Raw genomic sequence first — 55,991 nt, 5'->3', positions numbered from 1 at the left:
GCCGCGGTGGCCCGATTCCTGGCCCGCTGGGTTCGTGCGGCGGGGCCGAAGATCCTGGAGCCGTCCTGCGGGGACGGCGCGATCCTGCGCGAGCTGGGGGACCGGGCCCGCGGCGTCGAGCTCGTCGCGTCCGAGGCGGCCAAGGCGCGCGCCCACGCGCCCGTCGACACCGAGAACCTGTTCACCTGGCTGCGCGGCAACGAGGCGGGCGGCTGGGACGCGGTGGCGGGCAACCCGCCCTACATCCGCTTCGGCAACTGGGCCGCCGAGCAACGCGAGCCGGCGCTGGAGTTGATGCGGCGCAACGGCCTTCGACCCACCCGGCTGACCAACGCCTGGGTCCCCTTCGTCGTCGCGAGCACCGTCCTGACGCGCGACGGCGGACGCGTCGGGCTGGTGCTGCCCGCCGAATTGCTGCAAGTCAGCTACGCCGCCCAGTTGCGCGAGTTCCTGCTGAGCCGGTTCACCGAGATCACCCTGGTGACGTTCGAACGGCTGGTGTTCGACGGCATCCTGCAGGAGGTCGTGTTGTTCTGCGGGGTGCGCGGCGCCGGGCCGGCGCGGATCCGCACGGTGCAGCTGCGCGACGCCGACGCGCTCGAGCACGCCGATCTCGACGTCGAATCGGCGCCCGCGCTGCTGCACGAATCGGAGAAGTGGACCAAGTATTTCCTGCGGCCCGAGCAGATCCAGCTGCTGCGAGCACTCAAGCGCTGCGACACACTGACCACGCTCGGCCGGGTGGCCGAGGTGGACGTGGGCATCGTGACCGGACGCAACAGTTTCTTCACCTTCACCGACAGCCAAGCCGAAACGCTGGGACTGACCTCGCATTGCGTTCCGCTCGTCTCGCGCAGCATGCAGCTGTCCGGCCTGGTCTACGACAGTGACTGCCGCGCAACCGATATCGCCGCGCAGCACCGGACCTGGCTGCTCGACGCACCGGACAGCCCGACCGATTTGGCGCTGTTGGCGCACATCGACGCGGGGGCGGCGGCCGGGGTCCACGCCGGCTACAAGTGCTCGATTCGCACCCCGTGGTGGAGCACGCCGTCGTTATGGTTTCCCGATCTGTTCATGCTGCGCCAGATCCACCGGGCGCCGCGGCTGACCGTCAACGCCGCCGCGGCGACGAGCACCGACACGGTGCACCGGGTGCGGGTCAAGCCCGGGATCGATCCGACCGCGCTCGCCGCGGTGTTCCACAACAGCGCGACATTCGCCTTCGCCGAGATCATGGGCCGCAGCTATGGCGGCGGCATCCTCGAGCTGGAGCCCGGCGAGGCCGAGCAATTGCCCATTCCCCCAACGGTTTACGCGGACCGCGACCTCGCCGCCGACGTCGACCTGTTGCTGAAGGCCAACGAGATCGACAAGGCGCTCGACGTGGTGGACCGCCGCGTGCTGATCGACGGACTCGGCTGGTCGCCGGACGTGGTGGCGCGGTGTCGGTCGGCGTGGGTGGCGCTGCGCGAGCGCCGGGCGAAGCGAGGATCGCGATGAGCCTGCGGGATTCGACGATCGCGGTGCTCACCGAGTGGCAGGCGCCCGACGCGGCCCAGGATGCGTTGCGCCACGCGGTGCTGGCCTTCGTGCAGGGCCGCGACGACGCCTGCCTGCGCGAGTGCGTACCGGGCCACGTCACGGCCTCGACGCTGGTGCTCGACGACAGCGGCACCCGGGTGCTGCTCACCCTGCACCCGCGGCTGGGGCGCTGGGTACAGCTGGGCGGGCACTGCGAGGACGACGACGTGGACATCGTGGCCGCCGGCCTGCGCGAGGCCGTCGAGGAATCCGGGGTCACCGACCTGCGCATCGTGCCGGAGTTGGCGGCCATCCACGTGCACCCGGTGACGTGTTCGCTGGGCGTGCCGACCCGCCATTTGGACCTGCAGTTCGTCGCGCACGCGCCGGCCGGCGCGCAGATCGCGATCAGCGACGAGTCCGACGACCTGCGGTGGTGGCCGGCCGACTCGCTGCCGCTCGGAACGGATCCGGCGCTGGCGTATCTGGTCGCCCGGGCTACCCACCGAGCGTCACGCTAGCGTGACCGCCGGCACGGAAGCTGGAAGCTACACGTCGGAGGAGTAGCGGATCCCGCCGTCGGGAATGGCGACGCCCGGCCACACCCGGGCGCCGCGCAGGAGCTCGCAGCGCGCCCCGATGTCGGCCCCGTCGCCGATCACGCCGTCGCGGATCAGCGCCCGCGGGCCGACCCGCACACCGAAGCCGATGATCGAGCGCTCGATGACGCTGCCGGCTTCGACCTTGACGCCGTCGAAAATCACCGCGCCGTCGAGCCGCACGCCCGGCCCGATCTCGGCGCCCCGCCCGACGGCCGTGCCGCCGATCAGCACCGCGCCGGGAGACACCGCCGCGCCGTCGTGCACCCACTGTTCGCCGCGGTGGCCCTGCAGGGCCGGCGACGGGGCGATGCCACGCACCAGATCGGCCGAACCCCGCACGAAGTCTTCGGGCGTGCCCATGTCGCGCCAGTAGGTGGCGTCGACGTAGCCGCACACCTTCACGCCGGGGTCGGACAGCAGCGCCGGGAACACCTCGCGCTCCACCGAAACCTGGCGGCCCCGCGGGATCCGGTCCAGGATGGCGCGGTTGAAGACGTAGCAGCCCGCGTTGATCTGATCGGTCGGCGGGTCCTGCGTCTTCTCCAAAAACGCGACGACGCGGCCCTTTTCGTCGGTGGGCACACAGCCGAACGCCCGCGGGTCGCCGACCCGCACCAGGTGCAGGGTCACATCCGAACCGTTGGTCTGGTGGAATTCCAGCAGCTCGCCCAGGTTGACGCCGGAGAGCACATCCCCGTTGAACACCATGGCGGTGTCGTGGCGCAGATGGTCGGCGACGTTGGCGATGCCGCCACCGGTGCCCAGCGGGCTGGCCTCGGTCACGTAGTCGATCTGCAAGCCCAGCTTGGACCCGTCGCCGAACTCCGACTCGAACACCCCGGCCTCATACGACGTGCTCAGCACCACGTGTTCGATTCCGGCCCCGGCGATCCGGGACAGCAGGTGGGTGAGGAACGGCAGTCCCGCGGTGGGCAGCATGGGCTTGGGCGCCGAGAGCGTCAGCGGCCGCAGCCGGGTGCCCTTGCCGCCGACCAGCACCACCGCATCGACGTCGGAGGTCGTCATTCAGCGCCGCCCTTCTTCCTTGAGCAACCTGCGGCGCGAGCTGCGCACCATCAGACGCGACCGCAGCGCCAACGATGCCCGCAGCGTCCATCGCAGCGGGGCCCGCCGCCAACCGGGATGCCGGTCGGCGAGGAACTGATACGTGCTTTTGTGATGCGCCGCCAGGTGGATCGCCGGATCGCGCCCGGTGGAATGGCCCAGATGGTGCAGGACTTCCGACGACGGCACATAGATGTTGAGCCAGCCCGCCCGGCCGAGCCGGTCGCCGAGGTCGACGTCCTCCATGTACATGAAGTAGCGCTCGTCGAATCCGCCCACCTCGCTGAACGCGGACCGGCGCACCAGCAGGCACGAGCCGGACAACCAGCCCACCGGCCGTTCAGTGGGCTCCTGCCGCTCCTGGCGGTAGGCCGCGGTCCACGGATTGCCACGCCAGAACGGTCCGACCACCGCGTGCATGCCGCCGCGGATCAGGCTCGGCAGGTGGCGCGCCGACGGATACACCGCCCCTTCGGGGTCCCGGATCAGCGGGCCCAGCGCCCCCGCGCGCGGCCAGCGGGCGGCGGCGTCGAGCAGGGCGTCGATGCTGCCGGGGCCCCATTGCACGTCGGGGTTGGCCACCATGAGCCACTCGTCGTCGGCGCCCTCTTCGGGGGTGAGCGCCGCGACCGCGCGGTTCACCGCGGTTCCGTACCCGAGGTTGCCTCCGGTCTCGAACAGCCGCACGTTCGGGTAGCGCTCGACCGCGGCCTGCGGCATCCCGTCGGTGGAGCCGTTGTCGGCCAACACCACGCTCACCGGACGCTCGGTGGCGTGTGACAGCGAGGCCAGGAAACGCTCCAGGTGCGGGCCCGGGGAGTAGGTCACCGCCACGACCGGCAGCACGTCAGTCACGCGTTGAGATTAGCGGCAGCCAGCGCCGCGACAAGCGCACTGCGCCAGGGCCTTAGCGGCGTCAGGCCGTGTTCGGCCGATTCCCGGCTGCCCAGCGCCGAATAGCCCGGCCGGGGCGCCGGGCGCGGGTTTTTCGTGGTGGGAACCGGCTGCACCCGCTCCGGGTCGGCGCCGCATAGCTCGAACACGGCGCGCGCCTGCTCGAATCGGGACGTCTCGCCCCCGTTGGCCGCGTGCAGGATGGGCCCCGACACACCCGCGCCGGCCACCTCCAGCAGCGCGGCGGCCAGGTCGGCAACGTAGGTCGGCGAACCGGCCTGGTCGTCGACCACCTCCACCGGGCCGTCCCCGGCCGCCAGCCGGCGCATGACGGCGACGAAGTCCCTGCCGGTCCCGCCGGTGTAGACCCAGGCCGTGCGCACCACGACGGCCTCCGGCAAGGCGTCCAATACGGCCAGTTCACCGGCGTGCTTGGTATGCCCGTACACCCCCAGGGGTGCGGTCGGGTCGCTGGGCTCGTAGGGCCGCCGCGGCGCCGCCGGGTCACCGCCGAACACGTAGTCGGTGGAGACGTGGATCAGCCGGGCGCCGGCGCGCGCGCAGGCCCGGGCGATGTGGCCTGGGCCGGTGACGTTGACCGCGTGCGCCCTCGACTCGTCGCTCTCGGCGCCGTCGACGTTGGTGTAGGCCGCGCAGTTGATCACGACGTCGCCCTTGCGGACGATCCGCTCGGCGGCCTCGGGGTCGGTGATGTCCCACTGCGACGACGTCAGCGCCAGCACGTCAGAGCCCTTTTCAGAGCCCTGGTCAGAGCCCTTTTCAGAGGCCTGGGCCGCCAATACGCCGCCGAGCTGCCCGCCCGCACCTGTGATGACCAACCTGCCCAACATGCGTTGAGTCTGACATGCCCCGGGCGCGGCCCGGGCACGCCGGGGCTGGCTACCCCGCATGCCGGTGTGTCGCAAGTAACCTAGTGTGATGCCTGTGCACCGTGTGATTCGTGCGCTCTCCACCACGCTGGCCGTCGCGGTCGTTGTCGGCACCGGGGTGGCGTGGAGCAACGTGCACGCCTTCGAGGACGGCATCTTTCACATGTCCGCGCCGTCGCTGGGCAAGGGCGGCGACGACGGCGCGATCGACATTTTGCTGGTCGGCGTGGACAGCCGCACCGACGCCCACGGCAATCCCTTGTCGGCCGAGGAGCTTGCGACGTTGCGGGCCGGCGACGAGGAGGCCACCAACACCGACACCATCATCCTGGTCCGGATTCCCAACAACGGGAAGTCGGCGACCGCGATCTCGATCCCGCGCGACTCCTATGTCCAGGCCCAGGGTCTGGGCAAGACCAAGATCAACGGCGTCTACGGCCAGACCCGGGAGGCCAAGCGGGCCAGCCTGGTGCGGGCCGGCGCGTCGGCCGCCGAGGCCGAGGCCGCGGGCACCGAGGCCGGCCGCGAGGCCCTGATCAAGACCGTCGCCGACCTCACCGGTGTCACCGTCGATCATTACGCCGAGATCGGACTGCTCGGTTTCGCACTGATCACCGACGCGCTCGGCGGCGTTGACGTGTGCCTCAAAGAGGCTGTGTTCGAACCACTTTCGGGTGCCGACTTCCCCGCCGGCCGCCAGCGGCTCGACGGTCCGCAAGCCCTCAGCTTCGTGCGCCAGCGTCACGACCTGCCACGCGGAGACCTGGACCGGGTGGTGCGTCAGCAGGCGGTGATGGCCTCACTCGCCCACCGGGTCATCTCGGGCAGGACGTTGTCCAGCCCGGCCACGCTGGACCGGCTGGAGCAGGCCGTGCAGCGCTCCATGGTGATCTCGTCGGGCTGGGACGTGATGGATTTCCTGCGGCAGCTGCAAAAGCTCGCCGGCGGAAAGGTCGCCTTCGCCACCATCCCGGTGCTGGACGGATCCGGCTGGAGCGACGACGGCATGCAAAGCGTGGTCCGGGTGGACCCGCACCAGGTGCAGGACTGGGTCGCCAGCCTGCTGGACAACCAATCTCAGGGCAAGACCGAGGAGCTGGCCTACACGCCCGCCAAGACCAGCGCCGACGTGGTCAACGACACCGACATCAACGGGCTGGCGGCGGCGGTGTCGGATGTGTTGAGCTCCAAGGGGTTCACCACGGGAACCGTCGGCAACAACGAGGGCGGCCACGTCAAGAGCAGCCAGGTGCGGGCGGCCAAGGCCGACGACTTGGGCGCCCAGCAGGTGTCCAAGGAACTGGGCGGGCTGCCGGTCATCGCCGACACGTCGATACCGCAGGGATCGGTCAAGGTGGTGCTGGCCAACGACTACACCGGCCCGGGCTCCGGGCTGTCGGGGGGCACCAGCGGCCAGGTGACCCCCGCGGCCGCGTCCAAACCCGGGCCGCCCGGCGCGCCCCCGCCGTCGCCGGTCCTCACCGCCGGCTCCGACAAGCCGGAGTGCATCAACTGAGCACGCTCAGCGGGGCGATCCTGGACCCGATGCTGCGCGCCGACCCGGTCGGCCCGCGCATCACCTACTACGACGACGCGTCCGGCGAGCGGATCGAGCTGTCCGGAGTGACCCTGGCCAACTGGGCCGCCAAGACCGGCAACCTGTTGCGCGACGAGCTCGGCGCCGGCCCGTCGAGCCGGATCGCGATCCTGCTTCCGGCGCATTGGCAGACGGCGGCGGTGTTGTTCGGGGTGTGGTGGATCGGCGCCGAGGCTGTTTTGGACGGCCCGGCCGACCTCGCGTTGTGCACGGGCGAGCGGCTCGACGAGGCCGACATGGCGGTGGCCGGCGGCGAAGTCGCGGTGCTGTCGCTGGACCCGTTCGGCAGGCCCGCGCCCGACGTGCCGATCGGCGTCACCGACTACGCGACCGCGGTGCGGGTGCACGGCGACCAGATAGTTCCCGAACGGGCTCCCGGACCCGCGCTGGCGGGCCGATCGGTGGACGAGGTGCTGGCCGCGTGCGAAACATCCGCGGCGGCAAGGGGTTTGACATCAAACGACCGGGTGCTGTCCACCGCCCCATGGACCGGGCCCGACGAACTGGTGGACGGCCTGCTGTCGGTGCTGGCCGTCGGCGCGTCGCTGGTGCAGGTCGCCAACCCCGATCCGGCCGCCATGCGGCGCCGCATCGAGACGGAGAAGGTCACCCGGGTGTTCTAAGGGAACGACCTAGAGATTGGGCAGATCGGCGAGAAGCAGCGCCAACCGCGGATCGGACACGTCAATTCTTTTGAACAAACCCAGGAGCAACTCGCGGGGTTGCGCGTCGATCGGCCCGACACCGGCGGACCCGGCCCCCGAAGACGCGACGAATTCGACGATGTCGTCCTGCCCCAGACAGACCCGGTGCCGGGTCGAGCTCGCGCTCTCACTCAGCCGATTCATCGACTCGGCGGGGCCACGAATCGCGAGGGACGCCTCCGCGGCCGGAATGCCCCATTCGATTCCGGTCGCGGCGGCGATGTCGTAACCGTGCACGAGCACCTCGCACAGGATCCACCGGGCGCCGCCACCGGCCGAGATCGTCGATCCACCGTGGAACGGATACTGCCGGTCGAAGTCGACCTTGGCGTAGACGCGGTCGATCACGGTCCGCAGACTTGCCTCCAGCCGGTCGGCGACGTCGGCGATGTCTCGGTCGGTGTACTCCGAGAGGCAGGTCGCGTTCAGCTCGGCGACCTCCTCGTTGGTGGCGCCGCGTCGACGATCGCCGAGCAGCCGACCAAGCACGGTGACCACGTGCGCCGCGGTCTCCACGGCCGTCCAGGCGAGCCCGGGCACAGGCCGCGCGGCGCGCTCCGGATCGAGTTGCCGAACCATCGAAACCAGCCGCTTGCCGCTGTCGTCCAGCGCGGCGAGGATGTCGGCTTTGGCTGCCTCTTGCACCCGCTCAGCGTACGGGGGAAGGCTGCGCGGGTTGCGCGGCCGGCGCGATCCATATTGATATCGCAATATTTCGATGTTAACGTCGGCACAACGCAGACACACCAGCACGGAAGGTTAGGGCGAATGGCGGTGTACGGGCTGTTGGCAAAGGCCGCGGGGACGGTAGTCACGGGATTCGTCGGAGTCACCGCCTACGAACTGGCGCGCAAAGCCCTCAACAAGGCTCCGCTGCACGAGACCGCCGTCAGAAGCGCCGAGCTCGGGCTGCGCGGGACCCGCAAGGCCGAGGAGGCCGCCGAGTCGGCGCGGCTCAAGATCGCCGACGTGATGGCCGAGGCGCGCGAGCGCATCGGCGAAGAGGCCCCCCCACCGGCCGTCGGTAACGTGCACGAGCACGACCACTGACGCGCTGACGTGACCCTCGCACTCACCAAAGATGCTGCCCTAGAGGTAGTTTCGGACGCGGCGGGGCGAATGCGCGTTCGGGTCGCATGGGTCCGGTGCAACGCCAGGCGCGCCGTCGCGGTCGAAGATGCCGTCGCCCAGTGCAACGGGGTGCGGGTGGTGCACGCCTACCCGCGCACCGGATCCGTCGTGGTGTGGTACTCCCCCAAGCGTTGCGACCGCGCCGCCGTCCTGAAGGCGATCGACGACGCCGCGCACGTCGCGGCCGAGCTGATACCGGCCCGCGCGCCGCACTCCTCGGAGATCCGCAACACCGACGTGCTGCGCATGGTCATCGGCGGCGCCGCGCTGGCCCTGCTGGGCGTGCGCCGCTACGTGTTCGCGCGCCCGCCGCTGCTCGGCGCGAGCGGCCGGGTGGTCGCCAGCGGCGTGACCATCTTCACCGGCTACCCGTTCCTGCGCGGCGCGCTGCGCTCGCTGCGCTCGGGTCGGGCCGGCACCGATGCGCTGGTCTCGGCGGCGACGGTGGCCAGCCTCATCCTGCGCGAGAACGTGGTCGCGCTGACCGTGCTGTGGCTGCTCAACATCGGCGAGTACCTGCAGGATCTGACGCTGCGACGGACCCGGCGGGCCATCTCGGAGTTGTTGCGCGGCAACCAGGACACGGCGTGGGTGCGTTTGGCCGACGGCGCCGAAGTGCAGGTGCCGATCGACACGTTGCAGATCGGCGACCAAGTGGTGGTGCACGACCACATCGCGATCCCGGTCGACGGCGACGTCCTCGACGGCGAGGCCGTCGTCAACCAGTCCGCGATCACCGGTGAGAACCTGCCCGTCAGCGTGGGCGTGGGGTCACATGTGCACGCCGGTTCGGTCGTCGTGCGCGGGCGGCTGGTGGTGCGCGCCGAAGCCGTCGGCAACCAGACCGCCATCGGGCGCATCATCACCAGAGTCGAAGAGGCGCAACATGATCGGGCGCCCATCCAGACGGTCGGCGAGAACTTCTCCCGCCGCTTCGTGCCGACCTCGTTCATCGTGTCGGCGATCACCCTGGCCGTCACCGGCGACGTCCGGCGCGCGATGACCATGCTGCTGATCGCCTGCCCGTGCGCGGTCGGACTGGCCACCCCGACCGCGATCAGCGCGGCGATCGGCAACGGCGCCCGCCGCGGCATCCTGATCAAGGGCGGATCCCACCTCGAACAGGCGGGCCGAGTCGACGCGATCGTGTTCGACAAGACCGGGACGTTGACGGTCGGGCGGCCGGTCGTCACCAATATCGTTGCCATGCACTCCGATTGGCAGCCGGAGCAGGTGCTGGCCTATGCCGCGAGCTCGGAGATCCACTCCCGTCACCCGCTGGCCGAAGCGGTGATCCGCTCGACCGAGGAACGCCACATCAGCATCCCGCCGCACGAGGAGTGCGAGGTGTTGGTGGGCCTGGGCATGCGCACCTGGGCCGACGGGCGGACCCTGCTGCTGGGCAGTCCGTCGCTGCTGCGCGCCGAGAAGGTCAAGGTGTCGAAGAAGGCGTCGGAGTGGGTCGCCAGGCTGCGCCGCCAGGCCGAGACGCCGTTGCTGCTCGCGGTGGACGGCACGCTGGTCGGGTTGATCAGCCTGCGCGACGAAGTGCGGCCCGAGGCGGCCGCGGTGCTGAAGAAGTTGCGGGCCAACGGCATTCGCCGGATCGTCATGCTCACCGGCGATCATCCCGACATCGCCGAAGTCGTCGCCAACGAGCTGGGAATCGACGAATGGCGCGCCGAGGTGATGCCGGAGCACAAGCTCGAGGTGGTGCGCGACCTGCAGGGCGAGGGCTACGTCGTCGGCATGGTCGGCGACGGCATCAACGACGCCCCGGCGCTGGCGGCCGCCGATATCGGAATTGCCATGGGGCTGGCCGGAACTGACGTCGCGGTCGAGACCGCCGACGTGGCCCTGGCCAACGACGACCTGCACCGCCTGCTCGACGTGCGCGACCTGGGCGCGCGGGCCGTCGACGTGATCCGGGAGAACTACGGCATGTCCATCGCCGTCAACGCGGCCGGGTTACTGATCGGGGCGGGCGGGGCGCTGTCCCCCGTGCTGGCCGCGATCCTGCACAACGCGTCCTCGGTTGCGGTGGTGACCAACAGTTCTCGGCTGATCCGCTACCGCTTGGACTGATCGAGTAGTGCGCGGGCACGACGGCGGCGCCAAACTCGGCGTCGACAACCGCACCCAGGCGGCGGCGCACGTCCCGCTCACCGGCCCCTAACAACCACAGTCGCGGCCCCGCCAGGCGCGGATACCCTGCCACACCGCGACGCCGGCGATGCCGAGCCCGATCAGCGGGTCGACCCACCAGCCGCCCGCCCAGAATGCCGTGATCGCAAGCCCGACCAGCACACCGGCGGCCTGGGCCCCGCACAGATAGTTCTGCGTGCCCTCGCCCTCGGTGGCCTGCGAGCGCAGCCGGGTGCCCAATCGATGGTTGGCCCGGCCCAGCGTCGGCATCAGCACCAGCGCCAGCGCCGTCAGGCCGATGCCGATCAGCGACGTTTCGGCGTGGTGCCCGCCGGCCAGGTCGCGAATCGACTCGGCGGCGATGTACGGCGCGGTCAGCCAAAACGACAGCGCCACACCACGCTGGGCGCGGCGCTCCGCGGTGCGAGACATCGTGCGGGCGCCGCTGAAACGCCACACCACCATCGCGCTGGCCAGCGCCTCGGCCCCGCCGCCGAGGGCCCACCCGGTCAGGGCGACCGATCCGACCGCCAGGCCCTGCCACAGCCCGATGACGCCCTCGACGAGCACCACGGCCAGGCTCACCCAGGCCAGCCACCGCGCCCACCGGGCGTCCCGATGCCACCCGGCGTCCCAGCCGACCGGAATCGGCCAGGCGGGTACGGCTCCGTGGCAGCGAACCTCGCCGACGGCGCCGTCGCCGACGGGATGGGTGATGGTCATCGGGTGATGGTAGGTATGTGTTGGTCTCCGAACCGGCATCATCGGGCGTCAGTCGTGTCACGAAGGCGGCTCGTTAAGGTGTCCAGCAACAGAAAGGACCATCAGGGTGGGGCGCAGCGCGAACGACAGCTGGGACCTGGCGACCAGCGTGGGCGCCACCGCCACCATGGTGGCCGCGGGACGCGCCCGGGCTACCCGGGACGCGCTGATCGACGACCCGTTCGCCGAACCGCTGGTGCGCGCCGTCGGCCTGGACTTCTTCTCCCGCTGGGCCGCCGGGGAACTCGCGTCCGCCGACGTCGACGACCCCGGCGCGGCGTGGGGCATGCAGCGCATGACCGAGCTGCTGGCCGCGCGCACCCGCTACATCGACGCGTTCTTCGCCGAGGCCGCCGCGGCCGGCATCCGGCAGGTGGTCATCCTGGCCGCCGGCCTCGACGCGCGGGGATACGGCCTCGCCTGGGCGCCGGGAACGACGGTGTTCGAAATCGACCAGCCGCAAGTCATCGAGTTCAAGACCGGCACCCTGACCGGCCTCGGCGCCACACCCACGGCCGAGGTGCGCAACGTCGCGATCGATCTGCGCGACGACTGGCCGACGGCGCTGCGACAAGCCGGATTTGACACCCAGCGGCCGGCCGCGTGGGCGGCCGAGGGGCTGCTGGGGTTCTTGCCCCCGGACGCGCAGGACCGGTTGCTGGACAACGTCACCGCGCTCAGCGCCGACGGCAGCCGACTGGTGGCCGAGGTCTTCGTGAACACGGGCGCCAGCGGGGCCGCCTTGGATGCCGCCACCAGCAGGTGGCGCGACAGGGGCCTCGACATCGCGCTGGACAATCTGAGCTTTCCCGGCGACCGCAATGACGCGGCCACCTACCTGGGCGAGCGTGGCTGGCGGGTGGACCGCACCACTTTGAATCAGTTGTTGGCGCACAACGGTTTACCCCTGCAGTCCGCCAACCCCGAAGCCCCGTTCGGGGGAAACTACTACTGCACGGCGGCGCTGCACGAACGAAAGGCCGACTGATGCCAAACAGCAAGCCCCCCAAGCCACTTGACGGTTTCCGGGTACTCGACTTCACGCAGAACATCGCCGGGCCGATGGCCGGTCAGGTGCTGGCCGACCTGGGCGCCGAGGTCATCAAGGTCGAGGCGCCGGCCGGCGAGGCGGCCCGGCACATCACCGCCGTGCTGCCCGGACGCCCGCCGCTGGCCACGCTGTTCCTGCCGCACAACCGCGGCAAGAAGTCGGTGATCGCGGACCTCACCGACGCCGAAACCAAGGAGCAGATCCTGCGGCTGGTGGATACCGCGGACGTCGTGCTGGAGGGGTTTCGCCCCGGCGTGATGGAACGCATGGGCCTGGGCCCGGACGAAATGCGTTCCCGCAACCCCAAACTCATCTACGCGCGCCTGTCCGCCTACGGCGGCAACGGACCGCACGGCAGCCGGCCGGGCGTCGATCTCATGGTCGCGGCCGAGTCGGGCATGACCACCGGGATGCCGACACCGAGCGGCAAGCCGCAGATCATTCCGTTCCAACTCGTCGACGCCGCCAGCGGTCACGTGCTGGCCCAGGCGGTGCTGGCCGCGCTGCTCAACCGCGAACGCCACGGCGTGGGCGACACCGTGCGCGTCGCGATGTACGACGTGGCGGTCAGCCTCCAGGCCAGCCAATTGACCATCCACTTGAACAAGCCCAGCGAGGCTCCCAAACCGGAATCGGCGCCAAATGCCAAGAAGCGCAAGGGTGTTGGCTTTGCCACCCAGCCGTCGGACGCGTTCAAGGCCGCCGACGGCTACCTGGTCATCAGCGCCTACGTGCCCAAGCACTGGGCAAAGCTGTGCCAGATCATCGGCCGGCCGGAGCTGATCGATGACGAGCGGTTCGCCACCCAGCGCTCGCGGGCAATCAATTACCCCGAGCTGACCGAGGAACTGGAGTCGGCGCTGGCCGCCAAGACCGCCGCCGAATGGGTTGCGGCGCTACAGGAGGGCGGGCTGATGGCCTGCCTGGCCTACACCTGGAAGCAGGTCGTGAGCACCGAGCTGTTCGCCGAGAACGAGCTCGCGCTCACGGTCGGCAGCGGCGACGAGCAGATCTCGGTGGTCCGCCTGCCCGCCCGCTACTCGAGCTTTGACGCCGCGGCCACCGATCCCCCGCCCGCCCCCGGCCAGCACACGGACGAGTTTCTGGGCGTCACGGAACCAGCTTGACCACTCGGTCGTTGCCGCAATCCACAACGTAGACAACGCCGTTGGCGTCCACGATTCTGGGGCTCGATCAGCCCACCTCGTAGGACTCCTGCGACACCCGGAAGAAGTGACCGGTGCTGCTGTCGGTGCAGGTAACGCTCAATTGCTCACTGTCACAACTGATTGCGCCAAACGGGCGCGATTTTTGGCCGTAGTCGAGTGTGGGCGATATCGGCGTTTTGCTAGCACCGACGACACACGGCGTGTCCTTCGGCGACGACGGCAATCCGCCTTGCCAAAGTCCGAATTGCGGCCAAGCGACCAAGCCGCCGGATTGACATTCTCCCGCATAGGTGGCATGAGCGATTGTGCAAACGACGCCCGGATCGGTCCCCTGCGCATAGCCCATCTTGCAGTGGATGTCGCCCGACGGGGACTGAAACTCGTAGCTCTCATCTGCGTGTGCAGCGGCCGGAAGGCCGGTGCCTGTCGCGACCGCCGTCACTGCGACCAGGGCGAGCTTGGTGATTGTCATGGCCTGCCTGTGGTACGACATCGTGGTCATTTGGGCGTCCTTTCCGGACGGAGATGTCCGGGGTCCGGGGGTGTCGTGCCGGGCGCGGTCGTTGGTTGTGCCCGGCCGTGACGGCTGTTCCTGCAAATGAAAACTGCCTCGCCAGGACGAACGACTGGGCGGGCTCCAATTCCTCTCTGCTGCAGGTCGAAGTGTCGTAGCGTTCTTGGTGCGACCCTAATACCCCCAGAAGGGACATCCGACCATGCCGAAGATCACTGCCCGCCCGGTCGGGGCCCTCGCCGCAGCCATCGCCCTCATCGCGGGCGCCGCGGTCGCCAACGCCGATCCGGGGGACAACACGCCAATGCAGACGGCGCGCGGCGACTACGTCGGAAAGTGGCAGAGGCACGAAAGCATGATGACGATCGCGCCCGACGGCACCGGGACGATCCTGCTCGGGTCCAGCGCGCGCGACGGCGAGAAGTGGACCATGCGCTGGACGCAAGGCGACGGCCTGGGTCTCACGATCAGGTTGGACCAGCGCATCGATGCCTGGGGCGACGGAATGTCCGGCACCCTCAACCAGCAGACCGCGTGGAAGGCTGAGCTCGTCGTGGCCCCAGACGGTGCGACCGTGCTCCACTTAGCCGACAACGACGCCCAACTCAGCGATGCGAACGCGGGTGCCATCTGGTGCGGCAAGTATGGCTCCAGCCGCTTCTGCGGCGCCTGACGAGCATCGTCGGCCAGCCCGATGAGGACGTCCGACCGCCCGAAAGGTACATCAGCCAGTCGCAGCCCCCGCCTGGTAGCGAATTCTCCCAGGCGTGGTCAGCCCACCTGGTAGGACTCGCGTGACACTCGGAAGAAGTGACCGGTGCTGGAGTCGGTGCATGTCATGGCCGCGCTCTCGCTCACACAGGTGATCGCGCCCGCGGTGCGCGATTGGCCGACGTCGAGTGTTGGGGCGCCATCGGGAAATTGGTGGTCCGAGTGCCAGAGACCCGCGACGGGTGCGCTGCCTCGGGCGAGGAGAAAGACGTTGCCCCGCCCACCCATGGTGTAGTCCGGGGGCGGTGGAATGAACCAGGTGTAGTCCTTGATCTCGCAAGAGGCGCCGCCTGGGTTCAACGAACAGCCGACGTTTCCCGACGGGGACTGAAAGTCGTAGCGCTCATCCGCGTGTGCAGCCGTCGAAAGGCCGGTGGCTGCCGCGACCGCCGTCAGTGCGACCAGGGTGAGCTTCATGATCGTCAAAGCCTGCCGGTGGTACGCCAATGTGCCCATGTCGGTGTCCTTCCTGACGGAATTCTGTGACGGCCGTTCCTGCACAGTTTGTCAGGTGCCTTGCGTACCCCGCCTTGGCTTCTGGCGCGTTGCAGTCGTCGGCGTGAACCAGCACGGCATCGTACGCACCGCCGAGCCCGCCGGCGCACTGTAGGTCGTCAGCCTTGCGGCAGGCGAACCACCTGCAAGAAGAACTCGTCGATCTGACGGACCGCGTTGATGAACTGGTCGAGGTCGACCGGCTTGGTGACGTAGGCGTTGGCGTGCAAGTTGTAGCTGCGCACAATGTCCTCCTCCGCCGAGGAGGTGGTCAGCACGACCACCGGGATGCGACTGAGATCGGGGTCGGACTTGATCTTCTCGAGCAGCTGGCGGCCATCGTATTTCGGCAGATTCAGGTCCAGCAGGATGAGGTCGGGCCGCCGCGCATCCTGGAATTCGCCGCGCTGGTAAAGGTAGTTCAATCCTTCCTCGCCATCGTGCGCGACATGCAACCGGTTCTGTAACTTGTTGTCCTCGAAGGCTTCCCGGGTGATGAGCTCGTCGCCCGGGTCGTCCTCCACGAGCAGGATCTCGATGGGGCGGGTGGCTGGTGTCATTCGGGTGCTCCTTGTCGGGTTGCCACACGCCGCGCGTCGGCGTCACTGGATTCACTGGATTCACTTACCGGCAGCGTGAATTCGAACCTGGTTCCCCCGTCGTAGGACGCATCGATGCGGATGGTTCCGCCGTGGTGCTCGACGATCTTCTTGCACAACGCCAGACCCAGACCGGTGCCGGAGTATCGGTCGCGGCCGTGCAGCCGCTGGAAGATCACAAATACCTTGTCGACGTACTCCTTGTCGATGCCGATGCCGTTGTCGGTCACCGTCACGAACCACTCACCGGCGCGCTGTTTGCATTCGATGACGATGTGGGGCGGCTGATCCGCGCGCCGGAACTTCACCGCGTTGCCAATCAGGTTCTGCCACAACATCGTTAGCAGGGTGGGGTCCCCGACCACCCGGGGAAGACGCTGCGCCGGGCGCACGATCTCGGCGTCGGATTCCTCGAGCGCGGTGGCGAGGTTGGCCACCGCGTCGTCCAGCGCGGCTTCCAGGTCGGCCTCGGCGCTGACCGCGCCCACCCGGCCGACCCGGGAAAAGCTGAGCAGATCGTTGATGAGCACCTGCATGCGTTTGGCGCCGTCGACCGCGAACCCGATGTATTCCAGACCGCGCTCGTCGAGCTTGTCGCCGTACCGCTTCTCGAGCAGCTGGCAGAACGACGCGACCCTTCGCAACGGCTCCTGCAGATCGTGCGAGGCCACGTAGGCGAACTGCTCGAGTTCGGCGTTGGAGCGGCGCAATTCGATCGTTTGCTCATCCAGCAGCATCCGAGCCGACCGCGACGCCTCGAGCTCCTCCACCATCCGCTGCCGCATGTCCTCCACGTCCAGCGCCATGCGTCGAACGTCCGTCGGGCGGCGCGGCGGCGTGATGGCTTCGTCGAAGTGGCCCTGGGTGATTCGCCGGCACGCCGCGGCCAGCGATTGCAGCGGGAGGGTGACCGCATACCGGGTGAGCAGTCCCAGGAAAGTCGCGGTGGCGCAGAACACCACGACCATGGCGACCAGCACCCGGTCGCGCCAGTCGTCGACGCGCCGGATTTCGTCGGCGGCATGCGCTCGCGCCCTGGCCAGGTCGTCGTTCTGCACCGTGAAAAGCCCACGTATATGGTCGAATTCGGCCTTGCCCCGTTCGGCCGTGGCGCTGGTGACCAGGCTGGGAGTGTTGGGGGCCACGCTCGCGATGAGCGGATCGGCGTAGGTCGCCCGCCAGGCGGCGGAGGCCTTCTCGATCGCATCCAGATCCGCGATCAGGTCGGGGTGGGAGCCGATTCGGCGCCGCACCTCGGCCGCCGCCGCCAGCTCGTCATGCTCGCCGTCGTAGTACGGGGCGAGGAACTGCCGATCGGCGGAGATCACATAACCGCGCAGACCCGTCTCCTGATCGCGCAGCGCCGCCTGCAGGTCGGCCGCCGCGACGCGCGCCGGCAGGATGGTGTCGGTCATCTCGCGCGTCATCTCATCGGTGCGGCTTAGCAGCGCCGCGCCGGCCACGGCGCCGAGCAGCACCAGCAGGCCCATCGACAGCAGCACCAAAAATTGCCATCCCCGCACCGTCAGCTGTGGCCGGCGGGACCGGTCGGCGGTCACTCGGTGGTCCGCTCCACGCGCACCACCGCGATGTCGTCGATGAGTCCGCCGTGGGCCCGCGCGCGTTCCTCGGCACCGTCGATGAGCGCGTCGACGAACTTGGCACCGGGCAAGCCCGCGTGCGCGCGGGCCAGCGCCAGCAGGCCGTCCTCGCCGAGGCGTTCGCGGCCGCGCCCCGAATACCCCTCGAACAGGCCGTCGGTCAGCAGCAGCAGCCCATGTCCCGCTGGCACTTCGATCTTGTGCCGCGGCCACTCGTCGGCATGCAGGCCCAGCGCGGGGCCGAACGGGGGTTCGATCCATTCCACCGTGTCGGGACCGTGCAGCAGCATCCCGGGATGCCCGGCGCGCACCGCGGTGGGCGGGGCGCCGTCGGGCGGGATCTCCACGCTGAGAACCGTTGCGAAGACGCCTTTTTCGGTGCGTTCGGCGTGCAGCACCTGTTCCAGCTGCGGCATCCGGTCCGCGGCGTCGATGCCGGCGAACGTGAGCGTGCGCCAGGCGATCCGCAATGCCGCGCCCAGGGCCGCTTCGTCAGGTCCGTGGCCGGCGACGTCGCCGATCAGCACATGGGTCACCCGGTCCGGGGTTTGCACGACGTCGTAGAAATCTCCGCACAACAACGCGTTCTTGCGGCTGGGCCGATAGCGGGTGACGATGTCGACACCCGGCTCGTCCAGCAACCGCGGCGAGGGCAGCAGGCCGCGTTCGAGTAGTGCGTTCTCGCGGGCCCGAAGCTGGCTTGCATGCAGATCCGCGGCGATGAGCTCGGCGCGTTTGCGTTCGATCGCGTAAAGCAGTGCGCGGCGCAGCATTTCGGGCTCCACGCGCCCCTTGACCAAGTAGTCCTGCGCGCCGGCGGCGACCGCGGAAGCCCCGAAGTACTCGTCGTTCAGCCCGGTCAATACGACGATGGGAACGGTCGCGTCGTGCTTGGCGATGCGGTCGAGCGCGTCGATTCCGCTGGCGTCGGGGAGGTTCAAATCCAGTAGGACGCAGTCGGGTCGGGCGGATTCCATCGCGCGCTCCGCGTGCGCCATCGACTGCGCCCAAACCACGTCGATGTCGGCGACCGCCTCGGCGATGAGGTCTTCGACCAGCACGGCGTCGCCGCGGTCGTCCTCGACCAGCAGCAGCGACAGCGACTGCCAGGACTGCCAGGCCCGGACCGGGCGGCTATCGGGTGCGCGCAAGGAGAACCCCGTCCTTCACTTGCCACCCCCTGGCCCCTTGCGTCTGAAGTGCGCGACACCGGCCCCACACCCCCGCTGTAAAGGTGGATCCTATTGGGTACGGCTCAGCATTTCGCGCGGATCGCGCGTTCGCTTCTCGGACAGACCCTACGCGGCGACGCACCGCCTCACACGGAGGCCAATGCGGTTCCCGCCGTTTCCGGCAACAGCGCCGTGCAGCCGAGGCTGACGAGAATCAGGGTCGCCATCATCAGCCCGACGGCCCAGCCACCGGTCGTTGCCATCAGGGCGCCCGCCAGCATCGGCGGCAGCGCGCCGCCGATCACGCCACCGGTGTTGAAGGCCAGTCCCGCACCGGTGTAGCGGTAGCGGGTCGCGAAGATTTCCGGGATGAACGAGGTCAGCGGTCCGGTTAGCGACCCCACGATCGCGTAGGTGCCGACGATGCCGACGCCGAACAACGCCCGATTGCCGGTGTCCAGTAACGGCAGCACGGCGAAAGACCAGGGCAGCGCCGCGGCGAAGCCACCCATTAGGACGCGCCGGCGCCCCACCCGGTCGGACCACACGGAAGCCAGGGCCGTGCACGGGGTCATCGTCAGGCCGCCGAGCACCCCGACGAGCAGGATCAGGTTTTTCGGGTGCCCCAGTTCGATGCGGGCGTAGTTCATCAAATACGTCGCCGCCATGAAGCTCAGGGTGAACGGTCCAACCGCGCAGCCCGAGGCGAGAAGAACCTGGCGGCGCTGGGCGCGGAAAAGCTCAGCGATCGGCGCGCGTGGCACGGTGCGCGACGTCTGTTCGGCCTGATGCGAGGCGAAGACCGGCGTCTCAGCGATATTCAGCCGCACATACAGCGCGACCACGATCAGCACGGCGCTGAACAGGAACGGCAACCGCCAACCCCAACTCAGGAATGCCGGGCTGTTTTCTCCGATGGTGAAATCGACCGTCAGCAGGGCAAGGTTGGCCAGCACCAGGCCCAGGCCGGCGCCCAGCGGCGTGGACATGCCGTACTGCCCCCGTTTGGCGCCGGGCGCGTGCTCGGCGACCAGCAGCGCCGATCCGGCCCATTCACCGCCGAGGGCGATGCCCTGCAGCAACCGCAGCCCGAGCAGGATCAGCGGCCCGGCGACCCCGATGGTCGCCGCGCCCGGCAGCGCGCCCACCGCCACGGTCGACAGGCCCATGATCAACAGCGTGGCGACCAGCGTGGTTTTCCGGCCGAGGCGGTCACCGAAGTGGCCGAAGATGCCCGCGCCCACGGGTCGCGAGAAGAATGCCGCCGCGAAGGTGGCCAGGGACGCGATGGTCGCCATGGTGGATCCCAGGTGCGGAAAGAACACATGGGGGAATACCAGCGCCGCCGCGGTCCCGTAGAGAAAGAAGTCGTAGAACTCGATCGTCGAGCCCACCAGGCTGGCCAAGGCCACTCGGACCATTGGCGTCGGCGCGTGCATGCCTCAGCGCAGCAACGCCCGCGACATCACCACGCGCTGAATCTGGTTGGTGCCCTCGTAGATTTGGGTGATCTTGGCGTCGCGCATCATCCGCTCGACCGGGAAGTCGACCGTGTAGCCGGCGCCGCCGAACAGTTGCACCGCGTCGGTGGTGACCTCCATGGCCACGTCGGAGGCGAAGCATTTCGACGCCGCCGAGATGAAGCCCAGGTCGGCCTCGCCGCGCTCGGCGCGGGCGGCGGCGGAGTAGACCATCAGCCGGGCGGCCTCCACCTTCATCGCCATGTCGGCCAGCATGAACTGGACGGCCTGGAAACTGCTGATCGACTGGGCGAACTGCTTGCGGTCCTTGGTGTAGGCGATCGCCGCGTCCACCGCGCCCTGGGCGATGCCCACCGCCTGCGCGCCGATGGTGGGCCGGGTGTGGTCGAGCGTGGCCAGCGCCGTCTTGAAGCCGGTGCCCGGCTCGCCGATGATCCGGTCGCCCGGGATGCGGCAGTTCTCGAAGTACAGCTCCGTGGTCGGTGAGCCCTTGATCCCGAGCTTGCGCTCCTTCGGCCCGACGGTGAACCCCTCATCGTCCTTGTGTACGACGAAGGCTGAGATGCCGTTGGCGCCCTTGTCCGGATCGGTCACCGCCATCACCGTGTACCAGGTCGACTTGCCGCCGTTGGTGATCCAGCACTTGGCGCCGTTGAGGATCCAGTCGTCGCCGTCGGCCTTGGCCCGGGTGCGCATCGACGCGGCGTCGCTGCCGGCCTCGCGTTCGCTCAGCGCGTAGGACGCCATCGCGCCGTCGACCAGCGTCGGCAACACCTGCTTCTTCAGCTCATCGGAGCCGCGCAGGATCAGGCCCATGGTGCCGAGCTTGTTGACCGCCGGGATCAGCGACGACGAAGCGCAGACGCGGGCCACCTCTTCGATCACGACGCAGGCGGCCACCGAGTCGGCGCCCTGGCCGCCGTACTCGTCGGGCACGTGGACCGCGTTGAAGCCCGACGCGTTCAGCGCCGCCAGCGCCTCCTCGGGGAACCGCGAATTTTCGTCGACGTCCGCCGCGTGCGGGGCGATCTCCTTCTCCGACAGGGCGCGGATCGCCGCCCGAAGCTCCTGGTGTTCCTCCGGGAGTTGGAACAGATCGAATGACGGGTTTCCCGCCCAGCTAGCCATGCGCTCTCCTTGTGCTACTCGCGGGTAACTTTACCGTGCAGCTCCTGCAGCGCCGCATCCTTGGTCCGCACGGTCTCGGCCAGCTGGTCCTGAAACGCCGCGATCCGCGCCCGCAGCGCAGGGTCGGACGCGCCCAGGATGCGCACCGCCAGCAAACCGGCGTTGCGGCCGCCGCCGATCGACACCGTGGCCACCGGCACTCCGGCGGGCATTTGCACGATCGACAGCAACGAGTCCAGGCCGTCGAGCCGGGCCAGCGGCACCGGCACCCCGATCACCGGCAGCGGGGTGGCGGCGGCGACCATACCGGGCAGGTGGGCGGCGCCGCCCGCGCCGGCGATGATGACCTCGATGCCGCGGTCGGCCGCGCCGCGGGCGTAGTCGAACATCACCTGCGGCGTGCGGTGCGCCGACACCACGCGGACCTCGGTTGCGATGTCGAACTCGGCCAGCGCCTCGGCGGCGTCGGCCATCACCGACCAGTCGCTGTCGCTGCCCATGATCACGCCGACCCTCGCAGACTCAGCCATGTGGGTCCCATCCGTCCGTCCACTCACCGTGCGATAACCAGTGTGCCGCCCGCTGGGCGCGTTCACGCAGCCCGGCCAGGTTTGCCGGGTCCGACCCGACGAAGTTGATGTGGCCGACCTTGCGCCCGGGCCGTTCCTGCTTGCCGTAGAGGTGAACGCGGGCGTCGGGCATCCGGGCGAACAGGTGGTGCAGCCTCTCGTCGAGCGCCATCGCCGGCTGCTGCGGCGCGCCCAGCACGTTGGCCATCACCGTCACCGGGGCGATGGCGTCGGTGTCGCCGAGCGGATAGTCCAGCACCGCGCGCAAATGCTGCTCGAATTGGCTGGTCCGGGCGCCGTCCATGGTCCAGTGGCCGGAGTTGTGCGGACGCATCGCCAGCTCGTTGACCAGCAGGTCACCGTCGGTGGTCTCAAACAGCTCGACGGCCAGCACCCCGACGACGCCCAGCTCGGCGGCCAGGCGCAGCGCCAGCGCCTGCCCCTCGGCGGCCAGATCCTCGGGCAGCTCCGGCGCGGGCGCGATCACCTGCACGCAGATCCCGTCGGCCTGCACCGTCTCCACCACCGGCCAGGCCGCGCCCTGACCGAACGGCGAGCGGGCCACCAGCGCCGACAGCTCGCGGCGCAGGTTCACCTGCTCCTCGGCCATCACCGGCACCCCGTCGGCCAAAAAGTCGGTCGCGATCTCGCGGGCGTGCGAGGGATCGCGGGCCATGCGCACCCCGCGCCCGTCGTAGCCCCCGCGCACCGCCTTGACCACCACCGGACCGCCGATGCGCCGCGCGAAGTCGTCCAGCTCGTCGAGGGTTCCGATACCGGTGAAGCGTGGCACCCGCGCGCCCAGCGCCTCCAACCGCCGCCGCATCACCAGCTTGTCCTGGGCGTGCACCAACGCCTGCGGCGGTGGCTGCACGTTGACGCCCTCGGCGACCAGCTTGTCCAGCAGTTCGGTCGGGACGTGCTCGTGGTCGAAGGTCAGCGCGTCGGCGCCGGCCGCGACCCGGCGCAAATCTTCCAGGTCGGTGTGGGAGCCGATCACCACATCGGGGCTGACCTGCGCCGCGGCCTCGTCGGGCGCGGTGGCCAGCACCCGCAGGGTCTGCCCCAGCGCGATCGCGGCCTGGTGGGTCATCCGGGCCAGCTGACCGCCGCCGACCATCGCGACGACGGGCTTAGAGGCGGGCGTGCGTGTTGTCGGCACGGCCATCATGGTGTCAGTTGACGTGCCGGGAAGCGAAATTGTGACGAAGCCTTTTGCATCGATTTCGCGTCCGTCCGTAAACTGGCGTGCTGTGTCCTTTGCCGACGCCACCATCGCGCGCCTGCCCCGGTTCATCCAGCCGCTTGCGCTGCGCCATCACGAGCTGATCAAATTCGCCATCGTCGGGGGCACCACATTCATCATCGACTCGGCGATCTTCTACACGCTGAAGCTGACCGTGCTGGAGTCCAAGCCGGTCACCGCCAAGGTGATCGCCGGCATCGTCGCGGTCATCGCGTCCTACATCCTGAACCGGGAGTGGAGCTTCCGCGACCGTGGCGGGCGCGAGCGCCATCACGAGGCGTTGCTGTTCTTCGCGTTCAGCGGCGTGGGTGTGTTGCTGAGCATGGCCCCGCTGTGGGTGTCCAGCTACGTCTTCGGACTGCGGGTCCCGACGGTGTCGCTGACGGTGGAAAACATCGCCGACTTCATCTCGGCCTACATCATCGGCAACCTGCTGCAGATGGCGTTCCGGTTCTGGGCGTTCCGGCGCTGGGTGTTCCCCGACCAGTTCGCGCGCAACCCCGAGAAGGCGCTGGAATCGCTCACCGCCGGGGGTATCGCCGAGGTCTTGGAGGACGAGATCGAAAGCGGCTTGGACGGAAACGTCACGCTGTTGCGCGCCTGGCGTAACCGCAGGGCTAACCGGTTCGGTCAGCTGGGTGACCCGGGCTCGTCGGATCCGGTGTCGAAAACCTCGTGATACAGCAGCGCGTGCACGTTACGCAGCTGCGGAATGTCGTTGAATTCCAACGGATCCTGTGACGCGGATTCGATAATCAGCGTCCCGGTGCGAAACATCCTCTCCCACAGCTTGTCTCGGAATTCCACGCTGTTGATCCGCGCCAGCGGGATGTCGATGCCGCTGCGCGTGGCGACCCCATGCCGAAACATCACCCGCCGGTTGGTGACGACGAAATTGGTGGTCAGCCAGGTCAGAAACGGCCACAGCGTGAGCCAGCCGACGATCACCAGCCAGATCGCCCAGATGACCCCGTAGACCACGTTCTTGGTGGGTTGGCCCCAGTGCGTCGAGTTCACGTAGCCGGATCCGAACGCGGCCAGCGCGGTCGCCAGCACGAGCACGACGACGGGCCAGATCAGCCGCTTCCAATGCGGATGGTGATGCAGGACGACCCGCTCACCGTTGGCCAGGACATTCTCCGGATAGCCCACAATCGCAGACCCTAACGCAGGTGCACCACGTCGCCGGCCGAAATCACCACCGGCGTACCCCCGGTGTCCAGGCACAACTGGCCGCGCGCATCGATGCCGGTCGCGGTTCCGACGACCTCGTCGCCGCCGGGCAGTTGTGCCCGCACCCGCGACCCGATGGTCAGGCTGCACGCCCGGTAGTCGGCGGCCAACTGGGGGTCGGCGCCGCGCCACTGGGCGATCCGGCCGCCCAGCGCGCGCAACAGGCCGACGACGAGCGATTCCCGGTCGGGGGCGACGCCCAGCTGCACCAGCGAGGTCGCACCGGGGACGTCGGCGGGGGCCGGCGCGACGTTGAGCCCGAGACCGATCACCACCGACGGCCGTGCCACCTCGGCCAGGATGCCCGCCAGCTTGCCGCCCTTGACCAGGACGTCGTTGGGCCACTTGAGGCCCGCGCCCTCGATCAGCGGGGATACCGCGTCGATCACGGCGACGCCGGTGGCCAGCGACAACCAGCCCCAGGCCTGCGTCGGGACTTCCGCGGCGCTGACGCCGACCGACATGATGATCTGCGCGTGCGGGGCGGCCGACCAGGCCCGGCCGTGCCGCCCGCGGCCCGCGGTCTGGTGCTCGGCGATCAACACCGCCCCGCCGATGTCGATGCCTGACGCGGCGCGGGCCAGCAGGTCGGCGTTGGTGGATGCGGTCCGCGCCACCACGTCCAGTTGCCGCCAACCGGCGTCGGCCGCCGCGGCGCGCAGCGCGTCCTGGTCCAGCGGAGCCGTCACCGGGCGGCCCGTTCGAGCATGTCCATCACGGCCAGGTGGCTGAACAGCATGCTCGTCCCGATCGGGTTGCCGCCCCCGGGATACGCCTCGCCGCTGGGCGCGGCCATCGTGTTGCCGGCCGCGTACAGGCCGGGGATCGGCCGACCCGAGGTGTCGAGCACCCGCGCCGCCGTGTCGGTGCGCAGCCCGCCCTTGGTGCCCAGGTCCGAAATGCCGAACGCGGCGGCGTGAAACGGCGGTGAGTCGATGGGCACCATCGGCGAGGCGCCACCGGAGAATGCGCGATCGAACGCCTCGTCGCCGCGCCCGAAATCCTCGTCGACGCCGGCGGCGGCGAATGCGTTGAACCGCTTGACAGTTGCGCTCAGCCGCTCGGGCGGCACGCCGATCTTCGCGGCCAACTCCTCTAGCGTGTCCGCGGTGTGCCACAGCCCGGCCGCGACGTATTTCTCGGTCTCGACGATGGTGACGTTGGCGGCCTTGACCGGCGGCACCTCACCCTCCTTGTCGTCGTAAATCATCCAGTACGGCAACGTGATTGAGCCGTCGCGCAGCTGCGCGATGATCTCGCGGCCGGCCCGGTCATAGGCCCGGGACTCGTTGACGAACCGGTCGCCGTTCTGGTTGACGAAGATGCCGCCGGTGAACCACAGCGCGAACGCGGAGCGACCATCGGGATGGGTCATCCCCGGCGACCACCACGCCTGATCCATCAGGTCGATGTCCGCGCCAGCCGCGATGCCGGCCTGCAACGCCAGGCCGCGGCTCCCGGGCGAACCCATCGTGTCCCGCGCGACGCCGGGCACACCGAATCGTCGGCGCAGCTCGTCGTTGCTTTCGAAGCCGCCGGCGGCCAGCAGCACCCCCCGGCGGGTGCGGATGGCGCGACGCTGCCCCGCGCTCTCGACGATCGCGCCGGTCACGCGGCCCTCCGAGCGCACCAGTTCGACCAGCGCGGTGTCCCGCCGCGTCGCGGCGTTGGGGTACTGCCCGATGGCGGTGAGGAAGCGCGCGATCAGCGCGCGGCCCCCGATGTAGTAGTCGGCGGGGGGTGCGGTGCCGAGCCGGTCGTTGTCCAGCGGCCCGCGGATCACCTCGCGCAGTTCGGGCGCGGCCGCCACCTTCAGTGGCTTGGCCGCGATGTGTCGCTGACCGTCCAGCCGGGCCTTGGGCGCCTTGCCGAAGTAATCGGGCCAGGGCAGCGGCACGAATTTCAGGTTGGCGTCGAGCTCCAGGTACTCGATCAGCGGCGCGCCGCCGCGGACGAAGGTTTCCTGCAATTCGCGCGGGGTGCGGTCGCCGACAACGGCGCGGTAGTAGGTCAGCGCGTCCTCGATGGTGTCGTCGAAGGAGCCAGGGGCGGCGGCGCGCACCAGCACGGGGTTGCACGGAAACCACACGCCGCCCCCGCCGGAATAGGCGGTGGTGCCGCCGAACTTGTCGGTCGCCTCGACCAGTAGGACGTCGAGGCCTTCGCGCGCGGCCGTGTATGCGCCGGTGACACCGCCGCCGCCCGATCCGGCGACGAGCACGTCATGTTCTTCGTCCCAGTCGACCGTGCCCATAGTCAGCAGAGAGTATCTCCGCCCGTAACATCGAGTCCCATGACAAGCGTTACCGACCACTCCGCTCATACCGCGGAGCCCGCGGCCGAGCACACCGTCGACATCCACACCACCGCGGGCAAGCTCGCCGAGCTGCACAAACGCCGAGAAGAGGCGCTGCACCCGGTCGGTGAGGACGCCGTCGAGAAGGTGCACGCCAAGGGCAAACTGACCGCGCGCGAGCGGGTCTACGCCCTGCTGGACGAGGATTCGTTCGTCGAGCTCGACGCGCTGGCCAAGCACCGCAGCACCAACTTCGGGCTGGAATCCAACCGCCCGCTCGGCGACGGCGTCGTCACCGGGTACGGCACCATCGACGGCCGCGACGTGTGCATCTTCAGCCAGGACGCCACGGTGTTCGGCGGCAGCCTCGGCGAGGTGTACGGCGAGAAGATCGTCAAGGTCCAGGAATTGGCGATCAAGACCGGCCGCCCGCTGATCGGCATCAACGACGGCGCGGGCGCACGCATCCAGGAGGGCGTCGTCTCGCTGGGCCTGTACAGCCGGATCTTCCGCAACAACATCCTGGCCTCGGGCGTCGTCCCGCAGATCTCGCTGATCATGGGCGCGGCCGCCGGCGGGCACGTGTACTCGCCCGCGCTGACCGACTTCGTCATCATGGTCGACCAGACGAGCCAGATGTTCATCACCGGGCCCGACGTCATCAAGACGGTCACCGGCGAGGACGTCACCATGGAGGAGCTCGGCGGCGCCCACACCCACATGGCCAAGTCGGGCACGCTGCACTACGTCGCCTCCGGCGAGCAGGACGCCTTCGACTGGGTCCGCGACCTGCTGAGCTACCTGCCGCCGAACAACTTCACCGACCCGCCGCGCTTCGCCGAACCGCATCCCGAGGGCTCCATCGAGGACAACCTCACCGCCGAAGACATCGAGCTGGACACCCTGATCCCGGACTCCCCCAACCAGCCCTACGACATGCACGAGGTGATCACCCGCATCCTCGACGACGACGAATTCCTGGAAATTCAGGCGGGTTACGCGCAGAACATCGTCGTCGGGTTCGGGCGCATCGAAGGCCGCCCGGTCGGGATCGTGGCCAACCAGCCCACCCAGTTCGCCGGCTGCCTGGACATCAACGCCTCGGAGAAGGCGGCCCGGTTCGTGCGGACCTGCGACTGCTTCAACATCCCGATCGTCATGCTCGTCGACGTGCCCGGCTTCTTGCCCGGCACCGGGCAGGAATACAACGGCATCATCCGCCGCGGCGCCAAGCTGCTCTTCGCCTACGGCGAGGCGACCGTCCCGAAGATCACCGTCATCACCCGCAAGGCCTACGGCGGCGCCTACTGCGTCATGGGCTCCAAGGACATGGGCTGCGACGTCAACATCGCCTGGCCCACCGCGCAGATCGCGGTGATGGGCGCCTCGGGCGCGGTGGGCTTCGTCTACCGGCAGCAGCTCAAGGAGGCCGCCAAGGAGGGCCGGGACGTCGACGCGCTGCGGTTGGAGCTGCAGCAGGAGTACGAGGACACCCTGGTCAACCCCTACGTGGCGGCCGAGCGGGGCTTCATCGACGCGGTGATCCCGCCGTCGCACACCCGCGGCTACGTCGCCACCGCGCTGCGCCTGCTGGAACGCAAGATATCCCACCTGCCGCCCAAGAAGCACGGGAACATCCCACTGTGAGCGAACAGCAGCCGCACGAGCCGCACATCCAGGTCCTCAAGGGGCATCCCACCGACGCCGAACTGGCCGCGCTGATCGCCGTGCTGGGCAGCGCGGGCAGCGCGCCGCCACCCCCACCGCAGGAGCGCACCCGTTGGGGGCTCCCGGTGGACCGGCTGCGGTATGCGATCACCAACTTCCAGCGGGTGACCATGCAGGAACGCCTCCACATGCGGCATTGACCCGGCTGGTGCTGGGGTCGGCCTCGCCCGGCCGGCTCAAGGTGCTGCGCCAGGCCGGCGTCGAGCCGCTGGTCGTGGTCTCCGGTGTCGACGAGGATCTGATCGCGCAGCGACTGGGTCCCGATGCCCCGCCGGAGGAGATGGTGTCCGCGCTCGCGCGGGCCAAGGCCGAGCGGGTCGCCGCCCGACTGGAGGGCCCCGTCACCGCGGATTGCGTTGTGATCGGCTGTGATTCGATGCTGCACCTCGACGGAGGGCTCTGCGGCAAGCCGGAAACGGTGGCCGACGCGCGGCGGCAGTGGCAGTCGATGGCCGGCCGCGCCGGCCGGCTCTACACCGGCCATTGCCTGATCCGGTGCCTGGACCACAAGATCGTCCACACCAACACCGAAACATCAATCACCACAGTGCATTTCGGGACACCGTCGGCCGATGACCTGGAGGCCTACCTGGCATCGGGTGAATCGTTGCGGGTCGCCGGCGGGTTCACCCTGGACGGCCTGAGCGGGTGGTTCATCGACGGGGTCGACGGCGACCCGTGGAACGTGGTCGGCTTGAGCCTGCCGCTGTTGCGCTCGCTGCTGCGGGCGGCCGGCCTGTCCGTCGCCGCGCTGTGGGGTTCGCGAGACTGAACCCACGCACACCCGCCGCGGCGTGTCGTGTGCCTGGTTGCAGTGTCGGCGGTGACCCGCGCGACGGTAGGCTCGATTACGTGCCACTTCCCGCGGATCCAAGCCCCACGCTGTCGGAATACGCCCACCCCGAACGGCTCGTCACCGCCGACTGGCTCTCGTCGCAGATGGGAGCCCCCGGCCTGGCGATCGTCGAATCCGACGAGGACGTCCTGCTTTACGACGTCGGCCACATTCCCGGAGCGGTGAAGATCGACTGGCACACCGACCTCAACGATCCCCGGGTGCGCGACTACATCGACGGCCAGCAGTTCGCCGAATTGATGGACCGCAAGGGCATCGCCCGCGACGACACCGTGGTGATCTACGGCGACAAGAACAACTGGTGGGCCGCCTACGCGCTATGGGTGTTCACCCTGTTCGGCCACCCCGACGTGCGCCTGCTCAACGGCGGGCGGGACCTGTGGTTGGCCGAACGCCGCGAAACCACGCTGGCCGTCCCCACCAAGACCTCGACCGGCTATCCCGTCGTGCAGCGCAACGACGAGCCGATCCGCGCGTTCAAGGAAGACGTGCTGGGCATCCTCGGCACCGAACCGCTGATCGACGTGCGCTCGCCCGAGGAGTACACCGGCCAGCGGACCCACATGCCCGACTACCCGGAGGAGGGTGCGCTGCGCGCCGGCCACATCCCCACCGCCCGGTCGATCCCGTGGGCCAAGGCCGCCGACGAGAGCGGCCGATTCCGCAGCCGCGAGGAGTTGGAACGGCTGTATGACTTCGTCACGCCGGACGACCAAGCCGTCGTGTACTGCCGCATCGGCGAGCGGTCCAGCCACACCTGGTTCGTGCTCACCCACCTGCTGGGCAAGCCGGGCGTGCGCAACTACGACGGATCGTGGACCGAGTGGGGCAACGCCGTGCGGGTGCCGATCGTGGCCGGTTCCGAACCAGGACAAGCACCCGGAGTCGTGCCGGTTTGATGAGTCTGCCCGCACCCCTGGCCGACGTGGTGTCCGACTTCGCCGAAGTCCAGGGCCAGGACAAGCTGAACCTGCTTTTGGAGTTCGCCAACGAACTGCCGGCCCTGCCCGCTGACCTGGAAGAGGCGGCGATGGAGCCGGTGCCCGAATGCCAGTCCCCGCTGTTTCTGCACGTCGACGCGCACGACCCCACCCGGGTCCGGCTGTATTTCAGCGCGCCCCCGGAAGCCCCGACCACCCGCGGATTCGCCGCGATCCTGGCCGCGGGCCTCGACGAACAGCCCGCCGCCGACATCCTGGCCGTGCCCGAGGATTTCTACACCGAGCTCGGTCTGGCCGCCCTGATCAGCCCGCTGCGGCTGCGCGGAATGTCGGCGATGCTCACCCGGATCAAGCGCCGGGTGCGGGATAGCGCTTGAGCCGGTTGTCGGGTGGCCGGGTGCCAGCGGCCGCGGCGCGCCGCCTAAACTTCCCGGGACAAGACTTGTAAGAAAATCTCTTAAAGACCAAAAACCAGCCCTACAGGAGGCGCAGTGGCCAGTCACGCCAGCTCGAGGATCGCCAAGGTGCTCGTCGCCAATCGCGGCGAGATCGCCGTCCGGGTGATCCGGGCGGCCCGCGATGCGGGCCTGCCCAGCGTGGCGGTCTACGCCGAGCCCGACGCCGACGCGCCGCACGTGCGGCTGGCCGACGAGGCCTTCGCCCTCGGCGGGCAGACCTCGGCGGAGTCCTACCTGGACTTCGGCAAGATCCTCGACGCCGCCGCCAAGTCGGGTGCCAACGCCATCCACCCCGGCTACGGATTCCTTTCGGAGAACGCGGATTTCGCGCAGGCGGTCATCGACGCCGGCCTGATCTGGATCGGGCCCAGCCCGCAGTCGATCCGCGACCTCGGTGACAAGGTCACCGCCCGCCACATCGCCGCCCGCGCGCAGGCGCCGCTGGTGCCCGGTACCCCCGACCCGGTCAAGGACGCCGACGAGGTGGTGGCCTTCGCCAAGGAGTACGGCGTGCCGGTCGCGATCAAGGCGGCCTTCGGCGGCGGCGGCCGCGGCATGAAGGTGGCCCGCAGCATCGAAGAGATCCCCGAGCTGTTCGAATCGGCCACCCGCGAGGCCGTCGCGGCGTTCGGCCGCGGCGAGTGCTTCGTCGAGCGCTACCTCGACAAGCCCCGCCACGTCGAGGCGCAGGTGATCGCCGACCAGCACGGCAACGTCGTGGTGGCCGGCACCCGCGACTGCTCGCTGCAGCGCCGCTTCCAGAAGCTGGTGGAAGAGGCGCCGGCGCCCTTCCTGACCGACGCGCAGCGCAAAGAGATACACGAATCCGCCAAGCGGATCTGCAAGGAGGCGCACTACTACGGCGCCGGGACCGTCGAGTACCTGGTCGGCCAGGACGGCCTGATCTCGTTCCTCGAGGTCAACACCCGCCTGCAGGTCGAGCACCCGGTCACCGAGGAGACCGGGGGCATCGACCTGGTGCTCCAGCAGTTCAAGATCGCCAATGGCGACAAGCTGGACATCACCGACGACCCGACGCCGCGCGGGCACGCCATCGAGTTCCGGATCAACGGCGAGGACGCCGGGCGCGGCTTCCTGCCCGCCCCCGGCCCGGTCACCCGCTACGACATCCCCACCGGCCCCGGTGTCCGGGTGGACTCCGGCGTCGAGGGCGGCTCGGTGATCGGCGGCCAGTTCGACTCGATGCTGGCCAAGCTGATCGTGTACGGCGCCACCCGCGAGGAGGCGCTGGCACGCTCCCGCCGGGCGCTGGACGAATTCCACGTCGAGGGCCTGGCCACGGTGATCCCGTTCCACCGTGCCGTGGTCAGAGACCCGGCGTTCGTCGGCGACGATAACGGCTTCAGCGTGCACACCCGCTGGATCGAGACCGAGTGGGAGAACACCATCGAGCCGTTCACCGGTGGTGAACCGCTCGACGAGGAGGACAACCGGCCGCGGCAGAAGGTCGTCGTCGAGGTCGACGGCCGCCGACTCGAGGTGTCCCTGCCCGGCGACCTGGCGCTGGGCAACGGCACGCCCGACGCGGTCGGCGTCGTCCGCAAGAAGCCCAAGCCGCGCAAGCGGGGCTCGCACGGCGGGGCGGCGGCCTCCGGTGACGCGGTGACCGCCCCCATGCAGGGCACCGTCGTCAAGGTCGCCGTCGAAGAGGGCCAGCAGGTCGCCGTCGGCGATCTCGTGGTGGTCCTCGAGGCGATGAAGATGGAGAACCCGGTCACGGCGCACAAGGAGGGGACCATCACCGGGCTCGCGGTCGAGGCCGGTGCTGCCATCACCCAGGGCACGGTGCTCGCAGAAATCAAGTGATGCCGGGCAATCCGGCCCGCCTGACCAGCGACTCTAAGAATCGGCTGCCTCGCGTTGTGGGGCAGACCGAGCGCGGGTACTGTTCGAAAGAGGTTGAGTTCACAGCCGCCCGGAAACCGTCAGCAGCGCGCCGGGGAGGCGAATTCCCTACCCCCCCGAATTTTTCGCAGTTGACTGACGCGATCCACCGCACGAACCGCAACCTTACCGAGGGGAGTCAGCAATGACTGTGACCCAATCATGGCAGCGCAGCGGCAGCGCCGAATTCAGTGTTCGCCCAGGCCCGTTGGCCACCGTGATCACCGCACACGGCGAAATCGACGCCGCAAACGCCAATCATCTCACCGCGCTCGTCGAGCGCGCCAGCCTCGAGTCGAGCCAACTGATCGTGGACCTGCGCGGCCTGAATTTCTTTGGCACTGCAGGCTTTTCGGCGCTGCACCGGATCAACGTCGTATGTTCGGGTGCGGGCGTGCCGTGGGTCCTGGTATCGGGTCGCGCGGCGGAGAGGGTGCTGCGAATCTGCGACCCAGACGACACACTTCCGACCACCGATGCGCTACCCGACTTCGTTTCGGACGAGCCCGCTGCGGGCGAGCCGCGCCCCCTACTCCAGTTGGTCCCGCAATCGCGCTAGCGATTTGGCCAACAGGCGCGACACGTGCATCTGTGAGATGCCGACCCGCTCGGCGATCTGGGTCTGCGTCATGCTCTCGAAAAACCTGAGCACCAACACCATTCGTTCGCGTTCCGGCAGCGCCTCCAGCAAGGGACGCAGCGCCTCCCGATTTTCGATCCGGTCCAGGGTGGTGTCGACGTCGCCCAGCGTGTCGGCGATCGCGCGGGCGTCGTCGTCGTCGCCCCCGGTGCCGGCGCTGTCGATGGACAGCGTGTTGTAGGAGCTGCCCGCGACCAGACCCTCGACCACTTCTTCGCGGTCCATGCCGAGTTCCGCGGCGAGTTCGGTCGCGGTGGGCGCCCGACCGAGCCGTTGCGACAGTTCGGCCGTGGCCGCGCCCAATCGCAGGTGCAGTTCCTTTAGGCGCCGCGGAACCTTGACCGACCAACTGTTGTCCCGGAAGTGCCGCCGGACCTCGCCCATGATCGTGGGCACCGCGAACGACACGAAATCGGATCCGGTCTCGACGTTGAAGCGCACCACCGCATTGACCAACCCGACCCGGGCGACCTGGACGAGGTCGTCGCGCGGTTCGCCGCGGCCCTCGAATCGCCGGGCGATGTGGTCGGCCAGCGGCAGGCACCGCTCGACAATCTTGTCGCGGTGGCGCTGCAACTCCGTCGAGTCCGCGGAAAAGCTCGCCAGCTCACGGAACATGTCCGGGACATCGGCGTATTCATTCGGTCGGGAAGTTGAATCGCCGGCTTCTCGCGAAGTCACCGGCTGGAGGCCGCCCGTCGCGCCGTCAGTGTGATGCCGAAGACACTGCCGGACTCGTCGGGATCGCGCCCGTCGTGGAAGGTCTGCACGTCGTCGGCGAGCGAAGTCAGGACGTGCCAGCTGAAGCTGCCCGGTGCCACCACGTCGTGAGTGTCACATGCCGCGGAAGCCTCGACCACCAATTCGTCGTCGCGCGGATCGACGATGACAACCAGGGTGGCATCCGGAGTGGCCGAGCGGATCAGCCGGGTGCACACTTCGTCCACCGCGAGCCTCAGGTCCGCCACGGCATCGAAATCCAGGTCCTCGAAGGTGCCGATCGCACCGACCAGCGTGCGCAGCATCGCCAGATTCTCCAGCCGAGCAGCAACGTGCAACTCCACGGCGCGCTGGCCTTGTTGGCGCTTGTTGGCGCGCGATTCGGCATCGATCATCTGCTCTCCCGGCAACGTCTCACTGACACCCTGTTCCTTTTGGCGCTCATCGTAGGACCCGTCCTGGACGCTACGTTCGAGCCGGTCAGTCATGATCGCTGCCCGATACGCGTCGGGCGCGCAGCGCGAACCGGGTCGCGGTGACCGCCGGGATCAGCGCTGATCATATTGATCATGTGGTTATTGGCATTCTTCGGCTATCTACTGGCTATCTGCTTTGGTGCGTCGTTCGGTTATCCCACGCTCCGGGTCAATCACGCTAACGCACAACCACCGGCACTTCATCATGGTCTAGACCTCATACCCGCTCGGCGTGGCAAATAACCCAGCAGCAGGCTATATGCGCGGCGGAGTTCTTAACAGCGCAAGCGCGCAGACCTACACTTATCCGTTATGAGGCAAATTCTGCCGCGGGCAGTGGTGCTTCTGGGATCGTGGGCGATCGGGCTGCTGGTGGCGGCCTCGGTTGTCCCCCATGTGGCGGTGTCGAGGTCGGGGTTCATCGTCGCGGTGGTGTTGTTCTCGGTGACGCAGCTGGTGCTGTCCCTGCTGATCTCGCGGTTGCCGCACGGTTATGCGTCGCTGCTCCTGGGTGGCACCGGACTGGTGCTGACGTTCGTCGCGTTGAGCCTCTCGGCGGCGCTGACGCACGGGATCGTCATCCGCGGCGCGGTGTCCTGGATCGCCGCGACGATCGTGGTGTGGCTGGTGACGACGGTGGGCGCGATCTCCCTGCCGGACACGCTCGGCGGCAGGAGCGCGCGCTCCGCCTGAGCGGGTTACGAACCGCTGGTTAGCGCCGAATTCGCACGTTCCGCCCGGTTCGCCGAGTGAGTAGCATTTCTTCTATCTCGTCCTTGACGGCGCAGGGAGTTAGAAGGGAGGGGTGATGGGCGACAGGCATCACGACCCGACGGATCACTTCCGGACCACCCAGCCGCACGCTGGCATCACGATGAAGGACAACCTCTTTTGGCCCGGGTTCATCCTGCTGGGTGTGGCATTTTTCGGAGTGATCGGCGCCTTGGCGGCCGCCGCCTACCGACACTACGAGTGGCTCGCCACGACCGTGCTCGTCGCGGTGCTCGCCACGGTGGCCGCGGCACTGTGGTTTGTCGTGGAAGTCCGCCGGGTGGCCAGCATCGACGAGCAGTGGAATCTGGCCGACGGCAACGCGAACCGGGCGGACACCAAAGGCGCGCTGCGCCAACATGTTTCGGGCTAAGAACGGCCTTAAAGCGCTTATAGCGCCAGCACCGGACCGGCGATCGACGACACGCTCATGGACACCGTCACCGCCATCAGCGTCAGCAAAAACCAGCCGGCGCCGTGCCATCCCCACCACGTGCCCTCGTCGCGCCAGACCCGGTAGGTCCGCAGGAACGCCCACAACCCGGCGACGAGCAAGATCGCCGGCCCGACGAACGCCAGCAGCGTGCGTTCCGGCGCTCCACAGGCCACCGTGTCGACGCTCATCCCGTTGCAGGTGCTCACCCACGCCGCGGCCATGATGACGAAACCGACGCCGACGACCGCAGATATGACCGCGAATCGGATGGCGGCGCGAACCTCACCGTCCTCCTGCCCCAGGCGATCACCGCCCGACGGCTGATGCTGATGCACCCTCTGCATGGTGTTTCCTCGTATCCCCGCGCTCGGCTACTGGTGCTGCTGTCAGCCCACCGCTAGCTAAATCGCTCCGCGTGGCGAATTGATTACATTTCAAAGTCGCCTGGTCCGGATACCCACCCTGAGCACGGTAAAACACCCGTCGGCGGACTCAGGCCGGCATTGCCCGAGGCACCCCGGCTACCGTCGCCGAATGCCGCCTAAGGCGGTCAACTATTCGGGCGAATTGCGGTCGGCGCACGGCACGGGTGTCGCTAAAGAGCGGCGCGATAAACCGCTTAATAGTCATGAGTACTATCTGACACATGGTAGCCAGGAGGCGGTTATCCCCCGAGGACCGCCGCGCTGAGCTGCTCGCTCTGGGGGCAGAGGTCTTCGGGAAGCGGCCGTACGACGAGGTCCGCATCGACGAGATCGCTGAGCGGGCTGGGGTGTCACGGGCACTGATGTATCACTATTTTCCCGATAAGCGGGCGTTTTTCGCCGCGGTTGTCAAGGACGAGGCCGACCGCCTGTACCAGTCCACCAACAAGGACCAAGCCCACGGGCTGACGATGTTCGACGAGGTGCGGATGGGCGTGATGGCCTACTTCGCCTACCACGAGCAGAACCCCGAGGCCGCCTGGGCGGCGTATGTCGGGCTGGGCCGGTCGGACCCGGTTCTGCTGGGCACGTCCGACGAGGCCAAGAACAAGCAGCTGGAACACATGATGGCGCGCATCAACGAGGTGGTGTCCAAGGTTCCGGGGGCGAAGCTGGAAGCCGACATCGAGCGGGACCTGCGGGTGATTTGCAACGGCTGGCTGGCGTTCACCTTCGAGGTCTGCCGTCAGCGGATTATGGACCCCACCACCGACGCCGACCGCCTGGCCGACTCGTGCGCCCACGCGCTGTTCGACGCGATCGCCCGGGTGCCCGAGATTCCCGCCGAGCTGTCCCATGCGATGGAGACCGCGGCCATCGAGCCGCGGTAGCTTTGTCGGTGTCTGTTGGCACCATGGGTAGGTGAGCACCGACCCGGTTGAAGCGTTGGATCGATTCAGCGCGATCACCCGCGAATGGTTCACCAGCACCTTCGCCGCACCCACCACCGCGCAGGCCGACGCCTGGACGGCCATCGCCGACGGGAAGAACACCCTCGTCGTCGCGCCGACCGGCTCCGGCAAGACGCTGGCGGCGTTCCTGTGGGCCCTGGATACTCTTGCCAGCCTCGCCGGCGCGCCCGAGCGGCGCCCCGGCACGCGGGTGCTGTACATCTCGCCGCTCAAGGCGCTGGCCGTCGACGTCGAGCGCAATTTGCGCACCCCGCTGGCGGGGCTCACCCGCATCGCCGAGCGCCGCGGCCTGCCCCCACCCGATATCAGCGTCGGGGTCCGCTCGGGAGACACCCCGCCCGCGCGGCGCCGCCAACTCATCAGCCAGCCGCCCGATGTGCTGATCACCACCCCCGAGTCGCTGTTTCTGATGCTGACCTCGGCCGCCCGCGAGACCCTGGCCGGGGTGCAGACCGTCATCGTCGACGAGATCCACGCCATCGCCGGCGGCAAGCGGGGCGCGCACCTGGCCCTGTCGCTGGAGCGCCTCGACGCGCTGCGGGCGGGTGAAACGGGCAAGCCCGCGCAGCGCATCGGGTTGTCGGCGACCGTGCGCCCGCCCGAGGAGCTGGCGCGGTTCTTGTCCGGCGGGGCGCCGACCTCCATCGTCGCTCCCACGTCGGCCAAGACCGTCGAGCTGACCGTGCAGGTGCCGGTGCCGGACATGGCCAACCTGACCGACAACACCATCTGGCCCGACGTGGAGGCGCGGCTGGTCGACCTGATCGAATCCCACGGTTCGACCATCGTGTTCGCCAATTCGCGGCGACTCGCGGAACGACTCACCGCACGGCTCAACGAGATTCACGCCGAACGCAGCGGTGTCGAGCTCGCGGTGGCAACCAACCCGAAGGTGGCCGGCGGCGCGCCCGCCCACCTCATGGGCAGCGGCCAGACCTTCGGCGCGCCCCCGGAACTGGCCCGCGCCCACCACGGTTCGGTCAGCAAGGAGCAGCGCGCCGTGGTCGAAGAGGCGCTCAAGCACGGGCAGCTCAAGGCGGTGGTGGCGACGTCGAGCCTGGAGCTGGGCATCGACATGGGCGCGGTCGATTTGGTGATCCAGGTGGAGGCGCCGCCATCGGTGGCCAGCGGCCTGCAACGCATCGGGCGGGCCGGACACCAGGTCGGCGAGGTCTCGCGCGGGGTGCTGTTCCCGAAGCACCGCACCGACCTGATCGGCTGCGCGATCAGCGTGCAGCGGATGCTCACCGGACAGATCGAGACGATGCGGGTACCCGCCAACCCGCTCGACATCCTGGCGCAGCACACCGTGGCGGCGGCCGCGCTGGAGCCGCTGGACGCCGACCGGTGGTTCGACACGGTGCGGCGGGCCGCGCCGTTCGCGACGCTGCCGCGCGACGTGTTCGAGGCCACCCTGGACCTGTTGAGCGGCAAGTATCCGTCCACCGAATTCGCCGAGCTGCGACCGCGGCTGGTGTACGACCGCGATGCCGGCACCCTGACCGCGCGGCCCGGTGCGCAGCGGCTGGCCGTGACCTCCGGTGGCGCCATCCCCGACCGCGGGATGTTCACCGTCTACCTCGCTTCCGAGGCCGAAAAGCCTTCGCGGGTAGGCGAACTCGACGAAGAGATGGTCTACGAGTCGCGTCCCGGTGACGTGATCTCGCTGGGGGCCACCAGTTGGCGGATCACCGAGATCACCCACGACCGGGTGCTGGTCGTCCCCGCCCCGGGCCAGCCCGCCCGGCTGCCGTTCTGGCACGGCGACGGCGAGGGCCGCCCGGCCGAGCTCGGCGCCGCGCTCGGCGCGTTCACCGGCGAACTGGCCGGCCTGGATCGCGACGCGTTCGACAAGCGTTGCGCCGCTTTGGGTTTCGACGGCTACGCCACCGACAACCTGTGGGTGTTGCTGGACGACCAGCGCACCGCCACCGCCGTGGTGCCCACCGACACCACCCTGCTGGTCGAGCGGTTCCGCGACGAGCTGGGCGACTGGCGGGTGATATTGCACTCGCCCTACGGGCTGCGGGTGCACGGGCCGCTCGCGCTGGCCGTGGGCCGGCGGCTGCGCGAACGCTACGGCATCGACGAGAAGCCCACCGCCTCCGACGACGGCATCGTGGTGCGCCTGCCCGACACCCTCGATGAAACCCCGCCGGGTGCCGAGCTGTTCGTCTTCGACGCCGACGAGATCGACCCGATCGTCACCGCCGAGGTGGGCGGTTCGGCGTTGTTCGCGTCGCGGTTCCGCGAATGCGCGGCCCGCGCGCTGCTGCTGCCTCGCCGACACCCCGGCCGCCGCTCGCCGCTGTGGCATCAGCGCCAGCGCGCGGCCCAGCTGCTGGATGTGGCGCGCAAATACCCCGACTTCCCGATCGTCTTGGAGGCGATCCGGGAATGCCTGCAAGACGTCTATGACGTGCCCGCCGTCGTCGAGCTGATGAGCGGCATCGCCGGGCGCCGGGTGCGGGTGTTGGAGGCCGAAACCACGCAGCCGTCACCGTTCGCGGCGTCACTGTTGTTCGGCTATGTCGGCGCGTTCATATACGAGGGCGACAGCCCGCTTGCCGAGCGCCGCGCCGCGGCGCTCTCGCTGGACAGCACGCTGCTGGCCCAGCTGCTCGGCCGTGTCGAGCTGCGCGAACTGCTCGATCCCGAGGTCATCGCCGCGACCGGCCGCCAGCTGCAGCACCTGTCCGACGACCGGGCCGCCCGCGACGCCGAGGCCGTCGCGGACCTGCTGCGCCTGCTCGGCCCGCTCACCGAAGACGAGATCGCGGCGCGATCTACCGCCGACGACGTCGGGGGTTGGTTGGAGGGCCTGCGCGCGGCCCGACGCGCGCTGACGGTGACGTTCGCCGGCCGCAGCTGGTGGGTGGCCGTCGAGGACATCGGCCGGCTGCGCGACGGCGTCGGCGTGGCCGTCCCGCTGGGCGTGCCCGCCACCTTCACCGCGGCGGTGGCCGACCCGCTGGGCGAACTGCTGGGCCGCTATGCGCGCACCCACACCCCGTTCACCACCGCCGAAGCCGCCGCCCGGTTCGGGTTGGGACTGCGGGTGACGGCCGACGTGCTGGGCCGACTGGCCGACCCAGCAAGGTCTGACGGCCGGCTGGTGCGCGGCGACTTCGTCGCGGCCGGGGAGCTCTCCGGCGGCGGCGAACAATGGTGCGACGCCGAGGTGCTGCGCATCCTGCGGCGCCGCTCGTTGGCCGCGCTGCGCGCCCAGGTCGAGCCGGTCAGCACCGCCGCCTACGGGCGGTTCCTGCCGGCCTGGCATCACCTGGGCGGGTCCGCGCATGGTGTGGACGGCCTGCTGGCCGTCGTCGACCAGCTGGCCGGCGTCCGGATTCCCGCCTCGGCGATCGAACCGCTGGTGTTGGCCCCGCGGGTCCGCGACTATTCGCCGGCGATGCTCGACGAGCTGCTCGCGACCGGGGAGATCACCTGGTCCGGCGCCGGGTCGATCTCCAGCAGCGACGGCTGGATCGCGCTGCATCCCAGCGACTCCGCCGCCCTGACCCTGGCCGCACCCGCCGAGATCGACCTGACCGACACCCACCGCGCGATCCTGGACACCCTGGCCGGCGGCGGCGCGTACTTTTTCCGCCAGCTCGCACAGGACGGCCACAGCGAGTCCGACCTCAAAGCCGCACTGTGGGAACTGATCTGGGCCGGGCGGGTCACCGGCGACACGTTCGCTCCGGTGCGCGCCCTGCTCGGCGGCACCGGCAACCGCAAACGCTCGGCGCCCGCGCACCGGGCCCACCGGCCGCCGCGGCTGAGCCGGTACAGCATCGCCAACCCGCAGCACCGCAGCACGGATCCGACGGTGGCCGGGCGATGGTCGGCCCTGCCCACACCCGAGCCGGATTCCACGCTGCGGGCCCACTACCAGGCCGAGCTGCTGTTGACCCGCCACGGTGTGCTGACCAAGGGCGCCGTCGCGGCCGAGGGCGTGCCCGGCGGATTCGCCACCCTGTACAAGGTGCTGAGCACGTTCGAGGAAGCCGGCAAGTGCCAGCGCGGGTATTTCGTCGAGTCGCTGGGTGGCGCCCAGTTCGCCGTCGCGTCCACCGTCGACCGGCTGCGCAGCTACCTCGACGGTGTCGACCAGCAACGGCCCGAACACCTCGCGGTGGTGCTGGCCGCCGCCGACCCGGCCAATCCCTACGGCGCGGCACTGCCCTGGCCCGAACCGGCCACCGAGGGCGCGGCCCGGCCCGGTCGCAAGGCCGGGGCACTGGTCGTGCTGGTCGACGGCGCACTGGCCTGGTTCCTGGAGCGCGGCGGACGGTCGCTGCTGACCTTCACCAGCGATCCCGCGGCCGATCACGCGGCAGCCGCGGCCCTGGCCGACCTGGTCGCCACCCGGCGCGTCGCATCGATCCTGATCGAGCGCGTCGACGGGGCGCCCGCGCTGCAGCCTCAGGGCGGCCCCGGCTCGGTGGCCGATGTCCTCTGTGACGCGGGCTTCGCCCGCACGCCTCGCGGGTTGCGGCTCAGGTGATCGGGGGATGAACCATGCCCGAGGGTGACACCGTCTGGCACACCGCGGCCACACTGCGACAGCACCTGGCCGGGCGCACCCTGACCCGCTGCGACATCCGGGTGCCAAGGTACGCGACCGTCGACCTCACCGGGCAGGTGGTGGACGAGGTGCTCAGCCGGGGCAAGCACCTGTTCATCAGGATCGGGCGGTCCAGCATCCATTCGCATCTGAAGATGGACGGCAGTTGGCGGGTCGGAAGCCGTCCGGTGAAAGTGGATCACCGGGCGCGAATCATCCTGGAAGCCAACGAAGTTCGAGCCGTCGGTGTCGATCTGGGCGTGCTCGAGGTCCTGGAGCGGGCCCGGGACGGCGACGTCGTCGCGCATCTGGGACCCGATCTGCTGGGCGAGGATTGGGATCCGCAGCTCGCCGCGGCCAATCTGACCGCACACCCGGACCGCCCCCTGGCCGCGGCACTGCTGGATCAGCGGGTGCTGGCCGGGGTGGGCAACGTCTACTGCAACGAATTGTGTTTCGTCAGCGGGCATTTGCCCACCGCGCCGGTCGGCCAGGTCGCCGATCCGGCACGCCTGCTCGCCCGCGCCCGGAACATGCTGTGGATCAACCGGTTCCGCTGGAACCGCTGCACCACCGGCGACACCCGACCCGGCCGGCAGCTGTGGGTCTACGGGCGAGCCGGTGAACCGTGCCGCCGCTGCGGCACACGCATCCACTTCGACGACACCGCCGAACGGGTGGCGTACTGGTGTCCGGCATGCCAACGCTGAGCGCCTACGGGATGTCGCTAGGGTTACCGATCGCGCGCCCGGCCCAAGCGTGCACAAGACTGTCAGGTTGCGTGCGATGATGCAGTGGCAACGCTTGGCTTGCCGTCAGCGGCAGGGTTCAGAAAGGACGACCATCCACGTGCGTTCGCCGAGCCCTGTGCGATCACTGGGCGGCCTTGGTAGGGCCGCCCCGTTGGCCGCGCTACTCAGCCTCGTGGCGGTGGCGGCCCCGACCGCGCACGCCGACGCCGTCGACTCCACGTTCCTGTCCGCCCTGAAAGGCAAGGGCATCAACTTCGCCTCACCGCAGGCCGCGATCATCGCCGGCCATGAGGTCTGCGACGAACTCGACCTGGGCAGGCAGTCGTCCGACGTGGCAACCGACGTGACGAAGAACAGCAACCTGGACGGTTACCACGCCGGGTTTTTCGTCGGGGTCAGCATCGCGGCGTTCTGCCCGCGGCACGGCCAGTAGCTCAGCCGGCCGAGGGCGGGCGCGGCATCACGGTGCCCTTGAGCTCGGCGCCGATCGAGATGTCGTCGTACTTCTGCTGCTTGCGTTTGCGCCAACCGCTGCCGGCCGACGAGATCGGCGGCGGCATCAGCGGCGGCATGGGGAAACCGGAATCTGACGCGGTGATCGGGGTGGCCGTCGACGCCAGCTGCACCGGCACTTGCGATGCGGGCAACAGGCCCACCACCGCGGGCGGCGCGGTCAGCTTGCCCATCGACACCCCGATGCCGATCGCCGCCGTCGGCTCGGCGGACAACCCGGCGGCGCCGAACGCGCCCGCCCCCGCGCCCAGCGCCGACTGACCCTCCGAGAGCCCCGTACCGATGTCGCCGCCCACGGTCTGCAGGGCCTGCGCCGACGTGTTCTGCGCCACGTAGCTGAGCAGGTTGATCGGAAAGCCGGACGAGATGAACTGGTTGGCGTAGGTGTTGGCCAGCCCGAACCAGCCGGCGTTCGGGTCGAAAGTGACCAGGTCCGACACGATCGAGGCCGGCGTCATGGCCGCCTTGGTCGTCGTCGTAGTTGTGGCCGCGGCGGCCGTCGCACCGGCCTGGGCGGCCGGGTTGGCAATCGCGGCCGGCGCGCTGAACATTGGCAGCGTGGTGGCCTGCGCCGAGGCCGCCTCGTACCGGCTCATCGCCGCCGAGTTGTTCGCCCACATGCCCTGGTATTCGTCTTCGGTTTCGGCGATGGCCGGCAGGTTGATCCCGAAGCGATTGGTGGCCAGCAATTGCTTCAACCGGGTCCGATTCGCGGTCACCGACGCCACCGGAACCACCGCCGATTGAGCGGAGTTGAACGCCCTGACGGCGTCCTGCAGCGCGAGGACCATTTGCTGGCATTGCGCCGCCGTGGTGCGCAACCACGCGAGGTAGGGCTCGACCGCCTGGGTCATCGCCGCGGCGGACGGACCGTGCCAAGCGCCGTCCAGTCCCGCCAATGTCGCGGTATTGACGGCCGCCGATTCCTCGAGGCTGGTGCCGAGCCGCTGCCACGCCACGGACGCCTCGACGAGTGATTCCGGACCCGGTCCCGCGTGGATCAGCGCAGAGGTGACCTCGGGCGGCAATGCCGTGAACTCCATGACACCTCACATTGACTACGGTGGGAAAACGTTTGGAACATTGCGTCGACTTTGCGATGACCGAGCCGCTAAAACCCTGAAACATTGGACTTCTATTTGAAGCCAGACTAGTCCCGGACGGATTAGTCGCGGGCATGGGTTAGGAAAAATTCCGCAATCACTTCCGACGCGTCGAACGCGTGCGTGGTGGGCCCGATGACCGCCTGCGGCAAATACTGCCTGCCGCCCGGCCAGGTGTGCCCGCCGCCGTCGATGCGGTAGAAGACGACTTCGCTGGACGCCGCGCACGCCGCGGAATCGAAGCGTCGGACAAAAGTCCCGTCTCGGGCGTCGGGCAGCTCCTGTTGGGACGGCTCGCCCTGACATCCGTCGACCGAGCGCCACTTGTCGACCATGCTCGAAGCCGAGACCGCGTGGCTGAGCCCGCCGCGGCCGCGCACATCCCCGCCGTCGAACGGCACCAGCCGGTCCGCGGTCCCGTGCGCGGCCAGCACGGACACCGGCCGGGAGGGATTGCACGCCACACCGGCGCCCAGGGTGCCCGCGATCGGCGCGATCGCGGCAAAAACATCAGCGCGATCACAACCCAATCGGTTGGCCATGAACCCCCCGTTGGACATGCCCGTGACGAAGACGTGCCCCGCGGCGATGCCGAAGTCCTTGACCAGCTTGCTCGTCAGCGCCACCAGGAATCCGACGTCGTCGACACGACGGCGATCGGCCGGTGACGCCCCGCGCCCGTCGGCCCAGCTCTTGTCGTAACCGTCCGGATAGGCCACCAGCAGGCCGTCGACGTCGGCGACGGCGTCGAAGTCGGAAAGGCCCTCTTGCCCGACGCCGGTGCCGCCGCCACCGTGCAAATTGAGCACCAGACCTGCGGCGTTGCCGGGCGGCACATGCACGCGGTAGGTCCGGTTGAGGCCGCCGAACTGTAATGTCCCGGGCTCGTCGCGCGCCGTCGCGGCCGAGACCGGCCGTCCCGCGCAGCCGGCCAGACACACCGCGAGCACGCCGATCGATAGCAGTCGCGCCCACGGCATGCCGTCAAATTACCGATCGTCGCCGGCTCGGCCCGCGGCGCCCTCGCGGCCCTGTCCGCCGTCTCCGACAACGAGCCAACCGGGGGGTGAACAGCGGATGTACAACTACCCGTCGTTGCGAAGCTTGGTTGCAACGATCGCAAATCTCGCGGGAAAATGTCGCCGAGAAAGAAAGCCCAAACTTCAATGCTGACTGGCGGCCCAGCGTGGCGTCAGCGAGTCATTTCACTGCAGGGAGCATCCACACATGGTTACCCGTCTTCTCGTGGCCGTGACCGTCGCGTTGATCGGCCCGCTGGCGGCAGTGCAGGCTGCGCACGCCGACACCAACGACAGCAAGTTCCTCTCGCTGCTGAACTCCGAGGGCATCACCGACCACGTCGCCCCGGCCCACGCGATCGAGGCGGCGCACAGCGTGTGCGCAGAACTTGAAGCGGGCAAGAAGCCCAGCGACGTGGCGACCGAAGTCCTGAACAACAGCACCATGCCCGCCTACCACTGCGGCTACTTTGTCGGCGCGGCGATCAAGGTGTACTGCCCGCAGTTCACTCCCGAGGAGACCGCCGCCAACGGCTAGCGCCGGTCGGTTCTGCATCTTCGCTATCCTCCGGTTCGGCAAAATGATCGACCGGGGCCGCACCGGCCTGCGATGATGTCTCTAAGCGGTTTATTGCTGTGAGCCAGCAATGGCGCTTGAGCAACGGGAGGTTCAGTGATGGCACGGACCCGTATCTTCACCGGCGGGGTGATCCCGCTGATCGCGCTGCTTGGCGCCCTGGGAACGACGGCGCCGATCGCTTACGCGGACCTCGCTGCGGACAACACGTTCACCGCCGCGCTCAATTCCAAGGGCATCCACTTCGCGTCACCGCAAGCCGCGATCATCGCCGGCCATGAGGTCTGCGACGAACTGGGGCTTGGGCGGACGCAGGTGCAGGTCGCGACCGATGTGACGAAGAACAGCAACCTGGACGGCTATCACGCCGGTTACTTCGTCGGCCTGTCCGTGGCCACGTATTGCCCGCAGCGCGCGTCCTAGGGCTTGTATACGTCGCGTTAAATTCTGATCGCATTGGGTTACGGGCGGCCATCCGGCGCCTTTCAGCACCTAACATCGGGGAGGCGAAACGAATTTTTGCGAGCTTAACCCGCGGAGAGCTGACCTTTTGATCACGAAAGTTTTGGTAAGCGGCGCTTGTTTAGCCCTAGCCCTCTCGACCGCTGTGACCGCGGCGGCACCGGCCGGCGCGGACCCCACCCTGTTCGGCGTCCTCAGCTGCGGCTGCCAGGAAACGGCCCCGGACGACAGCGTCATTTTCTCCGACCACGTCCACCAGGGCATCCAGCAGGGCCTGACGGACCCGAGGGTCCCGCACTAAACCGCGTCTAACCCGCGCCGGCTGACGAACTCCCGACGCCGCCCCGTGCGCGGGTCGTCGAACTCGATGCGCTGCGCCAGCAACCGCAGCGGTGTGCTAAAGTCGTCGGCCGGCACGTCAATAACGTTGGGGTACAACGGGTCTCCCGCAATCGGCAACCCCAGCGAGGCCATGTGAACCCGCAGTTGATGGGTGCGCCCGGTGCGCGGCGTCAACCGGTACAGGCCGTTCCGGTCTTGCAGCTCGATCAGCGTCTCGGCGTTGGGCACGCCGGGCTCGCTGACCGCCTGCAGGTGACCGCGGCGCTTGACGATCCGGCTTCGCACCAGCCGCGGCAGCGTCAGCGCCGGATCGACCGCCGCCCGCGCCAGGTACGTCTTGCGCACCAGACCCCGGGCGAACAGCGTCTGGTAGGTGCCGCGCGACTCCCGCCGGGCGGTGAGCAGCAGCACCCCGGCGGTGAGCCGGTCCAGCCGGTGCGCCGGGCTGAGCTCGGGCAGTCCCAGTTCGCGGCGCAGCCGGACCAGCGCGGTCTGGGCGACGTGGCGCCCCCGGGGCATGGTGGCCAAAAAGTGCGGTTTGTCGACGACCACGATGTCGGCGTCCCGATAAAGCACGGGGATGTCGAACGGCACCGGCACCTCGTCGGGCAGCTCACGGTACAGGTACACGCTGGCCCCGGCGGGCAGCACGGTGGCCGCATCGATCACCGCGCCGTCGGCGTCGACGACCTCGCCGGCCAGCACCTTGGCGCGCGCCGCCGCGCCGAATCGCGTGGTCAGCTCGGCCAGGACCGCCCCGCCGCGCAGCCGTACCCGCACCGGCCCCAACCCGTCGCGCACCGGCAGGGGTGCGGGCCTCAACTTAAGGGCACCGGCTCGAGGATTTCGGCGCGCGCCTCGGGCGCACTGGCGCGCAGCTCGTCGGCCGACACGTCGTCGGGCTGGGCCTGCGACAGGATCTCGGCCTCCACCCGCGCCGTGTAGTTGGCCACCTCGCGGTCGATGTCGGCGGCGCTCCAGCCCAGCACGGGCGCGACCACCTCGGCCACCTCGCGGGCGCAGTCGACGCCGCGGTGCGAGTACTCGATGGAGATCCGCATCCGGCGCGCCAGGATGTCCTCGAGATGCAGGGCCCCTTCGTCGGTGACGGCGTATAACGCCTCCACCTTCAAATAGCCCGGCGCCTCCTTGATGGGGCTGAGCAGCTCGGGCCGGTCGGCGGCCAGGGCCAGCACGTCGTCCATCAGCGCGCCGTAGCGGTCCAGCAGGTGGCGCACCCGGTAGGGGTGCAGACCCACCAGTTCGCCGACGTGTTCGGCCTGGTTGATCAGCGCGAAGTAGCCGTCGGCGCCCAACAAGCTCACCTTCTCGGTGATCGACGGCGCGACCCGGGCCGGGACGAACTGGACCGCGGTGTCGATCGCGTCGGAGGCCATCACCCGGTAGGTGGTGTATTTGCCGCCGGCGATGGCGACCAGCCCGGGCGCGGGCACCGCGACCGCGTGCTCGCGGCTCAGCTTGGAGGTTTCCTCGCTCTCGCCGGCGAGCAGCGGGCGCAGCCCGGCGTACACGCCGTCGATGTCGGCGTGCGTCAGCGGGGTGGCCAGCACGGTGTTGACGGTGCCCAGGATGTAGTCGATGTCGGCCTTGGTGGCCGCGGGGTGCGCCAGGTCGAGGTTCCAGTCGGTGTCGGTGGTGCCGATGATCCAGTGGTTGCCCCACGGGATGACGAACATCACCGACTTCTCGGTGCGCAGGATGATCGCCACGTCGCTGACGATCCGGTCCCGGGGCACCACGATGTGCACGCCCTTGGACGCGCGCACCTGGAACCGGCCGCGCTGCTTGGACAGCGCCTGGATCTCGTCGGTCCAGACCCCGGTGGCGTTGACCACGACGTGGCCGCGGACCTCGGTAATCGAGCCGTCCTCGGAATCGCGAACGCGGACGCCGACCACCCGGTCGCCCTCCCGCAGCAACGCCACCACCTGAGTCGACGTCCGCACGACCGCGCCGTAGTGCGCCGCCGTGCGGGCCACCGTCATGGTGTGGCGGGCGTCGTCGACGACAGTGTCGTAGTAGCGGATGCCGCCGATCAGCGACGTCCGCTTCAGGCCCGGGCTCAGCCTTAAAGCCCCGGCGCGGGTCAAATGTTTTTGCGCCGGAACGGATTTCGCGCCGCCCAGGCTGTCGTAAAGAAAGATGCCGGCGGCGATGTACGGGCGTTCCCAGCCGCGCTTGGTCAGCGGAAACAAGAACGGCAGCGGCTTGACCAGATGCGGCGCCAGCCGGGTCAGCGACAACTCCCGCTCGAACAGCGCCTCGCGCACCAGCCCGAATTCCAGCTGTTCGAGGTAGCGCAGGCCGCCGTGGAACATCTTCGACGACCGGCTCGACGTGCCCGACGCCAGGTCCCGCGCCTCGACCAGCGCCACCTTGAGTCCACGCGTGGCCGCGTCCAGCGCGCACCCGGCACCGACCACGCCGCCGCCGATGACCACCACGTCGAATTGCTCGGAGCCGAGCCGTTCCCAGGCCGCCGCGCGGGTAGCGGGCCCGAGCGTGGCGGGGGCCGGCGACGATTCGGTCACGGGGGAAGGCTCCTCTCGGTTACTGGTCGGTAGCGGTACCCAGGCTAGTGGCTTCTAGTCCAGATCGTCGTGCGCCATCAACCGGCGCGCGGCCTCGGTGATCGACCCGGACAGCGACGGGTACACCGCCAGCGTCTCGGCCAACGCGTTGACGGTGATGCGGTTCTGCACCGCCACGGCGATCGGCAGGATCAGCTCGGAGGCGATCGGCGCCACCACCACGCCGCCGATCACCACGCCGGTGGACTTGCGGCAAAAGACCTTGACGAAGCCCTGCCGCAACCCCGACATCTTGGCCCGGGCGTTGGTCCGCAACGGCAGCATGATGGTCCGGGCCGGCACCGAACCGTCGTCGATCATCGATTGCGGCACCCCGACCGCGGCGATCTCGGGCCTGGTGAACACCGTCGCCGCCACCGTGCGCAGCCGGATCGGGCTGACGCCCTCGCCCAGCGCGTGATACATCGCGATCCGGCCCTGCATGGCCGCGACCGAGGCCAACAGCAGCAGCCCGGTGCAGTCGCCTGCGGCATAGATGCCGGGCACCGAGGTGCGCGACACCCGGTCCACTTTCAGGTAGTCGCCCTGACCGAGCTCGATGCCGACCCGTTCCAGGCCGAGGCCGGAGGTGTTGGGCACCGATCCGATGGTGATTAAAGCGTGGCTGCCCTCGACGGTGCGGCCGTCGGTCATGGTGACCAGGACGCCGTCCTCGGTGCGGGTGACCGATTCGGCGCGGGCGTTCTTGAACAGCTGCACGCCGCGCTCGGCGAACGACTCCTCCAGCACCGCGGCCGCGTCGGCGTCTTCGTAGGGCAGCACCCGGTCGCGGCTGGCCGCCACCGACACCTGCACGCCCAGCTCGGTGTAGGCGTGCACGAATTCGGCCCCGGTCACCCCGGAGCCCACCACGATCAGGTGCTCCGGCAGCGCATCCAGGTCGTAGAGCTGGCGCCAGGTCAGGATGCGTTCGCCGTCGGGCTGGGCCGTCGGCATGATCCGCGGGCTGGCGCCGGTGGCGATCAGCACCACGTCGGCGTCGTACTCGCTGACGACGGGGCCGTCGGGCCCCGGGTCGGAATGCGTCGCCTTGACGCGGTGCCGCGCCAGCCCCGGGGCGGGGTCGACCAACTCCCCGCGCCCGGCGACCAATTTCACCCCGACATTGCGCAGTTGGGCGGCGATGTCGGCGGACTGGTCGGCGGCCAGCTTTTTGACGCGGGCGTGGATCTGCGCCAGGTCGATCTTGGCGTCATCGATGTCGATGTCGAAGCCCAGCCGCGGCGCCCGACGCAGCTCGGTGCGCAGCCAGGTCGAGGCGATGAACGTCTTGGACGGCACGCAGTCGTCCAGTACGGCCGCCCCGCCGGCGCCCTCGGCGTCGATCAGGGTGATGTCGGTCGATTCCGGGTGGGACGAGGCGGCCACCAGCGCGGCTTCGTAACCGGCCGGTCCGCCGCCGATGATCACGATGCGGGTCACCACAGCCCATAACCTAGCGGCGGAATGGCCAACATGCAGGTGCGCCGGATGCGCAGGAGCCGTTTAAGCTTTCCCCGTGCCGCTCTACGCCGCCTATGGCTCGAACATGCATCCCGAGCAGATGCAGCAGCGGGCACCCCACTCGCCGATGGCGGGGACCGGCTGGTTGCCGGGGTGGCGGCTGACGTTCGGCGGCGAGGACTTCGGCTGGGAAGGGGCGTTGGCCACCGTCGTCGAGGATCCGGGATCGCGGGTGTTCGTCGTGCTGTACGACATGACGCCGGCCGACGAGATGAACCTCGACCGCTGGGAGGGCTCGGAGTTCGGCGTGCACAAGAAGATCCGCTGCCGCGTGGAACGGTTGTCGTCGGACACCACCACCGATCCCGTCCTGGCGTGGCTGTACGTGCTGGACGCCTGGGAGGGCGGGCTGCCGTCGGCGCGTTATCTCGGTGTTATGGCCGATGCGGCCGAGATCGCCGGCGCGCCAGCCGATTACGTCCACGACATCCGCACCCGCCCGGCCCGCAACATCGGCCCCGGTACCAGCGTCTAGCCTTCTTCCTTCCGCCGAGCGTGCTCATATGTACGCCGACACGCCGTCGCAGCCGGCATTTTGGGGACGCTCACGCCGCCCGCTGTAGGCGCCGCTCGATGCGTGCGACGAGTTGCGCGGGTTGGTACCTGACATCCTCGGCGATGATGGGCAGTACTACCCAACTGATGTCTTGCAAGGCGGCCGCACGTCTGCGGTCCCGACGAAATGCCTCGGGCCCGCTGTGCCAGTCGACACCGTCATACTCTGCCGCAACGCGAAATTCGGGCCAGGCGAAGTCGAGCCGCCACAGCCGGCCGGTCAGGTCGATGAGCTCGTACTGCAGCACCGGCCGCGGCAGGCCTCCGTCGATCATGACCAGGCGGGCTTCGCTTTCCATCGGCGACTCGGCCAGCGGTGACGCCAGGGGAAGCAGCTCGCGGACGTTGACGATGCCGCGACGACCGGACTGCAGTTCGATGGCCCGCGCCAACTCATCACGACTGCACGTCCCGCTGCGCAGCGCGGCATCGAGGGTAGCGAGCGCGCGCGGCCGCCGCAGGCTGCGGGCGACCTCGATCGCCGTCCATGGCGGCGCCGTGGCCGGCCGGCCCCGCACCACAGTCAGCGGTGCGCCGTCTCGACGATGCACCACCAGACCGCGAGCCGAGTGCAAGCGCCGACCGTCTGGGTTAAGCACATGCAGGGTCAAGGTGTCTTCGGTGTCGAACCCGTAAACCGCCGCGGCAGTGTGCATGCACGCAGCAACCTGCGTACCGGCCAGCAGGTCCAGCCCGCCTAGACGCAACGTCGTGGTCAGTCTGCCGCGGCCGTAAATACCGTGCCAAACTTTTTGCAGCACACCGCTTTTCACGTTCGCTTCCAGGCCGCGACGGGTGAGGAAGGTCAATGCTTGACGAGAGCTGACGACTCCGCCCTGTTCGGCAAGCAACCGCTCGAGGTCTGGATGCATGCGCGCAATCTTCGGCGGCTCATGCATGGCCCACAATTCACTCGACGAGTGTCCTCAAATTGCCGGCTTCGACGGCGTGTCGGCGTACATATGAGCGCGCTCGCGGTCAGAAAGCCGCCGCCTGCTCGATGATGTTGACCAGCACCCGCACGCCGACGGCCAGGGCGCGCTCGTCGAGGTCGAACGTCGGCTGGTGCAGGTCCAACTGCGGTCCCTCGCCGGACCACACGCCCAGGCGCGCCATCGCACCCGGGATCTCCTCTAAGTACCAGGAGAAATCCTCGCCGCCGCCGGACTGCCGGGTGTCGGCGAGCGCATCGGGGCCGACGGCTTCGATCGCGTGGGTGAGGATGTGCGTCGAGACCTCCTCGTTGACCACCGGCGGCACGCCGCGCCGGTATTGCAGCGTGTGCTCGATCTTCAGCGGCGCCAGCAGGCCCGCGACGACCTCGCGGATCATCGCCTCCAGGTCCACCCAGGTGTGCCGGCTGGCGGTGCGCACGGTGCCGGCCAGCACACCGGTTTGCGGAATGGCGTTGGGCGCCACACCCGCGTTCACCGCGCCCCACACCAACACCGTGTTGTTGCGTGGGTCGATGCGCCGCGACAGCACCCCGGGCAGCCCGGTGATCAGCGTGCCCAGTCCGTAGACCAGGTCGGCGGTCAGATGGGGACGCGACGTGTGCCCGCCCGGCGAATACAGCGTGATCTCGATCTGGTCGGCCGCCGAGGTGATCGGTCCCTGCCGCACCGCGACCTTGCCGACCTCGAGCCGCGGATCGCAATGCAGCGCGAAGATCCGCGACACCCCGGTGATCGCACCGGCCGCGATCGCATCGATGGCGCCGCCGGGCATCAGCTCCTCGGCGGCCTGAAAGATCAGCCGGACCCCGACGGGCAGTTCGGGCACCGACGCCAGGGCCAGCGCCGTTCCGAGCAGGATCGCGGTGTGCGCGTCATGGCCGCAGGCGTGCGCGACGTTGGGCATCGTCGATTCGTAGGGCGCGCCGGTCCGCTCGGCCATCGGCAGCGCGTCCATGTCGGCGCGCAACGCGATCCTCGGCTCGTGCTCGGGACCGAAATCGCACACCAGGCCGGTCCCGCCGGGCAGCACCTTCGGGTTGAGCCCGGCGTCGGCCAGCCGCTCGGCGACGAACTGCGTGGTGGCGTACTCCTGACGGCCCAACTCCGGGTAGCGATGGATGTGGCGCCGCCAGTCGACCAGGTCGTCGTAGTGTGCGGCCAGCCAGGATTCGGCGGAGTCGGTGAGGCTCATCCGCGCGCCCTGGTTTCCTGCGCCGCCAGCACCCGGTCGCGCTCGCCGGAGTCCTGCGCGAGCTGAACGACCGTGCGGGCCAGCATGATCGCGCCGTCGACCACGGCGCGGTCGGCGCTGGGACCCGCGGCCGCGGCGGCGAACGCGCGCTGGTGCACCGTGGCCCCGCCGGCGTCGACGCCGATCACCGGGTGAATCCCGGGCAACACCTGCGTCACGTTGCCCATGTCGGTGCTGCCCATCGGCAGCGCGGCCTCGACTTCGGGCGTCACCGGCTCGCGGCCGAGCCGGCGCATCTCGTCGCGGCAGGTTTCGGCGAGCCAGCGGTCGGGCTTGAGTTCGTCGTAGGCGGGCGCCGGGGTTTCGATCTCGTATTCGCAGCCCGCGGCCAGCGCGCCCGCGGCGAAGCAGGCGTACATCCGGCCTTCCAGCTCGCGCAGCGAATCCGATTCGAGCGCCCGCATCGCGTATTGCAGGGTCGCGCGCCCGGGGATGACGTTGACCGCCTGCCCGCCGTCGGTGACGATGCCGTGCATCAGCTGCCCGGGCGCCAGTTGCTGGCGCAGCAGTCCGATGGCGACCTGCGCGACGGTCACGGCGTCGGCGGCGTTGAGCCCCATAAAGGGCGCGACGGCGGCGTGTGATTCCTTGCCCAGGTAGCGCACGATCGCTTCGGACAGCGCCAGCGAGCGGGCCGCGGCGATGTCGGTCGGGCCGGGGTGCACCATCACCGCGACGGCGACGTCGTCGAACGTGCCGGCCTGCAGCATCAGCGCCTTGCCACCGCCGGCTTCCTCGGCGGGCGTCCCCAGCAGCGAAACCGTCAGCCCGAGATCGTCGGCGACCTCGGACAGCGCCAGCGCGGTGCCCACCGCCGACGCGGCGATGATGTTGTGGCCGCAGGCGTGCCCGATCTCGGGCAGCGCGTCATATTCGGCGCAGATCCCCACGACCAGCGGTCCGCTGCCGAAGTCGGCGCGAAACGCCGTGTCGAGGCCGCCGGCGCGCGCCGTGATCTCGAAACCCCGCTCGGCCACCAGCTGCTGCGCCTTGGCGCAGCTGCGGTGTTCGTCGAACGCCAGCTCCGGCTCGGCGTGGATGGCGTGGGACAGCTCCACCAAGTCACCGCCCCGACGCCGCACCACCTCTTCCACGACATCGAGTGGGCTGGCTACAGGCATGTTCGCAGTATCTCATCGAGGCGCAGCGACCGAGATTCAGTCGGGTCACGCCCGTCCCGCGATGAATCCGGCCGCCTCGCCGGGGTACGGCGGTGCTTCGTATTCGTGGTGGGCATCGCGGTCGCGACCGCCCACGACGCAGATCGGGTCACCCGGGCTGCACAGGTCGATGGCACGGCCGGCGAACTGGCCCGCCGAGGACAGGGGCGTGTTGAACCGGTTGCCGGGGTTCCCGAACACCGCGACGGCGGCGATCTTGTTCGCTAGACCGGGATCCAGCGCGGGGGCCGATCCGAAATTGCCGATGGTGTTCCCCAGCGGCGGCACCCCCGCGAGCATCGACACCGCGGCCGCGCCCTGCGAGAAGCCGCCGAGCACCAGCCGCGTCCGCGGGCACTGGTCGGCCATCTGCCCGATGTGGTCCCGCGCGTCGTTGGCGGCGTCGGCGGTGGTCAGAAAGTTGTAGCTGGCCGGGTAGTTCACCGCGTAGTTGTCGAGGCTGCGGCCGCCGAGCGCGGGCTGCAGCGCGCCGAACAGCGCGTCGCCGACGGCGCCCAAACCGGGCGGCTCGGCGGTGCCGCGCGCGAAGATCAGTTGGACGTCCGGACAGTCGGCTCGTGCCCGTGGCGCGGGACCGCAGATGATCGTGGCCACCGATACGGCAACAGCGAGAGCCGAGATCGGCCACCGAGCAAAACCCATGCGGCAGATCTTGACACATGCGGGGCTAAGCTGCCCCCCGTGGCCGAAACCCTGCCCGCCCCCGGCGAACTCGCGCGGCTGGCCGCAGCAGCGATCGCCGAGCGGACCGGGGTCGACCGGCACGACGCCGCGATCATCCTCGGGTCGGGATGGTCGCCGGCGGTCGCCGCGTTCGGCGCCCCGACGGCCGCCCTCCCCCAGGCCAACCTGCCGGGGTTCCGGCCGCCCACCGCGGTCGGGCACGCCGGCGAGCTGTTGTCGGTGCGCATCGGCAAGCATCGCGTCCTGGTTCTGGTCGGTCGCGTGCACGCCTACGAGGGGCATGACCTGACCCATGTGGTGCACCCGGTGCGGGCGGCCTGCGCGGCGGGGGCACGCGTGATCGTGCTCACCAACGCCGCCGGCGGGCTGCGCCCGGACCTGGCGGTCGGTCAGCCGGTCTTGATTAGCGATCACCTGAACCTGACGGGGCGTTCGCCGCTGATCGGCGCGCAGTTCGTCGACATGACCGACGCGTATGCGCCGCGATTGCGCAAGCTCGCCCGCGACCTGGACCCGACGCTGGCCGAGGGTGTCTACGCCGGGCTGTCGGGCCCGCAGTACGAGACGCCGGCGGAGATCCGGATGCTGCGGACGCTGGGCGCCGATCTGGTGGGCATGTCGACGGTGCACGAAACCATCGCGGCCCGGGCGGCCGGCGCCGAGGTGCTGGCCGTATCCCTGGTGACAAACCTGGCCGCGGGCATCACCGGTGCGCCGCTGAGCCACGCCGATGTGCTGGCCGTCGGGGCCGCATCGGCGGCGCGGATCGGCACCCTGCTGGCCTCCGTGGTAGCAGGGTTGTAGCGGGATCGCCCGTGTGACACCCGAGGAGTGGATCGCGCACGATCCCGACCCGCAGACGGCCGCCGAGCTCGCCGCGTGCGATGCGGGAGAACTCACGGCGCGGTTCGCCCGGCCACTGGTGTTCGGCACGGCGGGATTGC

The 55,991-nt window shown here is 69.3% G+C and carries 57 protein-coding genes (2 of these 57 cut by a window edge); 28 read left to right on the top strand and 29 right to left on the bottom strand.

Annotated features, from left to right (window positions below; translation table 11 throughout):
• Nucleotides 1–1,503: the 3' portion of an Eco57I restriction-modification methylase domain-containing protein gene (locus tag G6N66_RS04350; RefSeq protein ID WP_085231480.1), read on the top strand. 66 nt of this gene lie to the left of the window's left edge; 1,503 of the gene's 1,569 nt are visible here — the last part of the coding sequence; its start codon lies off the left edge, out of view; the stop codon is at nt 1,501–1,503.
• Nucleotides 1,500–2,045 carry an NUDIX hydrolase gene (locus G6N66_RS04345; RefSeq protein ID WP_085231566.1) on the top strand — a complete coding sequence of 182 codons (546 nt, stop codon included), beginning with the start codon at nt 1,500–1,502 and terminating at the stop codon, nt 2,043–2,045. Before G6N66_RS04350 ends, G6N66_RS04345 begins: the two co-directional genes overlap by 4 nt.
• 27 nt (nt 2,046–2,072) lie before the next feature.
• On the opposite strand, the gene manB is transcribed toward G6N66_RS04345, so the two are convergent.
• Genes manB through rfbD form a run of 3 tightly spaced genes read right to left on the bottom strand, consistent with a single transcriptional unit; the run spans nt 2,073 to nt 4,936 of the window.
• Nucleotides 2,073–3,152, bottom strand: coding sequence for a mannose-1-phosphate guanylyltransferase (gene manB / locus G6N66_RS04340; RefSeq protein WP_085231481.1), 1,080 nt, complete (start codon nt 3,150–3,152; stop codon nt 2,073–2,075).
• Entirely contained in the window at nt 3,153–4,046 is an 894-nt protein-coding gene (locus tag G6N66_RS04335; RefSeq protein WP_085231482.1) for a glycosyltransferase family 2 protein, read from the bottom strand.
• Nucleotides 4,043–4,936 carry a dTDP-4-dehydrorhamnose reductase gene (gene rfbD, locus G6N66_RS04330; RefSeq protein ID WP_085231483.1) on the bottom strand — a complete coding sequence of 298 codons (894 nt, stop codon included), beginning with the start codon at nt 4,934–4,936 and terminating at the stop codon, nt 4,043–4,045. Before rfbD ends, G6N66_RS04335 begins: the two co-directional genes overlap by 4 nt.
• Nucleotides 4,937–5,024: 88 nt before the next feature.
• Here rfbD and G6N66_RS04325 point away from each other — a divergent pair, with 88 nt between their 5' ends.
• Both G6N66_RS04325 and G6N66_RS04320 read left to right on the top strand, forming a co-directional pair.
• Nucleotides 5,025–6,491 (top strand): LCP family protein, encoded by a 1,467-nt coding sequence (locus G6N66_RS04325; protein ID WP_085231484.1) that lies wholly within the window; start codon nt 5,025–5,027, stop codon nt 6,489–6,491.
• The gene (locus tag G6N66_RS04320) at nt 6,479–7,195 is read left to right on the top strand and encodes a TIGR03089 family protein (RefSeq protein ID WP_197747035.1); all 717 of its coding nucleotides are present in this window, start codon (nt 6,479–6,481) and stop codon (nt 7,193–7,195) included. The genes G6N66_RS04325 and G6N66_RS04320 overlap by 13 nt, the downstream gene beginning before the upstream one ends.
• A 9-nt stretch (nt 7,196–7,204) precedes the next feature.
• Here the strand turns inward: G6N66_RS04320 and G6N66_RS04315 are convergent, their stop codons facing one another.
• A complete protein-coding gene (locus G6N66_RS04315) occupies nt 7,205–7,921 on the bottom strand; it encodes a DinB family protein (RefSeq protein ID WP_139825060.1) in 717 nt (238 codons plus the stop codon).
• Nucleotides 7,922–8,044: 123 nt separating this feature from the next.
• On the opposite strand from G6N66_RS04315, the gene G6N66_RS04310 reads away from it, so the two are divergent.
• Nucleotides 8,045–8,326: a DUF1490 family protein gene (locus tag G6N66_RS04310; RefSeq protein WP_085231486.1), complete on the top strand. Its 282-nt coding sequence runs from the start codon at nt 8,045–8,047 to the stop codon at nt 8,324–8,326.
• A gap of 69 nt (nt 8,327–8,395) precedes the next feature.
• Nucleotides 8,396–10,492: a manganese-exporting P-type ATPase CtpC gene (gene ctpC, locus G6N66_RS04305; protein ID WP_139825061.1), complete on the top strand. Its 2,097-nt coding sequence runs from the start codon at nt 8,396–8,398 to the stop codon at nt 10,490–10,492.
• 87 nt (nt 10,493–10,579) lie between these two features.
• On the opposite strand, the gene G6N66_RS04300 is transcribed toward ctpC, so the two are convergent.
• Nucleotides 10,580–11,275: a cation transporter gene (locus G6N66_RS04300; protein ID WP_085231488.1), complete on the bottom strand. Its 696-nt coding sequence runs from the start codon at nt 11,273–11,275 to the stop codon at nt 10,580–10,582.
• 166 nt (nt 11,276–11,441) lie between these two features.
• Here G6N66_RS04300 and G6N66_RS04295 point away from each other — a divergent pair, with 166 nt between their 5' ends.
• Nucleotides 11,442–12,302: a class I SAM-dependent methyltransferase gene (locus tag G6N66_RS04295; protein WP_276012579.1), complete on the top strand. Its 861-nt coding sequence runs from the start codon at nt 11,442–11,444 to the stop codon at nt 12,300–12,302.
• Nucleotides 12,302–13,492 carry a CoA transferase gene (locus G6N66_RS04290; protein WP_085231490.1) on the top strand — a complete coding sequence of 397 codons (1,191 nt, stop codon included), beginning with the start codon at nt 12,302–12,304 and terminating at the stop codon, nt 13,490–13,492. Before G6N66_RS04295 ends, G6N66_RS04290 begins: the two co-directional genes overlap by 1 nt.
• Nucleotides 13,493–13,559: 67 nt before the next feature.
• On the opposite strand, the gene G6N66_RS04285 is transcribed toward G6N66_RS04290, so the two are convergent.
• Nucleotides 13,560–14,036 (bottom strand): hypothetical protein, encoded by a 477-nt coding sequence (locus tag G6N66_RS04285; RefSeq protein ID WP_085231491.1) that lies wholly within the window; start codon nt 14,034–14,036, stop codon nt 13,560–13,562.
• Between the two features lie 214 nt (nt 14,037–14,250).
• Between G6N66_RS04285 and G6N66_RS04280 the strand changes: the two genes are divergently transcribed.
• The gene (locus tag G6N66_RS04280) at nt 14,251–14,721 is read left to right on the top strand and encodes a hypothetical protein (RefSeq protein WP_085231492.1); all 471 of its coding nucleotides are present in this window, start codon (nt 14,251–14,253) and stop codon (nt 14,719–14,721) included.
• 98 nt (nt 14,722–14,819) lie between these two features.
• Here G6N66_RS04280 and G6N66_RS04275 read toward each other — a convergent pair whose 3' ends face one another.
• From G6N66_RS04275 to G6N66_RS04240, 8 genes are all read right to left on the bottom strand, one after another.
• Nucleotides 14,820–15,275, bottom strand: a complete 456-nt coding sequence (locus G6N66_RS04275) for a hypothetical protein (protein WP_085231493.1) — start codon at nt 15,273–15,275, stop codon at nt 14,820–14,822.
• Between the two features lie 158 nt (nt 15,276–15,433).
• A complete protein-coding gene (locus tag G6N66_RS04270; protein ID WP_085231494.1) occupies nt 15,434–15,874 on the bottom strand; it encodes a response regulator in 441 nt (146 codons plus the stop codon).
• On the bottom strand, nt 15,871–17,472 hold the full coding sequence (locus G6N66_RS04265; RefSeq protein WP_085231495.1) for a sensor histidine kinase: 1,602 nt from the start codon (nt 17,470–17,472) through the stop codon (nt 15,871–15,873). The genes G6N66_RS04270 and G6N66_RS04265 overlap by 4 nt, the downstream gene beginning before the upstream one ends.
• Nucleotides 17,469–18,614: a PP2C family protein-serine/threonine phosphatase gene (locus G6N66_RS04260; protein WP_085231568.1), complete on the bottom strand. Its 1,146-nt coding sequence runs from the start codon at nt 18,612–18,614 to the stop codon at nt 17,469–17,471. The genes G6N66_RS04265 and G6N66_RS04260 overlap by 4 nt, the downstream gene beginning before the upstream one ends.
• A 218-nt stretch (nt 18,615–18,832) precedes the next feature.
• Nucleotides 18,833–20,107, bottom strand: a complete 1,275-nt coding sequence (locus G6N66_RS04255) for an MFS transporter (RefSeq protein ID WP_085231496.1) — start codon at nt 20,105–20,107, stop codon at nt 18,833–18,835.
• 21 nt (nt 20,108–20,128) lie between these two features.
• Complete coding sequence (locus G6N66_RS04250) at nt 20,129–21,295, bottom strand: acyl-CoA dehydrogenase (protein ID WP_085231497.1); 1,167 nt, start codon at nt 21,293–21,295, stop codon at nt 20,129–20,131.
• A gap of 14 nt (nt 21,296–21,309) precedes the next feature.
• The gene (gene purE, locus G6N66_RS04245) at nt 21,310–21,825 is read right to left on the bottom strand and encodes a 5-(carboxyamino)imidazole ribonucleotide mutase (protein ID WP_085231498.1); all 516 of its coding nucleotides are present in this window, start codon (nt 21,823–21,825) and stop codon (nt 21,310–21,312) included.
• On the bottom strand, nt 21,818–23,035 hold the full coding sequence (locus G6N66_RS04240; protein ID WP_163645778.1) for a 5-(carboxyamino)imidazole ribonucleotide synthase: 1,218 nt from the start codon (nt 23,033–23,035) through the stop codon (nt 21,818–21,820). Before G6N66_RS04240 ends, purE begins: the two co-directional genes overlap by 8 nt.
• Before the next feature lie 82 nt (nt 23,036–23,117).
• On the opposite strand from G6N66_RS04240, the gene G6N66_RS04235 reads away from it, so the two are divergent.
• Entirely contained in the window at nt 23,118–23,789 is a 672-nt protein-coding gene (locus G6N66_RS04235) for a GtrA family protein (protein WP_085231499.1), read from the top strand.
• Here G6N66_RS04235 and G6N66_RS04230 read toward each other — a convergent pair.
• Genes G6N66_RS04230 through G6N66_RS04220 form a run of 3 tightly spaced genes read right to left on the bottom strand, consistent with a single transcriptional unit; the run spans nt 23,741 to nt 26,597 of the window.
• Nucleotides 23,741–24,262, bottom strand: coding sequence for a PH domain-containing protein (locus G6N66_RS04230; protein WP_085231500.1), 522 nt, complete (start codon nt 24,260–24,262; stop codon nt 23,741–23,743). The genes G6N66_RS04235 and G6N66_RS04230 overlap by 49 nt on opposite strands.
• A gap of 11 nt (nt 24,263–24,273) precedes the next feature.
• Complete coding sequence (locus G6N66_RS04225; protein WP_139825063.1) at nt 24,274–25,032, bottom strand: biotin--[acetyl-CoA-carboxylase] ligase; 759 nt, start codon at nt 25,030–25,032, stop codon at nt 24,274–24,276.
• Nucleotides 25,029–26,597, bottom strand: a complete 1,569-nt coding sequence (locus tag G6N66_RS04220; RefSeq protein WP_085231501.1) for an FAD-binding protein — start codon at nt 26,595–26,597, stop codon at nt 25,029–25,031. The genes G6N66_RS04225 and G6N66_RS04220 overlap by 4 nt, the downstream gene beginning before the upstream one ends.
• A 39-nt stretch (nt 26,598–26,636) precedes the next feature.
• On the opposite strand from G6N66_RS04220, the gene G6N66_RS04215 reads away from it, so the two are divergent.
• From G6N66_RS04215 to G6N66_RS04185, 7 genes are all read left to right on the top strand, one after another.
• Nucleotides 26,637–28,286: an acyl-CoA carboxylase subunit beta gene (locus tag G6N66_RS04215; RefSeq protein ID WP_085231502.1), complete on the top strand. Its 1,650-nt coding sequence runs from the start codon at nt 26,637–26,639 to the stop codon at nt 28,284–28,286.
• Nucleotides 28,244–28,507 (top strand): acyl-CoA carboxylase subunit epsilon, encoded by a 264-nt coding sequence (locus G6N66_RS04210; RefSeq protein WP_085231571.1) that lies wholly within the window; start codon nt 28,244–28,246, stop codon nt 28,505–28,507. The genes G6N66_RS04215 and G6N66_RS04210 overlap by 43 nt, the downstream gene beginning before the upstream one ends.
• Entirely contained in the window at nt 28,504–29,139 is a 636-nt protein-coding gene (locus G6N66_RS04205; RefSeq protein WP_085231503.1) for a Maf family protein, read from the top strand. The genes G6N66_RS04210 and G6N66_RS04205 overlap by 4 nt, the downstream gene beginning before the upstream one ends.
• A gap of 80 nt (nt 29,140–29,219) precedes the next feature.
• Entirely contained in the window at nt 29,220–30,122 is a 903-nt protein-coding gene (locus G6N66_RS04200; RefSeq protein WP_085231504.1) for a sulfurtransferase, read from the top strand.
• On the top strand, nt 30,122–30,541 hold the full coding sequence (locus G6N66_RS04195) for a cysteine desulfuration protein SufE (protein WP_085231505.1): 420 nt from the start codon (nt 30,122–30,124) through the stop codon (nt 30,539–30,541). The genes G6N66_RS04200 and G6N66_RS04195 overlap by 1 nt, the downstream gene beginning before the upstream one ends.
• Before the next feature lie 114 nt (nt 30,542–30,655).
• A complete protein-coding gene (locus G6N66_RS04190; protein WP_085231506.1) occupies nt 30,656–32,449 on the top strand; it encodes an acetyl/propionyl/methylcrotonyl-CoA carboxylase subunit alpha in 1,794 nt (597 codons plus the stop codon).
• Between the two features lie 223 nt (nt 32,450–32,672).
• The gene (locus G6N66_RS04185) at nt 32,673–33,086 is read left to right on the top strand and encodes an STAS domain-containing protein (protein WP_232079201.1); all 414 of its coding nucleotides are present in this window, start codon (nt 32,673–32,675) and stop codon (nt 33,084–33,086) included.
• Here G6N66_RS04185 and G6N66_RS04180 read toward each other — a convergent pair.
• Nucleotides 33,057–33,848 (bottom strand): RNA polymerase sigma factor SigF, encoded by a 792-nt coding sequence (locus G6N66_RS04180; RefSeq protein WP_085231507.1) that lies wholly within the window; start codon nt 33,846–33,848, stop codon nt 33,057–33,059. The two genes, G6N66_RS04185 and G6N66_RS04180, sit on opposite strands and share 30 nt — an antisense overlap.
• A complete protein-coding gene (locus G6N66_RS04175; RefSeq protein WP_085231573.1) occupies nt 33,845–34,282 on the bottom strand; it encodes an ATP-binding protein in 438 nt (145 codons plus the stop codon). Before G6N66_RS04175 ends, G6N66_RS04180 begins: the two co-directional genes overlap by 4 nt.
• Nucleotides 34,283–34,675: 393 nt before the next feature.
• On the opposite strand from G6N66_RS04175, the gene G6N66_RS04170 reads away from it, so the two are divergent.
• On the top strand, nt 34,676–35,056 hold the full coding sequence (locus G6N66_RS04170) for a hypothetical protein (RefSeq protein ID WP_085231508.1): 381 nt from the start codon (nt 34,676–34,678) through the stop codon (nt 35,054–35,056).
• A gap of 115 nt (nt 35,057–35,171) precedes the next feature.
• A complete protein-coding gene (gene usfY, locus G6N66_RS04165) occupies nt 35,172–35,507 on the top strand; it encodes a protein UsfY (RefSeq protein WP_085231509.1) in 336 nt (111 codons plus the stop codon).
• A gap of 17 nt (nt 35,508–35,524) precedes the next feature.
• Here usfY and G6N66_RS04160 read toward each other — a convergent pair whose 3' ends face one another.
• Nucleotides 35,525–35,914 carry a hypothetical protein gene (locus tag G6N66_RS04160; protein WP_085231510.1) on the bottom strand — a complete coding sequence of 130 codons (390 nt, stop codon included), beginning with the start codon at nt 35,912–35,914 and terminating at the stop codon, nt 35,525–35,527.
• A 302-nt stretch (nt 35,915–36,216) separates the two neighbouring features.
• Between G6N66_RS04160 and G6N66_RS04155 the strand changes: the two genes are divergently transcribed.
• From G6N66_RS04155 to G6N66_RS29295, 4 genes are all read left to right on the top strand, one after another.
• Complete coding sequence (locus tag G6N66_RS04155) at nt 36,217–36,885, top strand: TetR/AcrR family transcriptional regulator (RefSeq protein ID WP_085231511.1); 669 nt, start codon at nt 36,217–36,219, stop codon at nt 36,883–36,885.
• A 31-nt stretch (nt 36,886–36,916) separates the two neighbouring features.
• The gene (locus tag G6N66_RS04150; protein ID WP_085231512.1) at nt 36,917–41,476 is read left to right on the top strand and encodes an ATP-dependent helicase; all 4,560 of its coding nucleotides are present in this window, start codon (nt 36,917–36,919) and stop codon (nt 41,474–41,476) included.
• Between the two features lie 14 nt (nt 41,477–41,490).
• Nucleotides 41,491–42,246 carry an endonuclease VIII Nei2 gene (gene nei2, locus G6N66_RS04145; RefSeq protein ID WP_085231513.1) on the top strand — a complete coding sequence of 252 codons (756 nt, stop codon included), beginning with the start codon at nt 41,491–41,493 and terminating at the stop codon, nt 42,244–42,246.
• A 220-nt stretch (nt 42,247–42,466) separates the two neighbouring features.
• Nucleotides 42,467–42,721, top strand: coding sequence for a DUF732 domain-containing protein (locus tag G6N66_RS29295; protein WP_232079200.1), 255 nt, complete (start codon nt 42,467–42,469; stop codon nt 42,719–42,721).
• A 1-nt stretch (nt 42,722) separates the two neighbouring features.
• Here G6N66_RS29295 and G6N66_RS04135 read toward each other — a convergent pair whose 3' ends face one another.
• Together G6N66_RS04135 and G6N66_RS04130 are read right to left on the bottom strand one after the other, a co-directional pair.
• Nucleotides 42,723–43,844 carry a PPE family protein gene (locus G6N66_RS04135; RefSeq protein ID WP_085231514.1) on the bottom strand — a complete coding sequence of 374 codons (1,122 nt, stop codon included), beginning with the start codon at nt 43,842–43,844 and terminating at the stop codon, nt 42,723–42,725.
• Between the two features lie 122 nt (nt 43,845–43,966).
• Complete coding sequence (locus G6N66_RS04130; protein ID WP_085231515.1) at nt 43,967–44,884, bottom strand: extracellular catalytic domain type 1 short-chain-length polyhydroxyalkanoate depolymerase; 918 nt, start codon at nt 44,882–44,884, stop codon at nt 43,967–43,969.
• Nucleotides 44,885–45,131: 247 nt separating this feature from the next.
• Between G6N66_RS04130 and G6N66_RS04125 the strand changes: the two genes are divergently transcribed.
• Nucleotides 45,132–45,461, top strand: coding sequence for a DUF732 domain-containing protein (locus G6N66_RS04125; RefSeq protein WP_085231516.1), 330 nt, complete (start codon nt 45,132–45,134; stop codon nt 45,459–45,461).
• Nucleotides 45,462–45,599: 138 nt separating this feature from the next.
• Complete coding sequence (locus G6N66_RS04120; RefSeq protein ID WP_085231517.1) at nt 45,600–45,923, top strand: DUF732 domain-containing protein; 324 nt, start codon at nt 45,600–45,602, stop codon at nt 45,921–45,923.
• 336 nt (nt 45,924–46,259) lie between these two features.
• On the opposite strand, the gene G6N66_RS04115 is transcribed toward G6N66_RS04120, so the two are convergent.
• The 3 genes from G6N66_RS04115 to G6N66_RS04105 are packed head-to-tail and all read right to left on the bottom strand — an operon-like array spanning nt 46,260 to nt 50,341.
• Nucleotides 46,260–47,126, bottom strand: a complete 867-nt coding sequence (locus G6N66_RS04115; RefSeq protein ID WP_139825064.1) for a pseudouridine synthase — start codon at nt 47,124–47,126, stop codon at nt 46,260–46,262.
• Nucleotides 47,123–48,856 (bottom strand): glycerol-3-phosphate dehydrogenase/oxidase, encoded by a 1,734-nt coding sequence (locus tag G6N66_RS04110; RefSeq protein WP_085231520.1) that lies wholly within the window; start codon nt 48,854–48,856, stop codon nt 47,123–47,125. Before G6N66_RS04110 ends, G6N66_RS04115 begins: the two co-directional genes overlap by 4 nt.
• A gap of 54 nt (nt 48,857–48,910) precedes the next feature.
• Nucleotides 48,911–50,341: an NAD(P)H-quinone dehydrogenase gene (locus G6N66_RS04105; protein WP_085231521.1), complete on the bottom strand. Its 1,431-nt coding sequence runs from the start codon at nt 50,339–50,341 to the stop codon at nt 48,911–48,913.
• Between the two features lie 73 nt (nt 50,342–50,414).
• Here G6N66_RS04105 and G6N66_RS04100 point away from each other — a divergent pair, with 73 nt between their 5' ends.
• A complete protein-coding gene (locus tag G6N66_RS04100) occupies nt 50,415–50,894 on the top strand; it encodes a gamma-glutamylcyclotransferase (protein WP_085231522.1) in 480 nt (159 codons plus the stop codon).
• A gap of 70 nt (nt 50,895–50,964) precedes the next feature.
• Here G6N66_RS04100 and G6N66_RS04095 read toward each other — a convergent pair whose 3' ends face one another.
• The 4 genes from G6N66_RS04095 to G6N66_RS04080 all read right to left on the bottom strand — a co-directional run bounded on the left by G6N66_RS04095 (nt 50,965) and on the right by G6N66_RS04080 (nt 55,005).
• On the bottom strand, nt 50,965–51,846 hold the full coding sequence (locus tag G6N66_RS04095) for a hypothetical protein (RefSeq protein ID WP_085231575.1): 882 nt from the start codon (nt 51,844–51,846) through the stop codon (nt 50,965–50,967).
• A gap of 106 nt (nt 51,847–51,952) precedes the next feature.
• Nucleotides 51,953–53,122, bottom strand: a complete 1,170-nt coding sequence (locus G6N66_RS04090; RefSeq protein WP_085231523.1) for a M20 family metallopeptidase — start codon at nt 53,120–53,122, stop codon at nt 51,953–51,955.
• Nucleotides 53,119–54,303, bottom strand: coding sequence for a M20 family metallopeptidase (locus tag G6N66_RS04085; protein ID WP_085231524.1), 1,185 nt, complete (start codon nt 54,301–54,303; stop codon nt 53,119–53,121). Before G6N66_RS04085 ends, G6N66_RS04090 begins: the two co-directional genes overlap by 4 nt.
• Before the next feature lie 45 nt (nt 54,304–54,348).
• On the bottom strand, nt 54,349–55,005 hold the full coding sequence (locus tag G6N66_RS04080) for a cutinase family protein (protein ID WP_085231525.1): 657 nt from the start codon (nt 55,003–55,005) through the stop codon (nt 54,349–54,351).
• Between the two features lie 39 nt (nt 55,006–55,044).
• On the opposite strand from G6N66_RS04080, the gene G6N66_RS04075 reads away from it, so the two are divergent.
• Together G6N66_RS04075 and G6N66_RS04070 are read left to right on the top strand one after the other, a co-directional pair.
• Entirely contained in the window at nt 55,045–55,851 is an 807-nt protein-coding gene (locus tag G6N66_RS04075; RefSeq protein WP_085231526.1) for a purine-nucleoside phosphorylase, read from the top strand.
• Nucleotides 55,852–55,864: 13 nt separating this feature from the next.
• A protein-coding gene (locus tag G6N66_RS04070; RefSeq protein WP_085231527.1) for a phospho-sugar mutase crosses the window boundary here: on the top strand, nt 55,865–55,991 show its 5' portion. It continues 1,460 nt past the right edge of the window; 127 of the gene's 1,587 nt are visible here — the first part of the coding sequence; its start codon is at nt 55,865–55,867; the stop codon falls past the right edge of the window.

The organism is Mycobacterium conspicuum (assembly GCF_010730195.1).
Lineage (GTDB): Bacteria > Actinomycetota > Actinomycetes > Mycobacteriales > Mycobacteriaceae > Mycobacterium > Mycobacterium conspicuum.
This window is presented reverse-complemented; position numbering and strand designations above follow the sequence as displayed.

Excerpts from the sequence above, each read along its gene's own strand:
- G6N66_RS04325 (WP_085231484.1), top strand. The coding sequence starts at position 5,025 with ATGCCTGTGCACCGTGTGATTCGTGCGCTCTCCACCACGCTGGCCGTC.
- G6N66_RS04080 (WP_085231525.1), bottom strand. The coding sequence starts at position 55,005 with ATGGGTTTTGCTCGGTGGCCGATCTCGGCTCTCGCTGTTGCCGTATCG.
- G6N66_RS04160 (WP_085231510.1), bottom strand. The coding sequence starts at position 35,914 with ATGCAGAGGGTGCATCAGCATCAGCCGTCGGGCGGTGATCGCCTGGGG.
- G6N66_RS04215 (WP_085231502.1), top strand. The coding sequence starts at position 26,637 with ATGACAAGCGTTACCGACCACTCCGCTCATACCGCGGAGCCCGCGGCC.
- G6N66_RS04280 (WP_085231492.1), top strand. The coding sequence starts at position 14,251 with ATGCCGAAGATCACTGCCCGCCCGGTCGGGGCCCTCGCCGCAGCCATC.
- G6N66_RS04185 (WP_232079201.1), top strand. The coding sequence starts at position 32,673 with ATGACTGTGACCCAATCATGGCAGCGCAGCGGCAGCGCCGAATTCAGT.
- G6N66_RS04275 (WP_085231493.1), bottom strand. The coding sequence starts at position 15,275 with ATGGGCACATTGGCGTACCACCGGCAGGCTTTGACGATCATGAAGCTC.
- G6N66_RS04295 (WP_276012579.1), top strand. The coding sequence starts at position 11,442 with ATGGTGGCCGCGGGACGCGCCCGGGCTACCCGGGACGCGCTGATCGAC.
- rfbD (WP_085231483.1), bottom strand. The coding sequence starts at position 4,936 with ATGTTGGGCAGGTTGGTCATCACAGGTGCGGGCGGGCAGCTCGGCGGC.
- G6N66_RS04095 (WP_085231575.1), bottom strand. The coding sequence starts at position 51,846 with ATGCATCCAGACCTCGAGCGGTTGCTTGCCGAACAGGGCGGAGTCGTC.
- G6N66_RS04125 (WP_085231516.1), top strand. The coding sequence starts at position 45,132 with ATGGTTACCCGTCTTCTCGTGGCCGTGACCGTCGCGTTGATCGGCCCG.
- usfY (WP_085231509.1), top strand. The coding sequence starts at position 35,172 with ATGGGCGACAGGCATCACGACCCGACGGATCACTTCCGGACCACCCAG.
- G6N66_RS04085 (WP_085231524.1), bottom strand. The coding sequence starts at position 54,303 with ATGCCTGTAGCCAGCCCACTCGATGTCGTGGAAGAGGTGGTGCGGCGT.
- G6N66_RS04130 (WP_085231515.1), bottom strand. The coding sequence starts at position 44,884 with ATGCCGTGGGCGCGACTGCTATCGATCGGCGTGCTCGCGGTGTGTCTG.
- nei2 (WP_085231513.1), top strand. The coding sequence starts at position 41,491 with ATGCCCGAGGGTGACACCGTCTGGCACACCGCGGCCACACTGCGACAG.
- G6N66_RS04290 (WP_085231490.1), top strand. The coding sequence starts at position 12,302 with ATGCCAAACAGCAAGCCCCCCAAGCCACTTGACGGTTTCCGGGTACTC.
- G6N66_RS04155 (WP_085231511.1), top strand. The coding sequence starts at position 36,217 with ATGGTAGCCAGGAGGCGGTTATCCCCCGAGGACCGCCGCGCTGAGCTG.
- G6N66_RS04345 (WP_085231566.1), top strand. The coding sequence starts at position 1,500 with ATGAGCCTGCGGGATTCGACGATCGCGGTGCTCACCGAGTGGCAGGCG.
- G6N66_RS04220 (WP_085231501.1), bottom strand. The coding sequence starts at position 26,597 with ATGGGCACGGTCGACTGGGACGAAGAACATGACGTGCTCGTCGCCGGA.
- G6N66_RS04195 (WP_085231505.1), top strand. The coding sequence starts at position 30,122 with ATGAGTCTGCCCGCACCCCTGGCCGACGTGGTGTCCGACTTCGCCGAA.
- G6N66_RS04175 (WP_085231573.1), bottom strand. The coding sequence starts at position 34,282 with ATGATCGATGCCGAATCGCGCGCCAACAAGCGCCAACAAGGCCAGCGC.
- G6N66_RS04250 (WP_085231497.1), bottom strand. The coding sequence starts at position 21,295 with ATGGCTAGCTGGGCGGGAAACCCGTCATTCGATCTGTTCCAACTCCCG.
- G6N66_RS04240 (WP_163645778.1), bottom strand. The coding sequence starts at position 23,035 with ATGATGGCCGTGCCGACAACACGCACGCCCGCCTCTAAGCCCGTCGTC.
- G6N66_RS04135 (WP_085231514.1), bottom strand. The coding sequence starts at position 43,844 with ATGGAGTTCACGGCATTGCCGCCCGAGGTCACCTCTGCGCTGATCCAC.
- purE (WP_085231498.1), bottom strand. The coding sequence starts at position 21,825 with ATGGCTGAGTCTGCGAGGGTCGGCGTGATCATGGGCAGCGACAGCGAC.
- G6N66_RS04310 (WP_085231486.1), top strand. The coding sequence starts at position 8,045 with ATGGCGGTGTACGGGCTGTTGGCAAAGGCCGCGGGGACGGTAGTCACG.
- ctpC (WP_139825061.1), top strand. The coding sequence starts at position 8,396 with ATGCGCGTTCGGGTCGCATGGGTCCGGTGCAACGCCAGGCGCGCCGTC.
- G6N66_RS04090 (WP_085231523.1), bottom strand. The coding sequence starts at position 53,122 with ATGAGCCTCACCGACTCCGCCGAATCCTGGCTGGCCGCACACTACGAC.
- G6N66_RS04270 (WP_085231494.1), bottom strand. The coding sequence starts at position 15,874 with ATGACACCAGCCACCCGCCCCATCGAGATCCTGCTCGTGGAGGACGAC.
- G6N66_RS04255 (WP_085231496.1), bottom strand. The coding sequence starts at position 20,107 with ATGGTCCGAGTGGCCTTGGCCAGCCTGGTGGGCTCGACGATCGAGTTC.
- G6N66_RS04300 (WP_085231488.1), bottom strand. The coding sequence starts at position 11,275 with ATGACCATCACCCATCCCGTCGGCGACGGCGCCGTCGGCGAGGTTCGC.
- G6N66_RS04120 (WP_085231517.1), top strand. The coding sequence starts at position 45,600 with ATGGCACGGACCCGTATCTTCACCGGCGGGGTGATCCCGCTGATCGCG.
- manB (WP_085231481.1), bottom strand. The coding sequence starts at position 3,152 with ATGACGACCTCCGACGTCGATGCGGTGGTGCTGGTCGGCGGCAAGGGC.
- G6N66_RS04285 (WP_085231491.1), bottom strand. The coding sequence starts at position 14,036 with ATGACCACGATGTCGTACCACAGGCAGGCCATGACAATCACCAAGCTC.
- G6N66_RS04170 (WP_085231508.1), top strand. The coding sequence starts at position 34,676 with ATGAGGCAAATTCTGCCGCGGGCAGTGGTGCTTCTGGGATCGTGGGCG.